Origin of the sequence: Vibrio tapetis subsp. tapetis (assembly GCF_900233005.1) — a bacterium.
Lineage (GTDB): Bacteria > Pseudomonadota > Gammaproteobacteria > Enterobacterales > Vibrionaceae > Vibrio > Vibrio tapetis.
Genome location: NZ_LT960611.1, coordinates 2,479,396 through 2,537,066 on the forward strand (window position 1 = coordinate 2,479,396; position 57,671 = coordinate 2,537,066).

Annotated in this window: 48 protein-coding genes and 4 pseudogenes (2 of these 52 only partly in view); 16 read left to right on the plus strand and 36 right to left on the minus strand. The window is 44.2% G+C overall.

Annotated features, from left to right (window positions below; genetic code table 11):
* The 6 genes from queF to VTAP4600_RS11060 all read left to right on the plus strand — a co-directional run.
* Positions 1-461, plus strand: the 3' portion of a protein-coding gene (gene queF / locus VTAP4600_RS11035; protein ID WP_102522848.1) for an NADPH-dependent 7-cyano-7-deazaguanine reductase QueF. The gene continues 385 nt to the left of window position 1, outside the view; only the last 461 of its 846 coding nucleotides appear in the window; the start codon falls outside the window, past its left edge; it ends in the stop codon at positions 459-461.
* 27 nt (positions 462-488) lie between these two features.
* Positions 489-2,759 (plus strand): tetratricopeptide repeat protein, encoded by a 2,271-nt coding sequence (locus VTAP4600_RS11040; protein WP_102522849.1) that lies wholly within the window; start codon positions 489-491, stop codon positions 2,757-2,759.
* A gap of 109 nt (positions 2,760-2,868) precedes the next feature.
* The gene (locus VTAP4600_RS11045; protein ID WP_102523964.1) at positions 2,869-4,431 is read left to right on the plus strand and encodes a GGDEF domain-containing protein; all 1,563 of its coding nucleotides are present in this window, start codon (positions 2,869-2,871) and stop codon (positions 4,429-4,431) included.
* A gap of 158 nt (positions 4,432-4,589) precedes the next feature.
* Positions 4,590-5,948 (plus strand): nucleotide 5'-monophosphate nucleosidase PpnN, encoded by a 1,359-nt coding sequence (gene ppnN, locus VTAP4600_RS11050; protein ID WP_102522850.1) that lies wholly within the window; start codon positions 4,590-4,592, stop codon positions 5,946-5,948.
* Positions 5,949-6,049: 101 nt separating this feature from the next.
* Entirely contained in the window at positions 6,050-6,820 is a 771-nt protein-coding gene (gene xni / locus VTAP4600_RS11055) for a flap endonuclease Xni (protein ID WP_102522851.1), read from the plus strand.
* Between the two features lie 258 nt (positions 6,821-7,078).
* Positions 7,079-7,828, plus strand: coding sequence for a DNA/RNA non-specific endonuclease (locus VTAP4600_RS11060; protein WP_102522852.1), 750 nt, complete (start codon positions 7,079-7,081; stop codon positions 7,826-7,828).
* Positions 7,829-7,938: 110 nt separating this feature from the next.
* Here the strand turns inward: VTAP4600_RS11060 and rlmM are convergent, their stop codons facing one another.
* The 9 genes from rlmM to pomA form a co-directional block, all read right to left on the minus strand.
* Positions 7,939-9,030, minus strand: a complete 1,092-nt coding sequence (gene rlmM / locus VTAP4600_RS11065; protein WP_102522853.1) for a 23S rRNA (cytidine(2498)-2'-O)-methyltransferase RlmM — start codon at positions 9,028-9,030, stop codon at positions 7,939-7,941.
* Positions 9,027-9,425, minus strand: coding sequence for a DUF423 domain-containing protein (locus tag VTAP4600_RS11070; RefSeq protein WP_102523965.1), 399 nt, complete (start codon positions 9,423-9,425; stop codon positions 9,027-9,029). The genes rlmM and VTAP4600_RS11070 overlap by 4 nt, the downstream gene beginning before the upstream one ends.
* Positions 9,415-10,098, minus strand: coding sequence for an alpha/beta family hydrolase (locus tag VTAP4600_RS11075; RefSeq protein WP_102522854.1), 684 nt, complete (start codon positions 10,096-10,098; stop codon positions 9,415-9,417). Before VTAP4600_RS11075 ends, VTAP4600_RS11070 begins: the two co-directional genes overlap by 11 nt.
* On the minus strand, positions 10,098-11,000 hold the full coding sequence (locus VTAP4600_RS11080) for a transcriptional regulator GcvA (RefSeq protein ID WP_102522855.1): 903 nt from the start codon (positions 10,998-11,000) through the stop codon (positions 10,098-10,100). The genes VTAP4600_RS11075 and VTAP4600_RS11080 overlap by 1 nt, the downstream gene beginning before the upstream one ends.
* Before the next feature lie 403 nt (positions 11,001-11,403).
* Positions 11,404-11,862: a DUF805 domain-containing protein gene (locus VTAP4600_RS11085; RefSeq protein ID WP_102523966.1), complete on the minus strand. Its 459-nt coding sequence runs from the start codon at positions 11,860-11,862 to the stop codon at positions 11,404-11,406.
* A 236-nt stretch (positions 11,863-12,098) separates the two neighbouring features.
* Positions 12,099-13,382, minus strand: a complete 1,284-nt coding sequence (gene ltrA, locus VTAP4600_RS11090; protein WP_102521018.1) for a group II intron reverse transcriptase/maturase — start codon at positions 13,380-13,382, stop codon at positions 12,099-12,101.
* Positions 13,383-14,200: 818 nt separating this feature from the next.
* Positions 14,201-15,649, minus strand: a complete 1,449-nt coding sequence (gene thiI / locus VTAP4600_RS11095) for a tRNA uracil 4-sulfurtransferase ThiI (RefSeq protein ID WP_102522856.1) — start codon at positions 15,647-15,649, stop codon at positions 14,201-14,203.
* Between the two features lie 137 nt (positions 15,650-15,786).
* Positions 15,787-16,743, minus strand: coding sequence for a flagellar motor protein MotB (locus tag VTAP4600_RS11100; RefSeq protein WP_102522857.1), 957 nt, complete (start codon positions 16,741-16,743; stop codon positions 15,787-15,789).
* A gap of 10 nt (positions 16,744-16,753) precedes the next feature.
* Positions 16,754-17,518, minus strand: coding sequence for a flagellar motor protein PomA (pomA, locus tag VTAP4600_RS11105; protein ID WP_102522858.1), 765 nt, complete (start codon positions 17,516-17,518; stop codon positions 16,754-16,756).
* Between the two features lie 344 nt (positions 17,519-17,862).
* Between pomA and xseB the strand changes: the two genes are divergently transcribed.
* The 3 genes from xseB to dxs are packed head-to-tail and all read left to right on the plus strand — an operon-like array spanning position 17,863 to position 20,921.
* Positions 17,863-18,126, plus strand: a complete 264-nt coding sequence (gene xseB / locus VTAP4600_RS11110) for an exodeoxyribonuclease VII small subunit (protein ID WP_102522859.1) — start codon at positions 17,863-17,865, stop codon at positions 18,124-18,126.
* Between the two features lie 3 nt (positions 18,127-18,129).
* The gene (gene ispA / locus VTAP4600_RS11115; protein ID WP_102522860.1) at positions 18,130-19,014 is read left to right on the plus strand and encodes a (2E,6E)-farnesyl diphosphate synthase; all 885 of its coding nucleotides are present in this window, start codon (positions 18,130-18,132) and stop codon (positions 19,012-19,014) included.
* Between the two features lie 23 nt (positions 19,015-19,037).
* A complete protein-coding gene (gene dxs, locus VTAP4600_RS11120) occupies positions 19,038-20,921 on the plus strand; it encodes a 1-deoxy-D-xylulose-5-phosphate synthase (RefSeq protein ID WP_102522861.1) in 1,884 nt (627 codons plus the stop codon).
* A 113-nt stretch (positions 20,922-21,034) separates the two neighbouring features.
* Here the strand turns inward: dxs and pgpA are convergent, their stop codons facing one another.
* From pgpA to VTAP4600_RS11190, 14 genes and pseudogenes are all read right to left on the minus strand, one after another.
* Complete coding sequence (pgpA, locus tag VTAP4600_RS11125) at positions 21,035-21,538, minus strand: phosphatidylglycerophosphatase A (RefSeq protein ID WP_102522862.1); 504 nt, start codon at positions 21,536-21,538, stop codon at positions 21,035-21,037.
* A 3-nt stretch (positions 21,539-21,541) separates the two neighbouring features.
* Positions 21,542-22,513, minus strand: coding sequence for a thiamine-phosphate kinase (gene thiL / locus VTAP4600_RS11130; protein WP_102522863.1), 972 nt, complete (start codon positions 22,511-22,513; stop codon positions 21,542-21,544).
* 84 nt (positions 22,514-22,597) lie between these two features.
* On the minus strand, positions 22,598-23,068 hold the full coding sequence (nusB, locus tag VTAP4600_RS11135) for a transcription antitermination factor NusB (RefSeq protein WP_102522864.1): 471 nt from the start codon (positions 23,066-23,068) through the stop codon (positions 22,598-22,600).
* On the minus strand, positions 23,068-23,538 hold the full coding sequence (gene ribH, locus VTAP4600_RS11140; RefSeq protein WP_102522865.1) for a 6,7-dimethyl-8-ribityllumazine synthase: 471 nt from the start codon (positions 23,536-23,538) through the stop codon (positions 23,068-23,070). Before ribH ends, nusB begins: the two co-directional genes overlap by 1 nt.
* Before the next feature lie 241 nt (positions 23,539-23,779).
* A complete protein-coding gene (gene ribBA, locus VTAP4600_RS11145) occupies positions 23,780-24,892 on the minus strand; it encodes a bifunctional 3,4-dihydroxy-2-butanone-4-phosphate synthase/GTP cyclohydrolase II (RefSeq protein WP_102522866.1) in 1,113 nt (370 codons plus the stop codon).
* 89 nt (positions 24,893-24,981) lie between these two features.
* The gene (locus tag VTAP4600_RS11150; RefSeq protein ID WP_102522867.1) at positions 24,982-25,632 is read right to left on the minus strand and encodes a riboflavin synthase; all 651 of its coding nucleotides are present in this window, start codon (positions 25,630-25,632) and stop codon (positions 24,982-24,984) included.
* Positions 25,633-25,638: 6 nt separating this feature from the next.
* A complete protein-coding gene (gene ribD, locus VTAP4600_RS11155; RefSeq protein WP_102522868.1) occupies positions 25,639-26,751 on the minus strand; it encodes a bifunctional diaminohydroxyphosphoribosylaminopyrimidine deaminase/5-amino-6-(5-phosphoribosylamino)uracil reductase RibD in 1,113 nt (370 codons plus the stop codon).
* A complete protein-coding gene (gene nrdR / locus VTAP4600_RS11160) occupies positions 26,751-27,200 on the minus strand; it encodes a transcriptional regulator NrdR (RefSeq protein ID WP_102522869.1) in 450 nt (149 codons plus the stop codon). Before nrdR ends, ribD begins: the two co-directional genes overlap by 1 nt.
* A 144-nt stretch (positions 27,201-27,344) precedes the next feature.
* Positions 27,345-28,595 (minus strand): glutamate-5-semialdehyde dehydrogenase, encoded by a 1,251-nt coding sequence (locus VTAP4600_RS11165; protein ID WP_102522870.1) that lies wholly within the window; start codon positions 28,593-28,595, stop codon positions 27,345-27,347.
* Positions 28,596-28,639: 44 nt separating this feature from the next.
* On the minus strand, positions 28,640-29,779 hold the full coding sequence (proB, locus tag VTAP4600_RS11170) for a glutamate 5-kinase (RefSeq protein WP_415239659.1): 1,140 nt from the start codon (positions 29,777-29,779) through the stop codon (positions 28,640-28,642).
* Between the two features lie 112 nt (positions 29,780-29,891).
* Positions 29,892-30,284, minus strand: coding sequence for a sigma factor-binding protein Crl (gene crl / locus VTAP4600_RS11175; protein WP_102522872.1), 393 nt, complete (start codon positions 30,282-30,284; stop codon positions 29,892-29,894).
* A gap of 109 nt (positions 30,285-30,393) precedes the next feature.
* Positions 30,394-31,641: an esterase FrsA gene (gene frsA / locus VTAP4600_RS11180; RefSeq protein ID WP_102522873.1), complete on the minus strand. Its 1,248-nt coding sequence runs from the start codon at positions 31,639-31,641 to the stop codon at positions 30,394-30,396.
* A 93-nt stretch (positions 31,642-31,734) separates the two neighbouring features.
* Positions 31,735-32,193 (minus strand): annotated as a pseudogene (gene gpt, locus VTAP4600_RS11185) (xanthine phosphoribosyltransferase).
* Positions 32,194-32,219: 26 nt separating this feature from the next.
* A pseudogene (locus tag VTAP4600_RS11190) lies at positions 32,220-32,675 on the minus strand (solute carrier family 23 protein); the annotation flags it as partial.
* 121 nt (positions 32,676-32,796) lie between these two features.
* Between VTAP4600_RS11190 and VTAP4600_RS25780 the strand changes: the two are divergent.
* A pseudogene (locus VTAP4600_RS25780) lies at positions 32,797-34,327 on the plus strand (transposase).
* Positions 34,328-34,502: 175 nt separating this feature from the next.
* On the opposite strand, the pseudogene VTAP4600_RS11205 reads toward VTAP4600_RS25780, so the two are convergent.
* A pseudogene (locus VTAP4600_RS11205) lies at positions 34,503-35,348 on the minus strand (NCS2 family permease); the annotation flags it as partial.
* Positions 35,349-36,429: 1,081 nt separating this feature from the next.
* Between VTAP4600_RS11205 and VTAP4600_RS11210 the strand changes: the two are divergent.
* Positions 36,430-37,902, plus strand: a complete 1,473-nt coding sequence (locus VTAP4600_RS11210; protein ID WP_102522874.1) for an aminoacyl-histidine dipeptidase — start codon at positions 36,430-36,432, stop codon at positions 37,900-37,902.
* Between the two features lie 164 nt (positions 37,903-38,066).
* Here the strand turns inward: VTAP4600_RS11210 and VTAP4600_RS11215 are convergent, their stop codons facing one another.
* On the minus strand, positions 38,067-38,372 hold the full coding sequence (locus tag VTAP4600_RS11215) for a DUF3622 domain-containing protein (RefSeq protein WP_102522875.1): 306 nt from the start codon (positions 38,370-38,372) through the stop codon (positions 38,067-38,069).
* 223 nt (positions 38,373-38,595) lie between these two features.
* On the minus strand, positions 38,596-42,507 hold the full coding sequence (purL, locus tag VTAP4600_RS11220) for a phosphoribosylformylglycinamidine synthase (protein WP_102522876.1): 3,912 nt from the start codon (positions 42,505-42,507) through the stop codon (positions 38,596-38,598).
* Positions 42,508-42,799: 292 nt separating this feature from the next.
* Between purL and mltF the strand changes: the two genes are divergently transcribed.
* Both mltF and VTAP4600_RS25945 read left to right on the plus strand, forming a co-directional pair.
* Positions 42,800-44,299, plus strand: a complete 1,500-nt coding sequence (gene mltF, locus VTAP4600_RS11225) for a membrane-bound lytic murein transglycosylase MltF (protein ID WP_172443158.1) — start codon at positions 42,800-42,802, stop codon at positions 44,297-44,299.
* A gap of 465 nt (positions 44,300-44,764) precedes the next feature.
* The gene (locus VTAP4600_RS25945) at positions 44,765-44,902 is read left to right on the plus strand and encodes a hypothetical protein (RefSeq protein WP_172443117.1); all 138 of its coding nucleotides are present in this window, start codon (positions 44,765-44,767) and stop codon (positions 44,900-44,902) included.
* Between the two features lie 119 nt (positions 44,903-45,021).
* On the opposite strand, the gene tadA is transcribed toward VTAP4600_RS25945, so the two are convergent.
* Both tadA and VTAP4600_RS11235 read right to left on the minus strand, forming a co-directional pair.
* Positions 45,022-45,513, minus strand: coding sequence for a tRNA adenosine(34) deaminase TadA (gene tadA, locus VTAP4600_RS11230; protein WP_231897913.1), 492 nt, complete (start codon positions 45,511-45,513; stop codon positions 45,022-45,024).
* Positions 45,514-45,646: 133 nt separating this feature from the next.
* The gene (locus VTAP4600_RS11235; RefSeq protein WP_102522878.1) at positions 45,647-46,513 is read right to left on the minus strand and encodes a LysR substrate-binding domain-containing protein; all 867 of its coding nucleotides are present in this window, start codon (positions 46,511-46,513) and stop codon (positions 45,647-45,649) included.
* A gap of 226 nt (positions 46,514-46,739) precedes the next feature.
* On the opposite strand from VTAP4600_RS11235, the gene VTAP4600_RS11240 reads away from it, so the two are divergent.
* Both VTAP4600_RS11240 and fghA read left to right on the plus strand, forming a co-directional pair.
* Positions 46,740-47,870 (plus strand): S-(hydroxymethyl)glutathione dehydrogenase/class III alcohol dehydrogenase, encoded by a 1,131-nt coding sequence (locus VTAP4600_RS11240; RefSeq protein ID WP_102522879.1) that lies wholly within the window; start codon positions 46,740-46,742, stop codon positions 47,868-47,870.
* Between the two features lie 96 nt (positions 47,871-47,966).
* Complete coding sequence (fghA, locus tag VTAP4600_RS11245; RefSeq protein WP_102522880.1) at positions 47,967-48,812, plus strand: S-formylglutathione hydrolase; 846 nt, start codon at positions 47,967-47,969, stop codon at positions 48,810-48,812.
* A 111-nt stretch (positions 48,813-48,923) separates the two neighbouring features.
* On the opposite strand, the gene VTAP4600_RS11250 is transcribed toward fghA, so the two are convergent.
* The 6 genes from VTAP4600_RS11250 to VTAP4600_RS11275 form a co-directional block, all read right to left on the minus strand.
* Positions 48,924-50,480, minus strand: a complete 1,557-nt coding sequence (locus VTAP4600_RS11250; protein ID WP_102522881.1) for an AbgT family transporter — start codon at positions 50,478-50,480, stop codon at positions 48,924-48,926.
* Between the two features lie 322 nt (positions 50,481-50,802).
* Complete coding sequence (locus VTAP4600_RS11255; protein WP_102522882.1) at positions 50,803-52,362, minus strand: AbgT family transporter; 1,560 nt, start codon at positions 52,360-52,362, stop codon at positions 50,803-50,805.
* A gap of 308 nt (positions 52,363-52,670) precedes the next feature.
* On the minus strand, positions 52,671-53,099 hold the full coding sequence (locus tag VTAP4600_RS11260; RefSeq protein WP_231897794.1) for a type IV pilus modification PilV family protein: 429 nt from the start codon (positions 53,097-53,099) through the stop codon (positions 52,671-52,673).
* Entirely contained in the window at positions 53,089-54,306 is a 1,218-nt protein-coding gene (locus VTAP4600_RS11265; protein WP_102522883.1) for a hypothetical protein, read from the minus strand. Before VTAP4600_RS11265 ends, VTAP4600_RS11260 begins: the two co-directional genes overlap by 11 nt.
* A complete protein-coding gene (locus tag VTAP4600_RS11270; RefSeq protein WP_145958578.1) occupies positions 54,303-54,893 on the minus strand; it encodes a PilW family protein in 591 nt (196 codons plus the stop codon). The genes VTAP4600_RS11265 and VTAP4600_RS11270 overlap by 4 nt, the downstream gene beginning before the upstream one ends.
* Positions 54,874-55,374 carry a GspH/FimT family pseudopilin gene (locus VTAP4600_RS11275; RefSeq protein ID WP_102522885.1) on the minus strand — a complete coding sequence of 167 codons (501 nt, stop codon included), beginning with the start codon at positions 55,372-55,374 and terminating at the stop codon, positions 54,874-54,876. The genes VTAP4600_RS11270 and VTAP4600_RS11275 overlap by 20 nt, the downstream gene beginning before the upstream one ends.
* Before the next feature lie 102 nt (positions 55,375-55,476).
* Here VTAP4600_RS11275 and VTAP4600_RS11280 point away from each other — a divergent pair, with 102 nt between their 5' ends.
* Entirely contained in the window at positions 55,477-55,887 is a 411-nt protein-coding gene (locus VTAP4600_RS11280; protein WP_102523970.1) for a type IV pilin protein, read from the plus strand.
* 103 nt (positions 55,888-55,990) lie between these two features.
* Here the strand turns inward: VTAP4600_RS11280 and dnaJ are convergent, their stop codons facing one another.
* Both dnaJ and dnaK read right to left on the minus strand, forming a co-directional pair.
* Positions 55,991-57,136 carry a molecular chaperone DnaJ gene (dnaJ, locus tag VTAP4600_RS11285; RefSeq protein ID WP_102522886.1) on the minus strand — a complete coding sequence of 382 codons (1,146 nt, stop codon included), beginning with the start codon at positions 57,134-57,136 and terminating at the stop codon, positions 55,991-55,993.
* 279 nt (positions 57,137-57,415) lie between these two features.
* Positions 57,416-57,671, minus strand: the 3' end of a protein-coding gene (gene dnaK, locus VTAP4600_RS11290; protein WP_102522887.1) for a molecular chaperone DnaK. The gene runs 1,655 nt beyond the window's last position; 256 of the gene's 1,911 nt are visible here — the last part of the coding sequence; its start codon lies beyond the right edge, outside the window — the gene reads right to left on this strand; the stop codon is at positions 57,416-57,418.

Sequence of the window (57,671 nt, forward strand, 5' to 3'; positions counted from 1 at the left end):
GTATTCAAGCAGTGCAGCACTATGACCAACAACACATCGTACCGATGAACGGGATCTGCATCGACGATCAAGACATTGAGATTACTGATTACGAATTCGATGCTTCAATATTACAAGACTCAACCTCAGATGACGTCATCACCGAATCTTTAGTTAGTAATTTATTAAAATCAAACTGTCTAATCACCAATCAACCGGATTGGGGTAGCGTAATGATTGAATACACTGGGCCAAAAATTAATCAAGAAACCCTACTTCGCTACCTAGTCTCGTTTCGTGAGCACAACGAATTTCACGAACAATGTGTCGAACGTATTTTTATGGACATCATGCAGTATTGCCATCCAAGCTCGCTTACCGTGTACGCTCGCTATACACGACGAGGCGGTCTCGATATTAACCCATACCGCTCAACGAGTACGGCAATGCCCACTCAAAATTTGCGTTTAGCTAGACAATAACACCTCATTGTTCGGAGTATGTAATCAATGAAATGGTTTGCTTGGTCACCTTTTGCCCTTTTGCTTTTTCTATGGACATCATCAGTACAAGCGAAGATTTATACTTCCCCTGTACTCAATGAGGCGGCCAAGTTAGTTGAAATCGATCCTAAGAAGTCGAAATTGATTGCAGAAAAATTTCTTACACAAAGAAAACTTACGGACAAGAGTCTTAAGGGGCCAACGTCACTGCCCCGTGAAGATACCGACACAACACTAAGAACCCCAAACAGCACCATTGATGCTTTTCATGTGCTTGCTCAGGCTGAGTTTTTATTGGGTAAACCCAAACTGGCTCTTTCTCATCTAGAGAATGCAGAAGATCTCGCAACTCAATATCGTCTACCTTTTATTCAGCTCGCGACTAAGTTATTGCGCGCTGATTTACTATGGCAACAAACTCAAGATCCAGACCGAGTAATACCGATCCTCGACGACGTACAAAGCACGCTAAACAAATTGCCCACCGCCACCCAACTCGGACGCGGCCTGTTTTATGAGCTGAGTATGCAAAGGGCAGAGATTTACTCGGTACAAGGCAATCAAGACCAAGCAGAGGAAGCCTTTACCAAGGCACATCAGTATCTAACAGACATTGGTAACTTAGAGATAACCATTGAATATCACTTACTGGTTGGTAAGCACTTTTTACGCTACAAGCGTTACGATAACGCACTGACCGAGTTGCTCACCAGCTACTGGAAGTCCATAGAATCGGATGCCAGTTTGCAACTCGCTAAAGCAAACTATCAATTAGCCCAATTATTCATGCAACGCCAAGTGCTCGATAAAGCTTTGGAGCACTTATCCGGGGCAGCAGATTTCTATGGCAAATTTGAACATTCATTGGTGCTTGCCGATGTCTTAAAACAAATGGCAGATATTTATTTTCTTCAAGGGAAATATAACCTCGCTTTAGTCCACTATTTTAATGTTTTGGACCACGAGTATTTTGCGAGAGATGTTTACGACGTAATTGATTTACGATTAAGTATTGCTGACACTTATTTACAATTATTTAACTTTACTCTGGCTGAGCAATATTTAGACAAAGCCAGAAACCTTGTCACCTATACGGAAATAAAACCGCTTAAGGCTCGCACTTTATTATTAACTGCCACCCTAGCACTGCAACAAAATGAAATCCAAGAAGCCATCGACACCGCGAAAGAAGCGCAGTTTTTAGGCCAAGAAATAAATAACTTTGCGATAATGAAAAAATCATTTCTCGTATTGACGAGTGCCTACGAAGAAAAAGGCATGTATGAAGAATCATTACTGGCTCTAAAAAACTACTCAGCCATTGCCGCAAATCAACAAGAGCGTCTTAGTCAAATAAACGAAAATGTCCTCAGACAACAAAAAGACATCATCGAGCAGTCTCTGCATTACAAGGGACTAGAGGTCGATTTATCTGTCGCAAAAAATGAATACCAACGATTCCAAAAAACCGCATTTGGCCTATTCATTCTGTCACTTATTTTCATTATTCTGTCCATACGCCGTGGTTACATTATCAGTAACTTAACAGAGCAAGTGACGTCGCTTTCCAAAGACTTATTTACTCACACTCGCTCTGGGTTACAAAACCTTAAAAAGCTCAATAATAAATTACCCGGCTCCTTAAAACGAAGCAGTGCTAACTTTGAACAGTGGCAAATGGGCGAGCTGATCAATGAACCTTTTAGTGATCGACTCAGATTCGCAATGTTCGATTTTCCCTTTTTGCGTCACACGTATTTAGCACAAGGATATCAAGCTGGATTAAACTTAGAACGTGCATTTGGCGACTTCATCAGCTCAAAAATATCGGAACCAGCACGTTTGTATCACTTTTCAGACGGCATGTTTTTGTACGTAGAACCTAACACTGACCCTAATACGAATCCGCAAGACATGTTTGATAGAATTGGCAGCTGGATCTCAGATTTTGAGCCCAATAGAAAAATATCACGCAAAGTACGCGTAGGTATGGCAGATTATCCATTCTTACCTCGAGCTTATACGGCAATCAATGATCAGGAGCTAATCGATATCCTGTTGATGTCGACTCACTTAGCGCGAAGTATAGAGAAGAATCGGAATATTGACGGTAGCCAATGGGTGTACTTACGAGCCATAGAAAACGCTCCAGCCGCCAGTTTTGCTACCGATGACATTCGTTCGGCATGTAAGCAAGCACTCAATCAGGGCTTAATAAAAGTACAATCTTCCTACCAAAATGAGGAAGACATCAAAAATTTGACACTGGCCGAGTAATTATTGAGCACTTAGTCATTTAATAAAGTGACGTTGTTAAGTTTTTTGTTATTATCAAGAAACTGTATCCGCCGTCGAAGTGTATTTGGCAACGTATTTTATGAGTGATTTGAATTCTCTTGAGGAAGAGTTACGACTGGAGCTGCATGATCTAAAGTGTAAATTAGATCAGTCGCGACTGTCACAACGTGATTCTTTATTTAAGTTTAAAAGAGAACAAAATGTGCTAAAGCGCATCGTTGCTAATCTTAGCGACGCATGCAAAGGCCAAAACAATGATCTGGATAAAAGTCTCACTTCTATAAAACAAGATTTGGAACAGCAAAAAGATGTCTCAAAGCTAATCCCAAAACTTGTTATCTTAGAAAGGAAGCTAAAACAAAATACGGTGACTATGGAAAGGCAAACGGTTCATTTAAATGAACGAATCAAACACAGTGGTGAAACGCTTCAGCGTATCCCCGGCCTTCCTGCACAACTAAAACGCGAATTACGCAACTTATTGCACTTCCCTAGCAACAAGTTGACCAAAGAAATCGATCAAGCTATCCGCCTGTTAACGCTCTATGAGCGTGCTACCAAAATCATGGCCTCCAATTCTCGTAATAATCTGAACGTTGAGCAGAATGTCGATAATGATCAGCTCAATCGTCTAGCCGATGAATTACAAAACCTGATAACAGAGTTGGACTTTGATGGTGAATCTGGCGATTTGCTCACTGATATTCGAGCAAAACTATTAGTCGGCACTTCACCGACGGATTTGTTCGAATTAATTTTGCAAATACTAAAGCTGGTGATTCAAGGCACTCACTTTGAGCGTAAATCTTCAGAGCAGTTTCTTGATCAGGTGAATGGCTCTTTGGCTGGTGTGCTTAAACACGCGAATAAAAGCTTAGAGCAAAGCCAGTCTTATACCGATCACCGCAAAGGTATGCACAAAGAAATTGGCGACCTAGTTTCTCAAAGTAAGCTAACGGTTGAAACCGAAACCGACTTAGACAGCTTGAAAACAACCATCAACCCATTACTGGATAAAATCAGTTCATTAACGGAACGCTTAGAACACGTTGAAAAACGCGAACAACAGCTCATTGAACGAATCAATTACGAAACCAACCAACTAGAATCCGTATTCGAGCTAACGCAGGATTATCGTAGACGCCTGCAAGACCAAGCCCAGCGTATGTTGCTCGATCCGCTAACTAAGGTGTATAACCGAGCCGCACTAACAGACAAGTTGGAAATTGAATATCGTCGTTGGATTCGCTCCCAACACTCTTTGCGTGTCGTATTAATTGATATCGATAACTTCAAGGCACTGAACGACAGTTTTGGTTACACAGCGGGTGATAAAGCACTAAAAATTATTGCGCGCACCATCAAAAACATAATCAAAGATACCGACACTGTTGCCCGCTTTTCTGGCGAAGAATTTGTTGTATTACTACCCGATCAAGTAGACAACGAAAGCCGAACTCTATTTGCTCGCCTGCAAGCGCAAATAGGAAAGCTGCCATTCAAATTCCGTGATCAACAAATCCAGATCACAACATCAATCGCAAGCAGCACATTCCGAGACTCTGATACCCCAGAAGAAGTCTTAGAACGGTTAAACCTGAGCCTTTCTCGCGCCAAACAAAATGGCACCGATCAGCTCATCTGGCAGTAATCACCGTCTCTTATCCCCCTACTTATATCGTTCTCCATTGACTCCCTATTTCATCTCTCTTTTCTCTGTTACTAAGTGGCGAAATTCATCATTCCTGTGTAAGGTAAATAAAAGGGTAGCCAATATAAAACAATAACTTCCTGCCCATGGAGAACATTATGATTACTCATATCAGCCCTGCAGGTAGTATGGATTTACTATCTCAGATCGAAGTTGAACGCCTTAAAAAAACCGCTTCTAGCGACTTATATCAACTGTATCGCAATTGCACACTCGCGGTTCTCAACTCAGGCAGTCACACCGATAACTCAGAAGAATTACTCGAAAAATACCAGTCCTTTGATGTCAGCGTGATGCGCCGAGAGCGCGGCATTAAGCTCGAACTCAATAATGCCCCTGAACATGCATTTGTTGACGGCACTATTATTCGCGGCATTCAGGAACACCTCTTTTCAGTGTTACGCGACATCGTGTACGTCAACATGCACCTCGCTGACAACCAACGACTCAATCTCACCAATGCCACTCACATTACTAACTTAGTATTCGGTATTTTACGTAACGCTGGGGTTTTACACCCTGGCATCGACCCTAATTTGGTCGTCTGTTGGGGCGGGCATTCCATTAACCCCATTGAGTATCAATACACTCGAGAAGTTGGTCATGAACTGGGATTGCGTGATTTAAATATTTGTACCGGCTGTGGGCCAGGAGCGATGGAAGGCCCAATGAAGGGGGCCGCTATAGGGCACGCTAAGCAACGTTACGACAATCAACGCTATATTGGCCTAACCGAGCCATCCATCATCGCAGCTGAGCCACCAAACCCGATTGTAAACGAGCTCATCATCATGCCTGATATCGAAAAACGTTTAGAAGCGTTTGTTCGCATGGCACACGGCATCGTCATATTCCCAGGAGGTCCGGGAACAGCAGAAGAACTACTGTATATATTGGGTATTATGTTGCATCCCGATAATGCAGAACAACCTATGCCGATTGTCTTAACAGGGCCAAAAGAAAGTGAAGCTTATTTCCGTTCAATAGATACCTTCATTGGAGAAACTTTAGGTGAAAAAGCGCAAAGCCGATACCAAATTGTGATTGATGACCCGGCCAAAGCGGCTCGGATCATCAAATCAGCAATGGATGATGTTCGCGATCACCGTAAAGCAACAGGCGACGCCTACAGCTACAATTGGTCACTTAAAATTGAACCCGAGTTCCAACTGCCGTTTGAGCCTACCCATGAAAACATGGCCGATCTCGACTTACACCTAAACCAACAACCTGAAGTACTCGCCGCAAAACTGCGCCAAGCGTTTTCAGGGATCGTTGCAGGTAATGTTAAAGCAGAAGGCATAAAAGAGATAAAACGAAAAGGGCCTTTCATTATTGATGGCGACCCAGTGTTGATGAAGAAAATGGATGCATTGTTAAGTGATTTCGTTGAACAGCAACGCATGAAACTGCCCGGCTCAGCGTACGTTCCTTGTTACAAAATCGCGGATCAATAAGCCTCAAGTGAACAAGTCGCGATTCTAAATAAGAATGCGACTTCGAATCCAGAGCACAATCCATTATACTTAGGGGCTTAGCCCCTTTTTTATTGTTTGTTATGTCTATTCATCTCGTAATCATCGACGCGCTCAACCTTATTCGCCGTGTACATGCCGTACAGCCTGATCCGACGGATATCGCTCGCACCATAGACACGACCAGCAAAACGCTCAATCGAATTATCGGCGAAAGCGAACCGACTCACATCATTGCTGTATTTGATCACCACGAACAAGACCGAGGCTGGCGAGCAGAACTGCTTCCAAGTTATAAACAAAACAGAAAACCGATGCCAGAGCCATTACTGAAAGGATTAGAATCCATTCAAGACGCGTGGTGGCAACTTGGTATTGATTCCCTATTATCTGAAGGTGATGAAGCCGATGATTTAGTTGCAACACTTGCGACTAAAGTGGCCAGTCACGGTGAAAAAGTCACCATCATCTCTACTGACAAAGGCTACTGTCAGTTACTCTCACCGACACTGCAAATCCGAGATTACTTTCAACATCGTTGGCTTGATGCCCCTTTCATTGAAAAAGAATTTGGGGTTAAGCCTGTACAACTTGCTGATTACTGGGGTTTAACGGGGGTTAGCTCAAGCCAAGTTCCAGGTATTCCGGGGATTGGGCCCAAAGCGGCCAAAGAAATCTTAACGCAATTTGAAACGATTGAACTAGCGGCTAGTAGCGATGAACTCGCGCCTAAATACCGCAAAAAATTTGATGAGCATATTGAATCAGCCCGTACTTGCCGACAAATTTCCGCATTAAAAACGGACATAGAGCTAGGGTTTAACTTACAAGATATTCGTTTCGATAACGCCTAGTGATTCCCATAAAATCACTTCCCCTTACCCACAGTCTAACCTGACTCCCTCGAACTCATGCTAATCGCTTAGTTCGTGGGGCAATGATACCACACCTTCATTGTTCATCATTTATGTTGCGTTTACGTTTCCCTTCACAAGTTAAATAACCACCTTATCAATACCTTACTGCGTACTGGTTATTATTTAACCTAACTCACATCTTTATTAACAGATCTGATTACTTTCATTGTTTAACTCCAAAAACGAGAAACAACAATGAAAAAAACAATATTGCTGACCCTTAGTTTGCTTGCCTCTTTTTCGGTTTTTGCTGAGACATGTGGTCAACACTTAGACAAAGGATTACCGTCTAATAACAGTGATCAAGTACTCTGCAGAGATGGATATGCAGTTGGGTATAATTATCAAACAAAGAATGCCGACTGGGTGGCGTACCACCTAACCAAGGACAGTGTTGAAGCTTTCTACAAACGCAGTAACAATTTTAAAGTCGATACTGAACTGCCAACTTATGCTCAATCCACTCTTGCAGATTACAGTAAATCAGGTTACGACCGAGGTCACTTAGCGCCATCAGCCGCGATGGATTTCAGCAAACAATCCATGCAGCAAAGTTTCTTACTTAGCAACATGTCGCCACAATTACCTGGTTTTAACCGCGTCGGTTGGCGATTACTCGAAGAGCATGTTCGCGAGCTAGCCACTACCTACAATGAACTCTATGTTGTCACTGGGCCTATATTTACGGGTAACGAGGAATCAATTGGCAATAATGTGGTGATCCCAAGTGCATACTACAAGGTCATTCTCGATCCGAATTATGATGAAGCGATCGCCTTTATTGTTCCGCACAGAGATGTATCGGGCAGTGAGCTAGCAGGTTTTGTCACAACGATTGATGCTGTAGAACAACAAACAGGCTTGGATTTTTTCAGTTTAACCAGTGATTCGACAGAACAGAGTATGGAGTCACAGCTCTGGGATATGTGGCCTGTGAACGAATAAGATATGGTATCGGGGGCTACATTAAGAACGTGTTAACTCACGATTCTCAAAAAAAAGAGCAAGAACGGATACCCTGTTCTTGCTCTCATTGTACCTAACAAAACCTTTAATTAATGCGGAGAGATATTCGACAGGCTTTGTACGTGAACGGTAATTTCTTCACGGTCATGGTACAAATGCTTAGCTTGAAGCTTAAACTGAACCTTGTGTTCAATTAAGAATTTCTTCAAGTTTTCAATATCGCCAAGCACTTCATCATAGCGACCTTTCATTGGAAGCTTCAGGTTAAATATCGCTTCTTGAGCCCAACCAGAAATGATCCACTCACCCATTAACTGAGCAACACGAGACGGTTTTTCGATCATGTCACATACCAGCCAAGTTACGTTCTTTCTTGGTGGCTCAAATTTGAAGCCGTCTTCCATGTGGTGCTTAACTTGTCCCGTATCCATCAAGCTGTCTGCCATCATGCCATTATCAATCGCGTGAACAAACATAGAACGCTTAACCAATTGGTAAGTCCAGCCACCTGGGCATGCACCCAAATCTACCGCCCACATTCCAGAAGCAAGACGTGTGTCCCACTCTTCACGTGGAATAAACACATGAAATGCTTCTTCAAGTTTAAGAGTTGAACGGCTTGGTGCGTCTGCTGGGAATTTCAAACGAGGAATGCCCATGAAGAACGCCGAGTTATTTTGTGGCAATGAGTAGCCCACATAACAATGACCTGGAGCCACGAAACACACGTGCGCTTGAGGCTTTTTCGCGTTTTCTTTTTTGAACAACAGGCCTTTACCACGCATTGCTTGACGAAGCGGCACAGTAAATTTACGACAAAACTTAAGCAGCTCTTTCGCTTCATTAGTATCCGGTGTTTCCACCACCAAATCACCACACATTGGCATCGCTTCAATTTCAGACAGAGAGACCAAAATAGGAGAAATGCGGTCTTCTGTTGGCAATTCTTTAAACTCTGCGGCAACCACAAACATCTGGCGAGCAAAAATCAGCGCTTTGAAATCCAATTCTTTGACCAACTTCGCGGCTTCACCAGCTTGGTAGCACTCAAACAATACATAACCTGAGTTTTTTACTACACGTGGAAAGCCAAATACTTCCAGTTGGCTTGCTTTGTCTTGGATTTCTCCAGCACACTCTTTTTCAAAGCCTTGCCGGCAATAAAGCATTAAGTGTTTCACTGACTTACCTCATTCATTTTAAACGCAGAAACAGCGAGTAGAACCCAACCAATAATGAAAAACACACCACCTAACGGAGTGATGGGTCCAAACCACTTAATCCCCGTAAGGGCAAGGGCGTATAGGCTACCGCTAAAACAAAGGATGCCGATAATAAAGCAAATGGCTGCAGATGACAGTCCTTTTTGCGCTTTTTTACCAATATCGAACCGAATAAGTATTGCACAAGCAATCACCATAACGGTGTGAATAAATTGATAGTGAACACCAGTTTCAAATACGCCCACTAAATAAGGAGATAGCACCGTTTTTAGGCCATGAGCCGCAAATGCTCCTAAGCTTACAGCGATCGCTCCAGAAACCCCTGCAAAAGCAAGAAGGTGATTACTCTTCATCATCATTGGCCTCTTTGAGTATTGCTTCGCTGCTGACTGCCTTAATAAAGTTTGCGATGGCCTCGACCGCCAGCTCAATGTTGCCACTTTCGGTATAACCAGAACGCTTACGAGGTTTAAAACCATGATCACCATCGGGGATAAACGAAGTTTGGATGCTAGGGGATAAAGCAAACGCATCAAACTCTTCTTTCTTCCCAAAGGTATCGCGCTCACCTTGTAGAATAAGACAAGGCTTATTAACGGTAGCTAAATGCTCACCTTTATATTTCTCTGGCTTACCAGGGGGATGAAAAGGAAACCCTAAACACGCCACACCAAGTACACGAGGGTGATCCGCTAAGTGGCTTGCCATGCGGCCGCCCATCGACTTACCGCCTATCACTAACGGCCCCGCGATCAGATCGATTTGGTGCTCAAAGGCTTCAAGTAACTTAGGTGCTCGATCTGGTGGGCGTTTTGTGCCCTCACTCATACGCCTTTCCATATACGGAAAGTTAAAGCGGATCACGCGTATACCCTGCTTACTCAGCCCTTTTGCAACTGAAACCATAAATTCATGGTCCATACCAGCACCCGCTCCGTGAGCAAACAGAAAGGTCACGCTACCTGCACCATCAATACGCTGATTATTCTGACCGGATGTATCAAGCGATTCATTAGTAATACTCATTAAATCAGCTCCTGTTGCTCTTTGGCGGCTTTTGCTAACATCCAGTCGCGGAAGGTCGCTATTCGGCCTGTATCTGCTTGCTGTTCATGACAAACTACGTAAAACGCATTCTTAGTCACCAACACTTCATCAAACGGGCAAACCAAACGCCCAGCGTCCATTTCAGGCTTAGCAAGCACATTATTCCCGAGAGCAACCCCTTGCCCATGAACAGCGGCTTGTAACACCATCGTCGTATGACTGAATATTGGTCCATGATTGACGTTGACGTCGTCAATTGCATGCTCTTTAACAAACTGTTTCCACTCTTTACGAGAAGTATCATGTAGCAAAGTATGTTGTTTTAGATCCCCTAATGATTCTAATGGTTTTTGGCCCAACAACAGTTGTGGAGAACACACAGGAATCAAGTATTCTTGATACAATTTATCGGCTCGTAGCCCTGGCCAATTACCTCGGCCATAGTAGATGGCAACATCAACGTCATCTGTTAACGAGCCTTCGTCCATGTCGACCGCTTTAATTCGAACATCAATGTCAGGTTCTTGCTGATTGAAATCGGCCAAGCGAGGCACCAGCCATTGAATCGCGAAACTTGGCGGTAAACTGATGGTTAACGCCCCTTTTTCACTGCGCTCCAATACCTTATCAGTCGCTTCAGACAAAGAGGTGAACACATCTTTTATATCAAGGAAGTAGCTTTGCCCTTCTTCGGTCAATAATAATGAGCGGTTTCGACGGCGAAATAACTTCAACCCTAAAAAGTCTTCTAAGGTTTTTATTTGGTGGCTGACCGCGGCTTGAGTCACAAACAGCTCTTCTGCGGCACGCGTAAAACTCAAGTGACGCGCGGCAGCTTCAAACACTTTGAGAGAGTTCAAAGGGGGAAGACGTCTAGACATGTTTCACCTTTTTAATAAGCATTAGTTTTTATAATCTGAAACATTATAAATTGTCGATTGTCTCTCGGCCAGAGAAATTCTATATTTCACCCCGCAGCAGTTAACCTGAACGGCTTGATTATCCCTGATGATCAATTGGTTAATTTGTTGCGATGTTGTGTTTGCATTAACTCGAAATTCGAGTTGGTAGATTCGTCTGCCACCATGCCTTAGGTTTAACCTACCTGTGGCATACTTCCTGTATTTTTTTTGACCTGTCAGTCAAATTTTAACACCGCCTTCATGGCGGTGTTTTTTTATGGGTGAAAGAAAGGCGGAAGCGAATTATTGATGTAAATAACAGGCGCAGAGTTTGATAAGACCGCTAGGGATTGACGCCTAAACAAGAATTAGCCGTTTAGAGTTAGTATCTGGCAAGATCTATGGGATTACGTTCGCTAGTTTTGCTGCGTTGCGCGCGAGCTTGACGGCGTTTTACGCGAGCACGATCCCTCGCTTTAGGGTCAGCTCCATACCGGTTGGTACCTTTCTCACTGTCTAAAAAAGTAAATACAAAAAGTACAAAGGCTGAAATAGCCGTGAAGAGCAGCCCGATAATCACAGCATCGGTAGCAAGCATACCACCAGAAACCACCAATAGTCCCACCCAACCACCAGAATAGCCAACATCGTGTAAACGACGAACGATAAGAGCAAGCAAAGGAATGACGGTCAGACAACCGTAAATAAATAACACAGGCGGTACGACCGCCATCACACACATCACTATTATGTTTACGAGTGTAAACACCCAATAGTCTCGTCGTCGACATCGGCCTGAAAAGTTAAAACCGTTTTTCCAAAAATCTATATATTCATTCATTACAAACCCATCACTTACTGTTTTGAATAGTTCGCCACAATGACGAACAAACATAGGGTATGGCGTTTGATAAATAATACTATGACAACAGCGCCCCATACGAAACACATCACATAAAACCAGACTTTAGTATGAGATTCCGAATGTTATTGCTTCCATCGGGATACATCGAGTAGGGTGAGGCGTCTCCGCCTCATCCCTCTCACAGAACCGTACGTACGGACCTCGTATACGGCTCATGCACATTTCCATTCAGCATAATGGCTGAACACATATCCTGTCCTAACGTGTTCAAGATTCACTAATCCAAGGTCGTTAAACCATTGATTTGGCATCGAGTAACTGGCTAATGGACTCGCAGCATTTCTCCAACTATCCATACAGATATACCTGAATGACCCTTCGTAACCTAGCTGTCTTAGCCTGCGGTGGAGTCGGGTCGGTTTTTTCCATAATCGTAATTGGACGCTGCGAAGTCTTCGCCTTAACCACGCGGCCAGTTTCTTAAACTCCCTGTTGGCATTCGCTATTCGAAAGTACTGGCTGAACCCTCTCAGAAGTGGATTCAGTTGTTTAATGACTTCTAACAATGGCTTACCGCCATTGCGTCTTGTCACTCGCTTCAACTTTCCTTTGAACGTCGACATTTTCTTTGGCTGAATACGGCTATAATGGCTACCGATTTCTATTCCAAGGAATTTCACACCTTCGCCGCTGTGCGCTATGTGTGATTTGGTTTCGTTCACCGTTAACTTGAGCTGTTTTTCCAGGACCTTCGTTGCCTGTACTTGCGCATTTTCTGCACCTTTACGGCTGCGACAGAAGATCAGTATGTCGTCGGCATAACGGACTATTCGATGTCCTCGCTTTCGCATCTCTTGATCAAACGCATCCAGATAGATGTTCGCTATCAGTGGGCTTATTACTCCACCTTGCGGACTACCTATCTCGGTATGCTGCCACTCTCCATCAACCATTACGCCACTTTTCAGGAACTGTTTGATGAGCTCCAGTACGCTACTGTCTGTGACTCGTTTCTTAATGCTTTTTAGAATAAGCTCATGATCGAGCTTATCGAAGCACTTCGATAAGTCCATATCTACGACGTGTTGCATTCCGTATCGACGGATGAACATCGTCGCTTTGTTTATAGCATCGTGACAACTTCGATTCGGTCTATACCCAAAGCTGGATGGGTGAAACTGCTCTTCGAAGATTGGGGTTAATAGATCATTTAGAGCTTGTTGGACAACTCTATCCCGTACTGTTGGGATCCCAAGTAATCGCACCCCACCATCATCTTTCGGTATTTCTACCCGTCTGACGGGTTGAGGGGTGTATCGCTTGGTTTTGAGTTCCAGAAGAAGTTGATCTAGGTTATCACTCAGATTTTGGGCGTAGTCGCTTAGGCTCTGCCTATCTATTCCGGCCGCGCCTTTCGCTTTCCACACTTTTTTAAATCCTTTATAGAGTCGCTCTTTGTGGAGCAAGTGACCATATAAACTGTAGTAAACTCTCAACTTTTTCCTTTAGATTGTGTGCCGTGTGGGGACAAATGCTCTCTCACAGTGTTGGTGTATTTCACTCCACTCTCTAGCCTTCTAGCTCAATGGCAATTTACTAGAGTGAGTCAGAGTTACTCCCTTGTACGGTTTCTCGCTTCAGTGCTTTGCTTTCACAAAGACCGAGACGGAATACCTCGATAGCTAATCAACTTGTATACCACTGAAAAAAAAACATCTGCTCATCACAGACTTAAAATGTACTTCATCCCTTCGCAACACCAGATTGCTTTTGGCAAAATGTTGTCCCATCAGACGTGTTACTGATGGTCAGCTCAGTTTTATCCTCCACACCATTACTGGGCTTCACCGGCCGAGCTTTACTCACTACTAAGGATTCATCTGCCACCTCGCACCAACATAGATCTTGGCTCTCGCCGTGAGTTTATGCTTCCGACGTTTGCTCGGATGTGGTGTCAGGCTTCCCCAGTTACTGCACTGGCTCCCTGTTAACAATGCCACCCTCAAGCACAATCTAGGTCTGATTGAGTATCGGGCTTCACGCTATTTTGCACGCTTACCCACCTAAATTGCCGAATCAGGTTCACTTTCGTTGTGTACTGTTAACTTCCTATCGCTTCCTTCAAACCCTGCCGTTGGCCAGCAACGCCCTTGCGATTCGGATTATCTTCCCCTCAATCAGGGTGATTTAGGCTTCTTTCAGCCTAATGGGTTTGCCAGCTTCGCTGGGCAAACAAAAAAACCGCCCGTCTTTACGACGAGCGGCTTTCATTCTAGAGCCTTTAGCGCAGAGGCCTATCGCCTGTAACCTGCTCTTAAGGTCTGTAAACCTTCACGTTGCTGTAACCTTGCTCTTGCAAGTACAACGCCTGTAAACGGCTCATAACACCACGGTCACAGTAAAGTAAGTAGCTCTTAGATTGATCCAAGTCGCCAAACTTTGTCGCAAGCTTAAAGAAAGGAATGTGAGCAATTTCTACTCCATCAATTTCAAGCGGATTCGCTTCTTCTTCTTCCGAACTACGAATGTCCAGAACAACCGCATGTTGCTCTACAGCATCAACTTGTTCAACTTCAGGCGCTTGCTCTTTGCTTTCTTTTTCGATGTCACGAATGTCCATCACGCGGGCATTTTCAACCACTTGATCGAGTATCGCAAAATCAAAGTTTTCTTCTTCTGCTTCAAGTTTCGCTTTTACTGCTTTAACCGTTGGCTTACGTGAAATCACACCACAGTATTCAGGCATGATTTTCGCGAAGTCTTCAGTCCCAATTTCACGAGATAAGTCGATGATGTCTTCTTTATCCCAGTTAATCAGTGGACGAAGGATTAAGGTATCCGTTACTCGGTCGATATGACGTAGATTGGTCAGCGTTTGGCTCGATACTTGACCCAATGCCTCACCAGTCACTAGCGCTTGAATGCCAAACTTTTCAGCAATCATGCCACCAGCACGCATAAACATACGCTTAAGAATCACGCCCATTTGGCCGTCTTCTACTTTTTCTAAGATCTCTGCTACAACTGGCTCAAAGTCCACCGAGATGAATTTCACTTTTGCAGAAGAACCGTATTTGTTCCATAGGTAGTGAGAAACTTGCTTCACGCCAATTTCGTGCGCAGGACCACCTAAGTTAAAGAAACAGTAATGCGTTTTTGAACCACGCTTGATGTGTAAGTAGCTAGACACACCAGAATCAAAGCCACCAGAGATCAAGCTAAGTACGTCTTCTTGAGTACCAAGAGGGAAGCCGCCCAAACCTTTGTGGCGAGCAATCACTTGATTCAGTTTATCGTTCGCGATTTCAATATTAACCGTTACTTCAGGGCGGTTTAATTTAACACGAGCAGTTTCTACTGCTTGGTTTAAGCCACCACCAACATAACGCTCTAATTCAATAGAAGAAAAATCGTGCTTACCACGACGCTTTGCACGAACGACAAAAGTTTTGTCAACGATGCGATCACGGCTTAATTCAAGCACTTGCTCGTAGATATCATGCATATCTTTAAAGTCAGACTGCTTCACTTCCAACGAGTGATGGATACCTGAAGTTTGCTTTAAAATTGCCAATACCTGATCAAAATACTCGTCACTTTCAGAAGTCACTTCAATGTGATCACGACGGTTAAATACCGCTACATTTTCAGTATGCTTTTGAATAATAATACGAATATTACATTCTAGAATTCGAGTGAAGCGTTTACGAACAGATTCACTTTTAACGAAAATCTCTGGATGGGGTTTAACAATAAACTTCATAGTTCTTCTTCACTATATCGAAAATGGTATTGCCATCTGGCAATTCTAAGGCGCAGAATTATACACGAGCTATTAAGAATAAAAAAGGCGAGCTATTACGCTCGCCTCTATTCATTACTGCTGATCGCTAAAAAGCGTTACTGCTGAGCCGACACTTCATCACTATAGTGCGGCTTGCCTTGCATAATATTGATTTCTACGCGTCGGTTTTCCAGGCGACCTTCTAGAGTATCGTTACTCATCAACGGTTCCGTATCAGCCATACCTCTTACTCGTAATCGGCTATGGTCAAACCCTTTCACGCGTTCCATTTCATGCGCAACAGAAACCGCTCGTTGTGCTGATAAGTCCCAGTTAGAACGATACAACTCTGATTCCAGCGGGTAGCTATCAGTATGGCCAGAAACTCGAATAATGCCCGGTACGTCTTTCACCAATTCAGCCACTTGTCTAACTAATGGCCTAAACTTAGGTTGTAAGAAAGCAGAACCATCAGGGAATGCGCCACGCTCACGAATACGAATGACGATCTGCTGGCCAAGGCTTTCAACTTCAACCGCACCTTCATCCATTTCTCGCTCTAGCGCTTTTTTAATGCTCTCAACAATGGTTTCGATTTCTTCAGACTGAGATTCTGATTGCGATTCAGACTGTTGCTCCGACTGAACAGACTCGGTATTTTGATTCATTTGCGTTGAGGTCTCAGGGGATTGCCCACCGGTTTGTTTACCAGCATCGCGCTTAGTTCCGCCCGCTCTGTCTGAATCCCCTTCATGAAATTCCAGCGTCTGCTGAGTCATGTCGATAGTTTGCTGCATGATCACATCAATCGGTGTGGGCTCAGGTCTGCCCGGACGAAATTCTTGAGCAATCACACTGGTGCCTTTTGGAATGTCTTTCACTTCCAATTGATTTTGCACACCAAATGCGAACTTCATCGAACCTGCGATTTGCTTAAATTTAAGCACATCCATTTCTGAAAACGATAGCAGTAATACGAAGAAACACATCAACAGTGACATCAAGTCCGCAAACGTACCCATCCAAGCCGGGAGGCCAGGTGGTGGGCATTCACACTTGTCTTCATCATCCATTTCTTAACCCCTATTCGCCGTCAACATCAATAGCACGCTTGCTTTCGCTTAGGTAGTTTTTCAAATAGCTGTCGATTACACGCGGGTTTTGACCATCTTGAATCGCTAACACCCCATCCATGATAAGGCGACGGTTTAAGGTTTCTTGCTCTTTACGTAAATTCAGTTTGTCGGCAATGGGGAAAAACACCATGTTAGACAAAATAGCACCATACAAAGTAGTCAAAAGCGCAACGGCCATAGCTGGGCCAATGGATTTAGGGTCATCCATGTTAGAAAGCATGGCTACTAGCCCGACCAAAGTACCAATCATGCCCATTGCTGGTGCCACATCACCGTAAGCTTTATAGGTAGCGCTACCAAACTCGTGACGCTCATTAGTAAGTGCGATGTCTTTTTGTAAGGTCGCTTTTACTACGTCAGCATCATGACCATCAACGAGTAAATCAATGCCTTTTTGCATGAAGGAATTGGTTATTTCCATTTCTTCTAGTGCAAGGAAACCGCCTTTACGGGCTGCATCAGCCATTTCCACAATTTTAGATATTAGGTCTTCGGGTTCATCCGTTTTAAACATGAATGCTTTTACGGCTATTTTGGTCGCAGCAAAAAATTGCCCCATGGTAAATTTCATCAATACGACGAATGTAGAACCACCCACCACGATCAATATAGACTGAATATCGATAAAGATACCGATACCACCACCTAAAACCATCGCCATAATTACGAAAGCAAATGCGCCAATTAAGCCTATTAACGTTGCTAAATCCACAAAGCACTCCTCATGCTATTTCGTTCTACTATGCACTCAATTCAGATTATCGGCAGAACAAGCTGAATATTTAGCGATTTTTCGCTTTCGACACAAATTCCACGTTCAATTAAACAGGATAGCAATCTATCCGTCGATTAGACATTCGTTTCATCGAAAAATCTGGTCTTTACATTCACTTATTGGCCTAAATGTCTCGTTCTTGTGGCTCGGCAAACATACACATTCTACCAATGACTATAAAAGCTGATATACTGCGCCCTTGTTAAAATTTGTACCCAGACATTTGACCCTATATTTAGCTTAGGGTAACGTGCGGGCATTGTCCTAGAAGCAGAAATTATATGGCCAGTAAGAAACCTGAAAACATGTCTTTCGAAGGCGCTTTAGAAGAACTTGATGGAATCGTCGAGCAATTAGAAAGTGGTGACTTAGCCCTAGAAGATGCGCTGAAGAAATTCGAGCGTGGAATCATTCTAGCTCGCTCAGGACAAGAGAAATTATCTCAAGCAGAACAACGTGTTGCTATTTTAATGCAAGATGACGACCAAGCAGAGCTTACCCCTTTCGAAGTAAATTCTAAAAAAGAAACTGAGTCTGAAGAATAATCCATGACAATGATTTTATCTGCGTATCAAGAGCGTAGTAGTGAGCAGCTCAACCTTTGGTTAGATACATTTCCACACCAGCAGCAAGCCTTAATTCAAGCAATGCGTTATGGCCTATTGTTAGGTGGAAAGCGAGCAAGACCTTATCTTGTGTACATCACGGGCCAAATGCTGGGTTGTGAGCTATCTGAACTCGACACGCCCGCCTCCGCGATTGAATGCGTTCACGCCTATTCCCTTATCCATGATGACTTACCCGCCATGGACGACGACGAATTGCGCCGTGGACAAGCCACTTGTCACATCGAGTTTGACGAAGCGACCGCCATTTTAACTGGCGATGCGCTGCAAACTTTGGCCTTCACTATCTTATCGGAAGGCCGTCTTAACCCGTCAGCTGAAGTCACCCGAATAAAAATGGTGCAAGCGCTAGCAAAAGCTTCTGGTGCTCAGGGGGTGTGCATGGGCCAATCTTTAGATTTAGAAGCTGAGAATCGCGCTATCTCTCTTGAAGAGCTCGAAACGATCCATCTAAACAAAACCGCAGCATTAATCAAATGCTCGGTTCAGTTAGGCGCTTTGGCTGCGGGTGAAAAAGGCTTAGCTATTCTTCCGCAATTAAACAAATACGCTGACTTGATCGGTCTCGCTTTCCAAGTTCAAGATGACATTTTAGACATCATTGGTGACACCGAAACGTTGGGTAAGCCACAAGGCTCAGACCAAGAACTCAACAAAAGCACTTATCCTTCATTGCTCGGATTAGACGGTGCGCAAACAAAAGCACAAGAATTGTTAACTGAGGCACTTTGTGCATTAGAGGCAATCCCTTACAATACTCAGTTACTTGAAGAATTCGCCCGATACGTGGTCGAGCGCAACAACTAACACGATTATAAGCGCTGATAATTATGACTCTTGATATCTCAAAATATCCAACATTAGCACTGGCCAATACGCCCGATGAGCTACGTTTACTCCCTAAAGAGAGCTTATCCACTCTTTGTGAAGAACTGCGTACCTATCTACTAAATTCAGTAAGTCAGTCAAGTGGCCACCTAGCATCAGGCCTAGGTACGGTTGAATTGACGGTCGCACTGCACTACGTGTACAACACGCCTTTTGATCAGTTGATTTGGGATGTGGGTCACCAAGCCTACCCGCACAAAATATTAACGGGTCGCCGAGAGAAAATGTCGACTATTCGTCAAAAAGACGGGTTGCACCCTTTTCCATGGCGAAAAGAAAGTGAATACGATGTATTGTCGGTCGGCCATTCTTCAACTTCTATAAGTGCGGCGTTAGGTTTAGCGATTTCAGCGCAAAAAGAAGACCGTGATCGTAAAGTTGTTAGCGTAATTGGTGACGGCGCGATTACTGCCGGTATGGCGTTTGAAGCCATGAACCACGCAGGTGCTGTCCACACCGATATGCTCGTTATCTTGAACGACAATGAGATGTCTATTTCAGAAAACGTTGGCGCCCTAAGTAATCATTTGGCACAAGTGCTTTCCGGTAACCTTTACACATCAATTCGTGAAGGTGGTAAGAAAGTACTGTCAGGGTTACCGCCAATTAAAGAGCTGGTAAGAAGAACCGAAGAGCATTTAAAAGGTATGGTGGTTCCAGGCACTTTGTTTGAAGAGCTTGGTTTTAACTATATTGGCCCTGTTGATGGTCACGACGTAAACGAATTGATCAAAACGCTGAAAAATATGCGTGGACTAAAAGGCCCTCAATTCCTTCATATCATGACCAAAAAAGGCAAAGGTTACGAGCCAGCCGAAAAAGATCCAATTGGTTACCATGGTGTACCAAAATTCGACCCAACTCATACAAGCTTGCCAAAAAGCAGTGGAAGCAAACCCACTTTCTCGAAAATTTTCGGTGACTTCCTATGCGATATGGCCGCTCAAGATCCAAAACTCATGGCGATTACACCTGCCATGCGTGAAGGATCTGGCATGGTACGCTTTTCAAAAGAATATCCAGAGCAGTATTTTGATGTTGCTATCGCTGAACAACACGCCGTCACTCTTGCTACAGGCATGGCGATTGCTGGCGATAAACCGATTGTAGCGATTTATTCAACATTCCTACAGCGTGGCTACGATCAATTGATCCACGATGTTGCCATCATGGATTTACCCGTGATGTTTGCTATAGACCGCGCCGGTTTGGTTGGTGCAGACGGTCAAACACACCAAGGGGCATTTGATCTTAGTTTCATGCGCTGCATTCCAAACATGGTTATCATGGCGCCGAGTGACGAAAATGAATGTCGCCAAATGCTCTATACTGGGCATCAACATACCGGCCCGAGCGCCGTTCGTTATCCTCGTGGTAACGGTATGGGCACCACCATCGAGTCTGAGTTTACCGCTCTAGAGATCGGCAAAGGTCGTATGATGCGTGAAAGTAGTGCCAAGCAAGATGGTAATAAAGTCGCTATCTTGAACTTTGGTACTTTCCTGCCAAGTGCACTGGAAGCCGCCGAACAACTTGATGCTACGGTTGCGGATATGCGCTTTGTGAAGCCACTGGATGAAGAACTTATTCGAGAGCTAGTTGCTGAGCATGATGTATTGGTAACGCTTGAAGAAAATGCGATTGCTGGAGGCGCTGGCGCTGGGGTTCTTGAGTTTTTGATGCAAGAGAAACGACTGAAGCCAGTACTCAACCTTGGTTTACCTGACAAGTTTGTCGCCCAAGGTACCCAAGAAGAAATGCACGCGGAACTTGGTTTAGACTCTGTTGGTATTGAAAAATCGATTCATACTTATCTAGCAAAATAACGATACCCCAAATACAAAAAAGCACCGAAAGGTGCTTTTTTATTAAGTGCAAGAAGCGAAGTGCTAGGCTCTTAAACCGCACTACTTAGCTTTTAGTACTTCGCCTTTAGCGCTTAAATCCAACCAGCATAGCGCCCGATGAGCCATAAGCTTACGCCCGCCATCACACCTGCAACAATATCATCCACCATGATACCGAAACCGCCGTGTACCCTTTTATCTAGCCAACCAATAGGCCAAGGCTTTACCATGTCAAAGAATCGAAATAATACGAACCCGGTCAACAGCCATTTCCAGTCAGTAGGCGAAAGGTTCAGTATAGGCACGACACTCATGGTAATCCAAAAGCCTGCAAATTCATCCCACACAATCGAGCCATGATCGTGCACGCCCATATCATCCGAAGTTACTTGGCAGATCTTGATACCGATAACACATGAAACAAGGACCGCCAACAAGTATGCAGGAAGAGGCAATTGGACCAAGAGTAAATAAAATGGAATCGACGCCAACGTGCCCATGGTGCCTGGAATTAGAGGAGATAAGCCACTGCCAAACCCGGTCGCCAATAAATGCCAAGGGTTTTTAAGTGAAATAAGTGCTAATGGGTTTGCCATGTTCTATATACCTTTAAAATGGTCGTATCCGGAAAGCTGCCAATCCAGTGCTTTACCATTTCTCTCAAGTTGTAATTGGTCACCAGAACGAATCTGACCGACACACGTTGCTTTAGTGCCTGTCGGAGCCAACAATGTATCCATTTGCCCTTTATGCTCTTCTGGCACAGTGAAGCAAAGTTCGTACTCCTCCCCACTAGACAGAGCCATTCGCAACGCACTGTCACGACTGCCACAATACTCTAGCAATTCATCGGAAATAGGCATCGCATCCACATCTATAATAGCGCCAACCGTAGATGCCTTCATGATATGGCCTAAATCAGAGACTAAACCATCACTGATATCCAAGCATGAAGACGCCACATTACGCAGTGCCTGCCCGGCAAGTAAACGCGGGCTTGCATGGTAATGTCGATATTCTAGCGTTTCCGCATGAGGTTTGTTTCGATTGCTATCATCAAGCACAACTTCAAGCCCAGCGGCTGCGTCACCTAATGATCCAGTAACATACAACCAATCGCCTACTTTTGCTCCATCACGGCGTAATGCTTGGCCTTCAGGTACAAAGCCTTGCACAGTCAGGCTCATACTTAACGGGCCTTTGGTTGTATCACCACCAATTAACTGAATATTGAAATAGTTCGCGAGCTCAAAAAAGGATTCGGTAAACGGGGCTAACCAAAGCTCATCGGGTTCAGGAAGGGTTAAAGCCAAAGAAACCCAAGCAGGTGATGCGCCCATCGCCGCTAAGTCGCTTAAATTAGAAGCCAACGCTTTATGGGCTACCCATGCAGGGTTAGCATCTTCCAAAAAGTGAGTGCCCGCAACCAAGGTATCGGTACTGATGGCGATTTGGACATTAGCAGGAGAAGTAACTAGGGCGCTGTCGTCCCCAAGTGATAACTGAACATCCTTGCGCTGGGTCTGACGATTAACGAAGTACTGGGTTATTAAATTGAATTCACCGGCCATGGTTCACTCTTTATCGTTATTATTTTTAACATTATACAAAAAAGGCCAGCTTAATGGCTGACCTTCTTAACTATATTGTGACGCTTACTTTTTTTTACGTACGTGCGGCGCGGCTTTATCAAGCACACCGTTTACGAATTTGTGACTGTCTTCCGCAGCAAAAACTTTTGCAAGTTCGATCGCTTCGTTAATCACAACTTTGTAAGGTACATCTTCACGACGCGTCATTTCGTACATAGCTAGACGAAGAAGTGCTAGCTCCATCTTATCCAAATCTTGCATTGGACGAGATAGGAATGGACGTAATTTACTGTCTAATTCAGTGTGGCTTAGCACGACACCCGTCAGTAGATCACGGAAGTACGCGACGTCTGTTTCTGGTGCTGCTAGTGCTGGTTCATTAGCTTGATGATCTTCTTCATCATATTTACCACCAGATAAAAATTGCTCTTCGATAGTAGCAACATTTTCTTTTGTAACTTGCCATGAGTAAATTGCTTGTAAGGCAAATTGACGTGCGTTTCTACGTGCGGCTGGTTTCACACTGGCCCCCATTAGGAATCAATTTCTGAAAGAACGTTAATCATCTCAAGCGCGCTTAGTGCAGCCTCTGCACCTTTGTTACCAGCCTTGGTTCCTGCGCGCTCGATAGCTTGATCAATAGTATCTACGGTCAACACACCGAATGCTACTGGAAGACTGTATTCCAGAGAAACTTGTGCCAAACCTTTGTTACATTCACTGCAAACATAGTCAAAGTGTGGAGTACCGCCACGAATAACTGAACCCAGAGAAATGATAGCGTCAAACTTACCCGTTTTTGCTACACGCTGAGCCGTTAGTGGTAGCTCCACCGCACCAGGACAACGAACAACAGTAATATTGTCTTCGTTAACTTGGCCGTGACGCTTTAAAGTATCGATTGCACCAGATAACAAGCTTTCGTTAATAAAACTGTTGAAACGAGAAATAACGATAGCAATTTTTGCATTTGGCGCTGGGAAGCCACCCTCGATCACTTTCATAAGCCTTCCTTTAACTATTTTCATCAAGTGAGAATCGGCGGATTCTAACACAAAAGTGTGAGCAATATCTAATGGAAATTGCCAAAGAACAGAAAAGAAAATAGACCAAATATTCTGCAACCGCCACCAAGCCTTTAAAATAAACAAAAGAGCAAAAACACGGCGGCTTTTGCTCTTTGAATATCCATCGGTTTGGCACTAACTCATTGGTTGTGATTCCCTAGGGACTGACGTTGGCACTTTACTTACAAACGTACTCAACAACGTTCAAGCCAAACCCGCCTAGTGCATGGTAGCGCTTGGAGCTTGAAGATAATAAACGCATATCATGAACGCCAAGATCCGCAAGGATTTGAGAACCCACACCGACTCGGCGTGAGGTACCCTGCTTCTTCGCCATAGTTGGCGCTTCGCCTTTATCTTGCTGTTCAAACGTTTTTACTTTATGAACCAAAGATTCCGTGGTTTCTTCATTACCAAGAATCACCAATACTCCACCTTCTTCACTAATACGCTTCATTGCCGTTTGCAACGTCCAACTGCGCTCGGCGCTGCGGTCTGAATGCAATAGGTCGGTGAATGTATCTTGTAGATGCACACGAACTAATGGTGCTTTCGCTGCATCAACCTGCTCTTTTTTCATCGCGTAGTGAATTTGGTTATCGATAGTGTCACGGTATGTGACCAACTGAAACTCACCAAATTCTGTAGGCAATTGACACTTAGCAACGCGTTCAATTGTGGTCTCGGTATTATTGCGATATTCGATTAGGTCAGCGATTGTGCCTAATTTAATGTCATGTTTTTCAGCAAACACTTCTAAATCTGGGCGCCTTGCCATTGTGCCGTCATCATTCAGGATTTCCACAATAACAGAAGCTGGCTCAAGACCAGCCAAACGCGCTAAATCACAACCCGCTTCTGTATGACCTGCACGCGTTAATACGCCGCCTTCTTGCGCCGCTAATGGGAAAATATGTCCCGGTTGAACGAGGTCTGCCGCTTTGGCATCTTTAGCTACTGCAGCTTGAACGGTAATCGCTCGGTCTGCCGCCGAAATACCCGTAGTCACACCCTCAGCCGCTTCAATAGACACCGTAAAATTGGTGGTATATTGCGCGTTATTGTCTTGTACCATTGGTGGTAGCCCAAGCTTCTCACAACGGTCTTTTGTCATCGTCAAACAAATTAGGCCGCGACCATACATAGCCATAAAATTGATCGCTTCTGGCGTTACACATTCGGCCGCCATGATCAAATCGCCTTCGTTTTCGCGATCTTCATCGTCCATCAGAACGACCATTTTACCTAATCGAATATCTTCTATTATTTCTTGTGGGGTACTGATTGACATTGAATGCTCCTGGTATTAAAGGCAAAGCTCTAACTCCGACGTTCGGAGTTAAAACACTTAGAGTTTAGTACTTAGTACTTAGTACCTATCTACGCAAACCCGTTTTGTTGTAAAAATTCCATTGTCATGCTCGGTTTATCATCTTCGCGAGCACCTTGTAGCAACCGCTCCATGTAACGAGCAAGTACATCAACCTCTAGATTTACTTTTCGCCCTACTTGGAAGTTATCTATGGTGGTTTCTTCGGTGGTATGCGGAACAATCGTCAGCTTGAATGCATTTTTTCTCAGTGCGTTAACCGTTAAGCTAATACCATCTACGGTAATAGAGCCTTTTTCAGCCACGTACTTGCTGATTTCAGCCGGCATTTCTACCCAGAACTCAATAGAACGACCAACATGGTTTCGCTCAACTATTTGACCAACACCGTCAACGTGACCTGATACGATATGACCACCAAATCGCGTGGTCGGCAACATGGCTTTTTCTAGATTCACCTTATCGCCAGCCTGATAATCGACAAAGCCTGTTTTATTCAGGGTCTCAACCGATAAATCGGCGGTATAACGCGTCTCACTAAAATCTACGACCGTTAAACATACACCATTGGTTGCGATGCTATCGCCAAGCTTCACATCGGCCATATCTAGTTTGCCGACTTCTACCGTCACGCTAATGTCTTCGCCTTTTGGCGTAATAGCAGCAAGAGACCCTACCGCCTCTACGATTCCTGTAAACATGTTTTTCTACTCTGTTTCTGGCAAGTTTTGTTTCACCTGCGCGGTAATTCGAATGTCTTGGCCGACCATACGCAAATCACTAATATTAAGACCGATTGCTTCGTTCATTTCATCAATACCAAGTAAATGGATTAAACCTCGTCCATCACTGCCCATTAATTTAGGGGCTAGGTAAACGATCAGTTCATCCACTAGGTTCGCTTTGATCATACTGGCCGCTAAGGTTGCCCCTGCTTCTACCCAAATATGATTCACATTGTGTTGTTCACTAAGCTGCTCGATAGCGCTACGAATACACAACTGGCCGTCTGAATTCAAGGCGATAGGTATATCGCCATTTTCACCGATCGTGACGACTTCCCCTTCTGTATCAAATAACTTGAGTTCAGGAGAGAGTTGATTCTGCCGATCTAATATGGCGCGTAGCGGTTGTCTAACATCACTTTGGGAGTAATCAGCTTGAACATGTTGCGGAAGATCGTCCCAACGAACGTTCAGGGAAGCATTATCATCAATCACGGTTTTGCTGGTTGATAGAATAGCACCTGCTTGAGCCCGGTATTTTTGAACATCTTGACGTGCTTGTGTGGAGGTTATCCATTGACTCACTCCATTATGCAGAGCGGTCTGACCATCTAGACTGGCCGCTAACTTGAGTTGTACGAAAGGAGCCCCAGTCGACATGCGTTTAATAAAGCCTAGATTTAACGCGATAGCGTCTTGTTCAAGTAAGCCGACTTGTACCTCAACTCCCGCGTCTTGCAACATTTGGATGCCGCGCCCAGCCACTTGAGGGTTTGGGTCTTGCATGGCACAAATCACTTTAGTTACACCAGCTTCTATCAAACCTTTTGCACAAGGAGATGTTCGACCATAATGGGAACAAGGTTCAAGCGTAACGTAAGCGGTTGCACCTTTAGCTTGGTCTTGAGCTTGGCGCAATGCATGCACTTCAGCGTGAGGCTCACCTGCACGGAAGTGAAAGCCTTCGCCTACTATTGTTTCATCGCGCGTGATAACACAGCCAACATTAGGGTTTGGGGCCGTCGTATAGATGCCACGCTTTGCCAGTAGCAAGGCACGAGACATCATTTTGAAATCAAAGGGAGTAAACGTCATCAGTCTTCCAATTTAGCGATTTCTTCGCCAAACTCGCGAATGTCTTCAAAGCTGCGATAAACAGAAGCAAACCGAATATAAGCGACTTTATCAAGCTCTTTCAGCTGATCCATCACCAAGTTGCCAACCATTTCACTCGGTACTTCGCGCTCACCGGTCGCTCGAAGCTGAGACTTGATGGTACTGATTGCCAGTTCGATAGCATCGGCACTTACAGGACGTTTTTCTAACGCTCGTTGGAAGCCACCCACCATTTTATCTTCGTTAAATGGTTCGCGATTACCATTAGTTTTAATCACTTTTGGCATCACTAACTCAGCACTTTCAAAGGTCGTAAAACGCTCACTGCATGCTAAGCATTGACGGCGACGACGGACTTGATGACCATCAGCGACCAGCCGAGAATCAATTACTTTCGTGTCATTTTCAGAACAGAATGGACAATGCATATCACCTCCCAAATTATTACTTTAAGTGTAACGGAAACGAGAATCGGAAGGAAAACAAAAAAGGGCTCAAATGAGCCCTTTCATAAACTTGGTGATCGTTTTGTTAACCAAATAGCGCTTCACAGCCGTTCATTCCGACCAAAATCAGCTTCGAACTAAGTAATTGGCTTTACCCACCCATTTATAACTCGTTAGCTCTTCTAACCCCATAGGGCCTCTAGCATGTAGCTTTTGAGTTGATACTGCCACTTCTGCCCCTAAACCAAACTGAGCGCCGTCGGTAAAGCGAGTTGAGGCATTGACGTACACCGCTGCGGAATCGACTGAATTAATGAAACGCTCGGCACTTTCCAGGCTATTCGTCATAATCGCATCAGAGTGGCTCGCGTTATGCACACGCATATGGGTAATGGCTTCAGTAATATCCATCACGACTTTAACGCCCAGAGTGTAGCTCAACCATTCGGTATCAAAATCACCTTCGACTGCTTCGCGAACCGAATCATCACTTGCAAGTATTGCTTTAGCTTTCGGCTCCGCAACAAGTTCGACTTCACCTTTCAACTTGTTGGCAAGCATTGGCAAAAACTGCTTCGCAACGGCTTGATGAACCAAAAGAGTGTCGAGCGCGTTACAGGCTGATGGTCGTTGTGCCTTTGCGTTAATCACTACGTCGAGTGATTTTTCAAGATCGGCACTTTCATCGACGAAAATGTGGCTAATGCCAAAGCCGCCAATAATCACAGGAATGGTACTATTTTCTTTACACATACGATGTAAACCAGCACCACCACGAGGAATAATCATATCAACGTATTGATCAAGCTTAAGTAATTTTGATACCAGCTCGCGATCCGGCTTTTCAATGTACTGGACTGCAGCAGCGGGCAACTGTGCTTTTTCAAGCGCCAATTGAATCACTTTTACCAATTCCATATTCGAGTGGAACGTCTCTTTTCCGCCACGTAAAATGCTTGCATTACCTGTTTTTAAGCACAATGCGGCAATATCTATGGTCACATTAGGGCGCGCTTCATAAATAACACCAACCACACCAAGAGGAACTCGACGGCGAGACAAAGACATGCCATTTTCAAGTACTTTGCTGTCAATTTCACTGCCAACTGGGTCGTTCAAGTTAATAACGTTACGCACATCGCTTGCAATTCCTGCCAATCGCTCTTCATTGAGTAACAATCGGTCAAGTAATGCCTCAGTTAGCCCGGCTTCACGACCAAGTTGAATGTCTTTTTCATTCGCCGATAAAATAGCGGCGCTGTTCGCTTCCAGTTCGTCAGCTATGATAGCCAACGCCTGATTTTTTTGTGCTGTCGATGCTGTCGCAAGGTGGAAAGCCGCGTCTTTAGCCGCGATTCCCATATTTGTTAAATCCACAATAATTCTCCTTAAAGTTTATATGCTTGGTTAGAGCCCAGTTTCTATTCTTGGATAACGACTAAATCATCACGATGGATGACTTCAGAGCCGTATTCATAACCAAGTACCGCACTGATATCCTTACTGTGCTTACCTATAATTTTGTCTAAATCTGTGCTGGAGTAACTCGTAATGCCTCGCGCAACTAACTCGCCGTGAATGTTGCAGACTCGGGCGACTTCTCCGCGAGCAAAACTTCCTTGAACTTTAACTATGCCTTTCGCCAATAAGCTACTGCCACGTCCAATCACGGCATTTGCAGCGCCGTCATCGATGACGATGTCGCCAGAAGCTGCTGGGCCTGCAAGAATCCAACGTTTACGGTTTTCTAACGCTTCAGCTAACGGTAGAAAACGAGTGCCAGGAGGTGTATCGCTCAATGTATCAAAGATCACGTTGTCGCTGCTGCCTGCTGCAATAATCACTTCAATGCCCGCTCTACGAGCGATATCTGCGGCTTGCAGTTTTGTTGCCATACCACCAGTGCCAAGCGTTGTACCGCTGTCGCCAGCTATTTTTCTCAACGTTTCATCAATGGTTCGCACTTCACGAATCAGCTCCGCGTTAGGGTCTTTTCGAGGGTCGGCAGTAAATAAACCCGGCTGGTCAGTCAGTAGGAGCAGCTTATCTGCGCCACACAAAATCCCCACCAATGCCGATAGATTATCGTTATCGCCCACTTTAATTTCAGAGGTCGCCACCGCATCGTTTTCGTTCACGATAGGAATAATACCGTTATCTACTAATGCGTTGATGGTATCTCGAGCATTTAAAAATCGCTCACGATCATCTAAATCTGCGCGAGTTAGCAACATTTGACCAATTTTAATGCCGAATAAATCAAACAGTGATTCCCACGTCTGAATCAAACGGCTTTGGCCTACGGCAGCAAGTAATTGTTTACTTGCCATTGAATTGGGGAGTGTGGGGTACCCAAGGTGCTCACGCCCTGCCGCAATTGCGCCAGAAGAAACCAGAATGACCGAGTGGCCTTGCTGTTTCAATGCAGCACACTGACGTACCAATTCAACCATATGTGGTCGATTGATCTCGAGTGTCCCGCCGGTCAATACACTTGTGCCTAACTTCACCACGATGGTTTGTGATTTAGCCAATTTCCCTTGGGTTTGATTCATTGTCATGTTCGATAGTTTAAAAACAAATAGACCAATGTTGTAACAATGAAGACGTCATTTCACAAGCAGAAAAGGCGCATAAATGCGCCTTTTAATTGAATTAGCCCGAGAAAACTGGTTATTCGGTAACTTTAACTGAATCTGGATGAAGTTCGTGGGTTAATTCAAACTTCTTTTGTAATTCTAATCGCAGCTTCTCATCAAAGCTATCCAGTGTCCGTTGTACTTCAGGTAACGCTTTGGCTGGGACTTTTTTATCAACCCAATTGCCTTCTTCGTTGTATAAACCTAAGTGATAGGTCGCAACAAAATTGGAATCTTGTTTATCAAGTTCCATCCACCATCCCCAAAACTCACGCTCTTCAGGGGATTTCTTATCACTCACGCAAACAGACAGACAATCGAATAGATAATGACCGTCTTCAGACAACGGTTCTCTCAAGTAAGGACCAATAGCCTTTAAGGTCGATAGCAAACGGTAATGGGTTGGACTCGCGGTCACATCTGACATATTGAATCTCCATTTCAATTATTAGAATTCACACCAAGGCATCGAGCCTTAAGTATCATAGGGATCAAATTCCATACAACATTGATGCTTAACTAATTTTTAACAAATGTCACCTAAATAATTCTTCTTCCAGCCATTTTATCGCTAAATCGAGGGATTGCTCATATCCTTGAGTGATACTTTTTGATTGAATTTTCTTCGCCTTGCCATATTCACTGAAGATCGCCACCATTTGGTTATCACTATAAGGACAGATTGGATCATTTTCTAAACCCATGGCTAAAATGGGCACTTTGGTTCGGCGGCTGCTCAAAATTCCTTGTGCTTTCAGCGACCATGCTCCCATTTGTCCCGCTAGGCTATTAATATCAACCGTTGTTTTCCCCAGGCGAGACGCCAAAACATCTAAATACATTTTTGGCATTTCTTTTAACTTGGCGGGTGACGCTAGTATGTCGTGAATTGGCGCGCCTAAGGTGACACACCCTTTTATTTTATCTTGTTCTAAAAATGATAAACGCACCATCGCATTACCTCCAAACCTAAGCCCTAATAGACCGACTTTAAAGTGGTCAACCCAAGGTAATGAAGGCAAGTGCTCCAACACGGCTTGATGCAAACACGATGAGTCTTCACTGAGACTCCAATGGGCACTATGGCCAACAGACGGCATATCAACAGTAAGCATCGCGATATTTTTTGGTGCTAAGTAGTCTCGAAACAGCTTCCACATATCCGTCTGTAAACTGTCGAGTCCGGCACTAACAATGACGACAGGTTGAGGTTTATCCGTTTGTGAAAGGTGTAGGTTAGCAATGATTTTCTTGTTTCTATAAGGGACTTCAATTTGCTTAACAACGTATTTGGTTCTTTTGGCCCCTTCGGCATACGCTCCGTTGGCGAGAGTTTGCGCTTGTAATGCCAAGTTATCATTTTTTAAATGAGGGTAGCCCGCAATGCTAAAACACAGAGCAGCGTTAAACAGTTGGTCTGCACCGTCTTCGCCTTCCATTTCATTACCGCGTTTCTGATGCTGCATCCCTAGCTTCGTCCATTCGTAAGCCCAGTTACCTGAATGGTACCCCATGACGGTATCAAGCCATTCATCATCACTTCGAGAATGAACAGAACCGGCAATACGAGCCAACACCCCTTCCTGCTCTATTGGATCTACACCTTGCCAAATCCACTGTAAACGTCTGAGGTTACGGTACCAAGAGTAACCTCCATTACGTTTCTTTTCCTCTAACATGTCTAGGCTGCTTGGGATGTATTGAGTTAACCCAGAAGTTTCTTTGGCTTGTTTGTGTTTAACAAATAGGTTTTCAGATAGGTTTTTGCTGATTTCTTCGCTCATGAGACACTCAATCGTACTGAAATTACTTATATAGTAATAAAAAAAATGACCCATGGTAGGGTCATTTTCAAAAAATTGGATTTCGGTAGCGTGTTACTTTTTGTTGATAGGGTCAACAAATGTTACAGCCATATCCCAAGGTTGCTCGATCCACGTATCTTGTGGGATGTCGACAATGTACTCATCAACAAGATCAACACCAGCAGGCTTAGCACATACGGTAATTAATTTTGCTTTTGGGTACATCTGACGAACTTTACGAGCGGTATCACCGCTGTCTGCCAAATCATCTACGATCAAGAAACCTTCACCGTCACCTTCTGGTGCTTTAAGTACTGTCATATCACGTTGATGATCGTGGTCGTAGCTTGAGATACAAATCGTATCAACGTAACGAATACCTAGCTCACGAGCCTAAATTGCAGCAGGAACCAAACCACCACGGCTAACACCGATAATGCCTTTCCACTGTTCTGCTGGCATTTGTTTTTCTGCAAGCTGACGACAATATGTCTGCATATTGTCCCAAGTGATGATAAATTTATTGCTCATAATGATTGAAACCTGTTTCGGTCAAATTAACCTGCGGTTAAGACAAATTTTAAGGTGAAAATTGCAGCCATCACCCAAACACTCGATGATACTTCACGTCCCTTGCCACTAAATAGCTTGATTACAGCGTATGCAATAAAGCCTAACGAAATGCCATCAGCGATGGAGAACGTTAAAGGCATAAGAAGACAGGTTACAACAACCGGTGCTGCTTCTGTTAGGTCTCGCCAATCAATACTCACCAAGCCGGAAAGCATCAATATAGCGACATAAAATAGTGCACCTGTCGTCGCGTATGCTGGGATCATACCAGCTAATGGCGAGAAGAATAATGCAAGTAGGAATAAAATGCCAACTACGACCGCAGTTAAGCCTGTTCGACCACCAGCAGCCACACCTGAAACACTTTCAACATAAGAAGTCGTATTTGATGTACCCAATAGCGCACCAATCGATGTTGCTGTTGAATCCGCTAGCAACGAGGCTGTAGAATTTCTCCTCGCCCGTCTCAATTCTGATCCTGCCGCCATTTCATCACGATATGAACTTGAACGCACTAACTCCTTGTGATCTAATCTAAATTATTCGCCACAAGACACGGTTATGCCCAACTTCAAAACCGATTACTCGAACCAAAACATGTTCGTCCCTATCATCATCGATGAACAACTCATCCCCGGAACTATTGAGTATGCGATTTCCCACATTGTCGATAACCACCTCGACCTCTCGCCCTTTGATGCGCACTACCACAACGACAAAAACGGGGCGGCGGCTTATCCACCCTCCATCATGCTTAAGGTTATTTTTTACGCCTATTCCCTCGGCATGTTAACTAGCCGACGCATAGAAAGAGCCTGCATCAACAATGTCACTTTCATGTGCTTATCGGGCGACGAGCGACCACACTTCACCACTATCGCGGCTTTCATCGCACAAATGAAGGACACCATCGAACCACTGTTCACTCAGGTTCTCATGATATGCGATGAACAAGGCCTAATAGGCCGTAACATGTTTGCTATTGATGGCTGTAAAATTTCATCCAATGCCAGTAAGGAATGGAGTGGCACACACGAAGAGCTTCGCCGTAAAAAAGAAAAACTACAGCGGGGCGAGCCAGCGAATTATCGAGCGTCATCAAAGCCAAGATTCGCTCCCAAATGAAGTTATCGAACAAGACCTAAGACAAAAACAAAAGCTTGATAGCAGCGCCGATAAAATAGGTTCATTTCTGGCGAGCACTAAAGACAAATTGGGCAGCAGTAAAAAACCCGTAAAAAGCAACATCACGGACAATGACAGCGCTAAAATGACCACCTCAAAAGGTACGATTCAAGGTTATAACGGCATCGCCATCACGGATGACAAGCACCAAATTATTTTACACAGCCAAGTGTGGGGAAGCGTTGGTGAACAGCAAACATTAAAGCCTGCAGTGCTCGCTTTGAAAGAACAATTAGAGAAGCTACCCAACAGCTCAAAGCGCACCACCAAGTTCACCGCAGACAGCGGATTTCATAGTAAAACCAACCTCAAGTTCCTGTCTGAGACTCCTTATGATTGTTACATAGCAGACACTGGATTTCGCAGCCGTAATCCGCTGTTTCAAAACAGTGAAACCTATCAGACCGAGCAAGCGAAAAAACGAAAGAAACGCTCGAAAACAGGTAAAACCTGTTACTCCATTTCTATGTTCGAGTTCAACCAAGACGACATGACTTGCCGATGCCCTGCAGGAAATATGATGCGGCTGAGCAGCAAGAACGCCGTCATCCGTGGAGAGCGTGGTGCTCAGTTTTGTGGATACCTAAACGACTGCAGACAATGCGTTCATCAACCGCTGTGCATGAGAAAACCGCCTGGCAAGCAAGTCGGTCGACAAGTCTTCTTCATCTACAAAAACACCAAAGACTTTGACCACATGCAAGCCATGAAAGACAAGATTGATAGCCCAGAAGGAAGGCGGCAATACAGTAAACGGCTTGGGTGTGTTGAACCTGTTTTTGGCAACATCACCGTCAACAAACAGATGAATCGATTTACGCTAAGAGGACAAGAGAAAGTGAACGCCCAATGGGCGATGTTCAGCATGCTTCACAACATGGAAAAGCTACGGAATTGCATCATCTAGAGGGTAAAACCTCTAAAATCAGCGAAAAACCCAAATTAACTCTCATCCTGTCGCTCTATCTTTCCTTACCATGATAAAGGCCGCTACCATCGAGCAGTATTTACGCCGTTGCCAGTAGGATTAATGACGATAAAAACATGGGAAATCGGTGAAAAATCGAGAAATTCTACAGCTTCAACGCACGATTAAGACGAGGAATCTTGCCATCTTTACCAATGAAGTCCGCTTTTTGAGCCACACCAACTAACGTGCCTGCGGTATCAAATAGGTCAACGAATAAGAAAGCAAAGATAACCGAAATCATGCCTACTTCAAAAATTGCAGAGAAGTCTAGTTGCATGAACGTCGGTGCTAAACTTGGTGGTGTAGACATGATGCCATGATACTGAACATCACCAAATAGAATGCCTAAAGCCGTCACCGCAAGAATTGCGATCATTACCGCACCTTTCATTCCGCGATGAACAAGTGCAATTGTTAAGAAGAAACCCACCGCAGCTAAAACGGCTGGCAGCGATGTAATTGAACCTAATGAAACCAACGTCGCAGGGTTACCAACAACAATGCCTGCATTTTTTAAAGCGATAAGCGCAAGGAAAAGACCAATACCAGCAGAAATACCTGTTCTTAATGACATTGGTATTGAATTGATCAGCCACTCACGAATTTTGAAGATACTCAAAAGAACGAAAAGAAGACCTGAAACAAATACAGCCGCAAGTGCTACCTGCCACGTATGTCCCATTCCCAGCACAACAGAATAGGTAAAGAATGCGTTCAATCCCATTCCTGGCGCTTGAGCAATCGGGTAGTTAGCGACAATACCCATAACAAAACAACCAATCGCCGCAGCCAAACAAGTAGCGACAAACACCGCATCACGATCCATACCCGTATCAGACAAAATCGCAGGGTTTACAAAAATGATGTAAGCCATGGTCAAAAAGGTTGTAATACCCGCGATAATTTCAGTACGGATAGTCGTTCCGTTTTCATTTAGTTTAAAAAGCTTCTCAAGCATGATCCATTTCCTAAAAGTTAAAAACCAATCTAGGTAAGTAGTGGTAATTACTTATCTAGATTGGCAAAAAGACAATCGATTGCGTAAACGATTGGCGCGAATTATAAAGTTATCAAATAGCAATTTCTAGTGACAATTGAGCTTTTACTCGTATTTTAAGGCGTAAACTGAATACGTTAGCAGCATGATTTTTAGTATGAACAAAAAAATCATATTAATCAACAAGTAAAATCAAAGACAGAGTTAGGCTGTGAATGCGTTGTTTTTAGTATTTATTCAACACTCATGACATTTTTTCGGCGTTAATTGAGCAAGAGCCCATGCAAAGTACCTCTTGATAGGCAATGAGAGGCAGATGGATGATATTCACGTCATTTATAGAAGGGGTAGACTAAGTAGCAGGCAAAAAAAACGCCACTCAAAGTCTGAGTGGCGGTAGAATATTGTCAGCCAAATGGCCGTAAAAAAATTCCAATTATTGGGGTGAACATAAAGTTCAATTCACAAATTCAGATTACAGCTTAGTAACCAAAACCCGCAAAATTTTTGAAGTTAACGGCGTTTGTCACACATACGTATGAAGAAGACCAGAAACTTGCAGAAGACATACCATTCATAATAATCACCTTTTTCAATCAATAAAATTTAGTTTGATTCTCGGTTCCGTGGAGGCGGTATAACGGACTCATCCTTTGAGCATTTTTTCTTCGCTTTCGAAGTTGATTATTAATATACCATCAAGAAAATTAATTACAACAATTAATATGCTTTAGCTCACACTTTTTGCTGAATATTGACTTTAATCAACTACAAACTGTAATTAAATTACAGTTTAGTTATTTGCGAGATAAGTCTGTGTACATCGCTCTCGTTGCTTTATAAATGTGGACTTAAAAGCTGACAGGATGTCTATTATTTGTTACGACTTTATTGCGATTAAGAAAGAGTATCACTACTGCTCGCATGCAGTCAGTGGTATGCTGTTCGGCTCTGAAAGGAACCAATTACGCAGTATATCTGACTAACATTTATTAGTTTACACCCTGCATATTCGGCAAAATAACCAGTTAAGGAGTCATCCGTGTCTGAATTCCACTCTGAAATCAGCCAATTGTCGCCAGCACCGCTATGGCAATTCTTTGATAAAATCTGTTCTATCCCCCACCCTTCAAAACATGAAGAGGCACTTGCTCAATACATTATCTCATGGGCAAAAGAACAAGGTTTAGACGTACGCCGTGATCCTACCGGTAACGTCTTCATCAAGAAGCCAGCAACCGCTGGTATGGAAAACAAAAAAGGCGTTGTTCTTCAAGCTCATATCGATATGGTGCCACAAAAGAACGAAGACACTGACCATGACTTTGCTAAAGATCCAATTCAGCCTTTCATTGATGGTGAATGGGTAACAGCTAAAGGTACTACTCTGGGTGCAGATAACGGCATGGGCATGGCATCATGTTTAGCCGTTCTTGCATCTAACGACATTAAGCACGGCCCACTTGAGGTTCTTCTAACTATTGATGAAGAAGCAGGCATGACAGGCGCGTTTGGCCTAGAAGCCGGTTGGCTTGAAGGCGATATCTTGCTGAACACCGATTCAGAGCAAGAAGGCGAAGTTTACATGGGTTGCGCTGGCGGCATCGACGGCGAAATGACGTTTGATATTACTCGTGAAGCCATTCCTGCAGAGTTTGTTGTTCGTCAACTGACACTAAAAGGCCTTAAAGGCGGTCACTCAGGTTGTGATATTCACACTGGTCGTGGCAATGCAAACAAATTGGTTGCACGCTTTTTAGCGGGTCACGCTGCTGAGCTTGATTTACGTTTGGTTGAATTCCGTGGTGGTAGCCTACGTAATGCCATCCCTCGTGAAGCTTTTGCAACGGTTGCCGTTCCTGCAGAGAACGAAACGAAGCTGGCTGAATTGTTCCAATTCTATACTTCTTTGCTAAGTACTGAACTTGGTAAAATTGAAACGGATATTGTTTCTTTCAACGAAGCGGCAGACACAACTGAAGCCGCTTTCAATGCCGACTCTCAATCTCGTTTTATTGCAGCATTAAACGCTTGCCCTAATGGCGTAATCCGCATGAGTGACGACGTTGAAGGTGTGGTAGAAACGTCTCTGAACGTTGGTGTTATTACGACCGATTCAGATAAAGTAACCGTACTATGCTTAATTCGTTCTTTGATTGATTCTGGCCGCAGCCAAGTAGAAGGCATGCTAACGTCTGTCGCTCAACTAGCGGGTGCAAACATTGAATTTGGCGGCGCTTACCCAGGCTGGAAACCCGATGCTGATTCAGAGATCATGGTAATTTTCCGTGATATGTATGAAGGCATCTACGGCCATAAACCAAATATCATGGTTATCCATGCAGGTCTAGAATGTGGGCTATTCAAAGAACCATACCCAGAAATGGACATGGTTTCTTTCGGCCCAACCATCAAGTTCCCTCACTCGCCAGACGAGAAAGTGAAAATTGATACGGTTGCCCTTTTCTGGGAACAAATGGTCGCGTTGCTAGAAGCGATTCCAGAGAAGAAATAAATAATAGGTTACGGGTTACGGTATTTTTGACTCTAGCCCTGAACTCATCAATGACTTCCCTGTAACCTGTAGGATGAAATCCGTCCTACTTCCTGTTACCTATTAATAAAAAAACCGCTGAAGTCAGACTTCAGCGGTTTTTTATTATTCATAGCAAGCAGCGATTACTCTTCGTCGTCAGACTCAAGGTTGCGCTCTGCCGCTCTTTGCTCGGCTGCTGCAATTTTTGCTTCTACTGCTGCTTCTCTTTCTTTGCGTTGCTCGCCTTTGCGAACATTACGTTCAGCTTGGTGTTGAACAAATTGAGCTAGCTCTTTTTCAGCCCACTCAATTGCTAGTGCTTCTGTTTCAAAACCAGTTTCACGTTTAGATACGGTTGTGCGTCGAGCAGAAACCTGACGAATGATCTCTGCAGACCAGCCGTTACGTTTTTCTACTACTTGGAAATCAAATTTTTTGCTGTTAGCCATTTTCACATTCCTAAGAATTAATAAGGGATCGCATGGCATAACCGTTCGGTGTTGGCCTTGCGCAATTTATACCAGTCCCTTGCAAGCCGCGCATTAGAACACAAATATGTCTAAATTGCTCGTACATTTCTAAGCCTATTTTTCTTTTACATAAAAAAAGAGCACTCAGTAAAAAGCCGCTGAAACATCAGCGGCTTTTGTCATTTTCTTAGCAGAACTTTAATTAACCAATGTTCTTACGCGCATTTTGGAACATACGCATCCAAGCACCATTTTCACCCCAAGTTTCTGGAGCCCAAGAGTTTGCAACCGTACGGAATACACGCTCTGGGTGAGGCATCATGATTGTAGTACGGCCATCCGTCGTTGTAAGACCTGTGATAGCGTTTGGCGAACCGTTCGGGTTATTCGGGTATTGCTGCGTAGCGTTACCTTGGTTATCAACATAACGAAGTGCAACTGTACCTGAATTTTCAATCGCTGTTAGGTGCTCGTTATCACGCACTTCTACGCGGCCTTCACCGTGAGAAACTGCGATTGGCATACGCGAACCTTCCATGCCATTGAAGAATACAGAATCAGACTTCTGAACTTCTACCAAGCTGAAACGAGCTTCAAAGCGCTCTGATTCGTTGCGTACGAATCGAGGCCAGTACTCAGCGCCAGGGATAAGCTCACGCAAGTTAGATAGCATCTGACAACCGTTACATACACCCAGAGAGAAGGTATCTTCACGCTTAAAGAAGCCTTCAAATTGGTTGCGAGCTTGTTCGTTAAATAGAACTGACTTCGCCCAACCTTCACCAGCACCCAATACGTCACCGTAAGAGAAACCGCCACAAGCAACAAGGCCGTTGTACTCTTCAAGTACCGCAGAACCCGTTAGGATGTCGCTCATGTGGATGTCTGTTGCTTCAAAACCAGCACGGTCAAAGGCGGCTGCCATTTCAACGTGTGAGTTAACGCCTTGCTCACGCAAGATAGCCATCTTAGGTTTTGCGCCCTTAGCAATGTAAGGTGCTGCAATGTCTTCGTTCACATCAAAGCTTAATTTAACGTTCAGACCTGGGTCTGAATTGTCTTTCTTCGCTTCGTGCTCTTGGTCTGCACATGCTGGGTTGTCACGCATTGACTGCATCTTATGCGTCGTTTCTGCCCAGATAGTACGTAGCTCAGTACGGTTACGCTTAACAACCACTTGGTCGCCAGACGTAATCACTAACTCATCTGAATCAACAACGTTACCAACAACGTGAGAGCAAGACTCTAGGCCATTTGCCGCCAGCGTTGAAAGTACTTCATCAAGGTCGCTATTACGAACTTGAATCACGGCACCTAACTCTTCGTTAAATAGCGCCGCCAGTGAGTCGCCACCGTTTGCTGATGGAGAAAGCTCAGTAATATTCGCGTTAACGCCACAGTGGCCGGCAAATGCCATTTCAGCCAATGTAACGAATAGACCGCCATCGCCTTTATCGTGGTAAGCAATCACTTTGTCGTTAGCCACTAGCGCTTGAACACCTTCGTAGAAGCCTTTCAACTGCTCTGCGTTGTCTACGTCTGCTGGCTTATCACCAAGCTGCTTGTAAACTTGAGCAAGTGCGGTTGCACCTAGGCGGTTTTTGCCGTTACCAAGGTCGATAAGAACTAAGCTTGAATCTCCTTTGTCTGTACGAAGTTGAGGCGTGATCGTCTTACGAACATCTTCAACACGCGCAAACGCGGTAATAACAAGAGAAAGCGGAGAAGTGACTTCTTTTTGCTCGCCATCTTGTTCCCACTTGGTCTTCATAGACATTGAGTCTTTACCTACCGGAATAGTAAGACCTAGAGCAGGACAAAGCTCTTCGCCGACCGCTTTCACCGCTTCGTAAAGACCGGCGTCTTCACCAGGGTGACCCGCTGGAGACATCCAGTTAGCCGACAATTTAATGTGTTTGATATCACCGATGTTTGTTGCGGCGATGTTGGTGATCGCTTCACCGACAGCTAGACGAGCCGATGCGCCAAAGTCTAGAAGTGCAACTGGCGTACGCTCACCCAGTGACATTGCTTCACCGTGGTAAGTGTCGTAGCTTGCTGCCGTTACCGCACAGTTAGCAACCGGAACCTGCCAAGGGCCAACCATTTGGTCACGAGCAACAAGGCCAGTAACAGAACGGTCACCAATAGTGATTAGGAACGTTTTCTCAGCAACAGTCGGCAAACGAAGAACGCGGTCAATCGCATCGTTCATTTCGATGCCAGTGCGGTCGATCGCTGGGTTATTCGCTTTCAACGTTTTCGCATCACGGTGCATCTTCGGCGTTTTGCCTAAAAGAATATCCATTGGCATGTCGATAGGCGTATTGTCGAAGTGTGAATCTTCTAACTTAAGATTACGCTCTTCTGTTGCCTTACCTACGACTGCGTATGGTGCACGTTCACGCTTACAAATCGCGTCGAATGCTGGCATATCTTTGTCTGCAATCGCCATTACGTAACGTTCTTGAGATTCGTTACACCAAATTTCAAGTGGGCTCATGCCCGGCTCATCGTTTGGTACGTCACGTAGGTTGAAGATACCGCCACGCTCGCCGTCGTCTACTAGCTCTGGCAATGCGTTCGAGATACCACCCGCGCCCACATCGTGGATAAATGCGATTGGGTTATCGTCACCTAACTGCCAACAACGGTCGATCACTTCCTGACAACGACGCTCCATTTCTGGGTTTTCACGCTGTACAGAAGCAAAATCTAGATCTTCAGACGAAGAACCAGAATCCATTGAAGAAGCCGCACCGCCACCAAGGCCGATGTTCATTGCTGGACCACCAAGAACCACTAAGCTTGCGCCTACTGGGATCTCTTTCTTCTGAACATGATCATCACGGATATTACCCAGACCACCAGCCAGCATGATTGGCTTATGGTAACCACGTACTTCTTCACCGTTGTGCGAGTTCACTTTTTCTTCGTAAGTACGGAAGTAACCTAATAGGTTAGGACGGCCAAACTCGTTATTAAATGCTGCGCCACCTAGCGGGCCTTCTAGCATAATATCAAGGGCTGTCACGATACGGCTTGGCTTACCAAAATCCGTTTCCCATGGCTGTACGAAGTTAGGAATTTTAAGGTTAGATACCGAGAAACCCACCAAACCTGCTTTTGGTTTGCCGCCAATACCGGTTGCGCCTTCATCACGAATTTCACCGCCTGAACCTGTAGAAGCGCCCGGCCAAGGAGAAATTGCCGTAGGGTGGTTGTGCGTTTCTACTTTCATCAAGATGTGTGTTTTCTCTTGGTGATAGTTGTATTCACGCGTTTCTGGATCTGGGAAGAAACGGCCAACAGTTGAACCTGTCATTACCGCTGCATTATCTTTGTATGCTGATAACACGTGTTCTGGCGTCGTTTCGAACGTGTTTTTGATCATTTTAAACAGAGACTTCTCTTGTTTAACACCATCAATCGTCCAATCGGCGTTGAAAATCTTGTGACGACAATGCTCTGAGTTAGCTTGAGCAAACATCATCAGTTCGATGTCCGTTGGGTTGCGACCCAACTTGTTTACAAAGCTATCAACTAAGTAATCAATTTCATCTTCAGCAAGTGCCAAACCTAAGGTTACATTTGCTTTCTCTAGCGCCTTACGGCCGCCAGTAAGCAGGTCGACGTCTGCAACCGGTGCCGGCTCAGCAACGGCGAACAACGCATTTGCTTGGTTCTCATCGCTAAAAACAACTTCCATCATGCGATCGTGTAGCACCGCTTTCAGTTCAACGATTTGAAGTTCAGTTAGCGCTTGCTCAGTTTCAACGTAGAATGCCGTACCACGTTCTAGACGTTTAACTTTATCTAGACCACAATTATTAGCAATGTCAGTTGATTTTGAAGACCAAGGAGAAATCGTGCCAGGACGAGGCGTCACAAGAAGTAAAAGACCTTCAGGCTCATGCTCTTGGATGGTTGGTCCGTAAGTCAGTAGCTTTTCAAGCTTCTCAACTTCAGACGCATCTAAGTCAGCCGACACGTCAGCAAAATGCATAAACTCAGCATAAATACCAGATACAGGTAGGCTTAATTCACGACAAAGCTCGATAAGCTTGTTAACTCGAAACTCAGATAGAGCTGGGGAGCCACGCATAATTTTCATGTGCTTAGGTCTCTTTTGCAATTGATTAAGGTGATATTGGAATAAATTCAATCAGTTAGGATTAACACCCAAACTTATGCCAATTTCTCCTCTACGTTTGCGGGCGTATTATAGATTAATTTTTTTGTGACGTAACCATCAAAAGCAACCGTTTGCGCCTTTTTTTTGCTTTCTATCGGAAATGCGCCTTTTTTAAGCGGCTTTTCACTGTTTTATTTAATGGTGCTATGCCACTGATTACGGCTTTGGTATAAAGAAGCCTATGATTTAGTATGAGTATTAAGAATTGAAGATAAAAGCCCCGATTTCTTGGCTATTCTCCCTCACATTTTGGTTGGCAGTTGCCACTGGACTGTCTGGTTGTCAGATCGAATCTGACCCAAAAAGTGAACTAGACCAAATCCGCGAACGCGGCACGCTGCGCGTTGGCACTCTTAACAATCAACTTTCCTATTACATCGGCCCAGATGGCCCTACTGGTTTAGATTACGAGCTCGCGACGCGCTTTGCTAAAAGCCTAGATGTAAAACTTGAAATGAAACCTGCCTATCGCTTGGCGGAGTTATTCCCGGCACTAGAACGTGGCGAGATCGACATGATAGCAGCAGGGTTAAGCCATACTCCTCAACGCCTAAAACAATTTCGAGCGGGCCCAACGTACTACTACGTAAGCCAACAGGTTGTCTACAAAAAGGGACAATGGCGGCCTCGTAACTTAAACCAATTGGTCGAGAGACAAATTCCTTTAGTGGTCGTCAAAGGCTCACATTTTGAAGATAGCCTCGCCAAGATGCAAAAAGATGAACCGGCGATCATTTTTCGGACAGACGATAATTCCGACGTCAATGATCTGATGCTTAAAGTATCGACAGGGGAATTACCTTTAACCATGGCTGACTCTGTCGAGCTTTCATTGGCGCAGCGTATTTACCCCTCTTTAGCTGTCGCCTTTGAAGTTACCGAAGACCAACCTATTTCTTGGTTTATGCGCCGTTCTGATGATGAAAGCCTTTATGCCTTGCTGATTGAGTTTTTTGGTAATTTAAAGCAGTCAGGAAAGTTAGCTAAGCTGGAAGAGAAATACTTTGGCCACGTCGAAAGCTTTGACTACGTCGATACACGAGCTTTCATTCGTGCGCTTGATAAAACACTGCCCAAATGGGAGCCCTTATTTAAGAAGTACGCTAAAGATTTTGATTGGCGTCTCATTGCGGCACTCGCTTATCAAGAGTCTCATTGGAATCCTGTTGCCAAGTCGCCCACAGGTGTGCGAGGCATGATGATGCTTACATTGCCAACCGCTAAAATCGTTGGTGTGACGAATCGGCTCGATCCAGAGCAATCGGTTCGTGGTGGCGCGGAGTATCTACGCCGAATCGTTGCCCGAGTGCCCGACTCTATCTCTGAGCATGAGAAAATTTGGTTTGCGCTCGCATCATACAATGTCGGTTACGGTCATATGATGGATGCAAGACGCCTAACTAAATCTCAGGGTGCAGATCCAGATTCATGGGCTGACGTGAAAGACAGATTGCCTCTGTTGAAAAAGAAAAAGTACTACAGCAGGACTCGTTATGGCTATGCTCGCGGTGATGAAGCTCGTAATTATGTAGAAAACATCCGCCGTTACTACCAATCTATCATTGGGCATATTGATAAGAAGCGCATTATTGAGCAGCAAATTTCAATGGATGATCTGCAAGTGATCGATATTCCTATTTCAGGCGCCAGTGCAACGCTATCACCTGATGCAGATACATCGGCTTCTGCCTCAACATTACCAAGTAAATAACCGCCATTTTTGGTTCGTTAAACGCTTAAATAAGACATGCCACCTTTAAATAGGTGGCATGCTTCACATTTCCGTAATATGTGCCACACATCACCTCTTGCAAAGTAATCATTAAAGCCATACATTAAATTTGTGACTGAAAACATTATGTCACATGATGCCCATTTGATTCATTCAAATTGAATTAACAAGGCATCGTCACTTCTAAGATGAATTCATAGAACGGTAACAAATACCGCCTATAACTAAGGTTCACTTTCAAGTGAAAGAAGGCTTGGCATTAAGCTCATACTTGTACAACATCAAGTAACATTAGAACGTTAGTTGCACTCTACAATGGGAGCAGGAGAAGCTCAGAGGTAATTGATTGTTCAAAGTTTAAAGCCAGTTAGTTAACAGACAACACCGTACTGTAGGCCCACTCCGAGGTTTAACTTTTATGGTGATAATGATAAGGGGAATTTTATGTTCTCTAAAAAAAGGTCGGCAAACCGACTCAAGCAACAATCTGTATCTTCTAACCGTCGTAAGCGCATGCTATCGAATAACAAAAAGAAAGTTATTTGGCGTTGTCGTGGCTTTGCAATGACTCTAGAAGAGTAACAACCCAATTGGCAAACGCCGCCCGGTGTTTGCCTTTATAACCTTTCATCTTCAAAAACCGCTAAACTTCAAGCCCCTAACTCTCTATCGAACAGTACATACTCCCATTACATCGACGCTCAAACAGTACGGTTATTGTTCTCAAGTTCCAACTTATTGGCTTGTTTCAGTGCTTTTTTTTCTTTGCGACGTCTTTTAAAAAATGCCTGTAGCTGCTCTCGGCATGCTTGCTCACACAACCCAGATTCAACTTCAGCATAATGATAGGACGCTTGGCTTTCAAACAGGTTAAGTACACTGCCTGCCGCACCGGCTTTTGGATCGCCAGCACCATAAACCACTCTTTTAACGCGGCTATGCAATAAAGCGCCCGCACACATAGGGCAAGGTTCTAGTGTCACGTACAACGTGGTATCCAATAGACGATAGTTTTGCAGTACCTGCCCTGCTTTTCTCAATACCTGCATTTCAGCATGCGCACTAGCATCGTGAGTGGATATAGATTGGTTCCACCCTTCTGCAATAATTTGGTTGTCTTTCACCAATAATGCACCAATGGGAACTTCACCTTCAGACTCAGCTTGTTCGGCTAGCTCCATCGCTCGACGCATGTAAGCTTCATCTTCGGCACTAAAACTTGGTAAAGGTTGCTCACTCACGGCTTTGTCTCATCGAAGTTGGTTTAAATCGGATTATAGCAATCTCGTTATTCTCTTGCATCGAGTTCTACACCCATAGCGCCTATCACAATACGTCGGACAGATAATCCACTAAGCTTCTTACCTTCGCTGTCAAAAATCGATTGTGAGGATACAAGGCCCAAATTCCCTCTTTCTCATCTTTGTATTGAGTAAGTAACTCTACCAGCTCACCATTCGCTAAGTGTTCTTCAAGATAGTAATCTGGCAACTGCGCAATCCCGAGCCCTTGCAATGCCGATTCCACTAACGCTTTGCCACTATTGCATTGCATTCGGCCTTGGACTTTTAACTGCCGCTTCTCACCATTCTCCATAAAGCGCCAGTAGGCATTACTACCCTGTAAACACTGATGATGATTGAGTTCCAACAAAGAGTGGGGTTCCCCGTAACCTTGTAAATACTCAGGGCTCGCGCACACATGCATTTGCCTAGAGGATAAACGTTTCGCAATGGCACTGGAGTCATCTAAATTGCCTAGCCGAATCGCCAGATCAAAGCCGTGCTCCAATAGATCCAATTTTCGGTTCGACAGCACCACTTCCAAACTCACATCCGGGTGTTGCAGTAAAAACTGATTCAAATGCCGCGTCAGCTTTTGTTCACCATAGGTAACCGGAGCCGTAATCTTAATTTTACCACTCAGGCTCGTACGAAGATCAGTGACCGCTCTTTCTGCTGCATCCAAGCCATCAACTAAATGTCGGCAGTGCTGATAGTAGGTTTGTCCGACTTCCGTCAAGGTCACTTTTCGGGTCGTCCGGTTGAGCAGTTTGCTCGATAAACGCTGCTCTAAACGTCCAACTTTTCGGCTCACCTGAGCAACCGACGTTGAAAGACGATTTGCCGCTTCAGTAAAACTTGCGACTTCGGCTACAGCCACAAATTCAATAACGCCTTCCCACTTGTCCATTATTACCCTCAACACTATATCTAAAACTCACACTGCCTATTATTACATATATGTAATAGTGATTTGCTATTTAGTTGGATTATCAAATCTCGAAAAAGTACTAAACTTCATTCTATATTGAGTCCCCCAGTTAATCGTAAACAACTGACGACTCACTTGGCACCCCAGTGAACTCACTGAGTGAGTGACCAATCATTCTATTCACATTAGGAATTAAGGTATCAATATGACTGACCAATTTATCAAATCACGTGCGGCTATTGCTTGGGGTCCAAACCAACCTTTATCAGTTGAAGAAGTGGATGTCATGCTGCCAAGAGCAGGTGAAGTGTTAGTTAAAATCGTTGCGACAGGTGTTTGCCACACCGATGCATTCACACTGTCAGGCGATGATCCAGAAGGTATTTTCCCTTCAATCTTAGGTCATGAAGGTGGCGGTATCGTTGAAATGATCGGAGAAGGCGTAACGAGCGTTTCTGTTGGCGACCACGTTATCCCACTTTATACCGCAGAATGTGGCGAATGTAAGTTCTGTAAATCAGGCAAAACTAACCTATGCCAAGCCGTTCGTGAAACGCAAGGTAAAGGCTTAATGCCAGACGGCACCACTCGCTTTTACAAAGATGGTCAGCCTATCTATCACTACATGGGTTGCTCTACGTTCTCTGAATATACGGTTCTACCTGAAATTTCTTTGGCGAAAGTAAATAAAGAAGCACCACTGGAAGAAATTTGCCTATTAGGCTGTGGCGTAACAACCGGTATGGGCGCAGTACTTAATACCGCAAAAGTACAAAAAGGCGATACTGTCGCTATCTTCGGCTTAGGCGGCATTGGTCTTTCTGCCATTATTGGCGCTCAAATGGCTGGGGCAAGCCGTATCATTGGTGTTGATATCAATGAAAGCAAATACGAGCTAGCAATGAAGCTAGGGGCAACAGATTGCATCAATCCTAAAAACTTTGATAAACCAATCCAAGACGTGATTGTAGAAATGACCGATGGCGGTGTTGATTTTTCATTCGAGTGTATCGGTAACGTTGACGTTATGCGTAGTGCACTAGAATGTTGCCATAAAGGCTGGGGTGAGTCGGTCATTATTGGTGTTGCTGGCGCTGGCCAAGAGATTTCAACTCGACCATTCCAACTAGTAACAGGCCGAGTATGGCGAGGTAGCGCGTTTGGTGGTGTTAAAGGCCGCTCTGAATTACCAGAAATCGTAAACCGTTACATGGCGGGAGAATTTGGTCTACAAGAATTCATCACCCACACCATGCCACTGGAAAACATTAATGAATCTTTCGACCTAATGCACAAAGGTGAAAGTATTCGTACTGTTATTCATTTCGACAAATAACAGCGGTTAACAATAACAACATACCTGAACTGTCCCGTTTAATGCGATATAAGCGTTAAACGGGAATTCATCGTAATTTTAAAGCGGCAGGTTCCAATGACCATTACTAATATTAGCCAAACCAAAGCCTTTGATGGTTGGCACAAACAATACAGCCACACTTCCCAATCTCTCAATTGTGATATGCGATTTGCGATTTACCTTCCGCCGAATGCCAGTAGCGACAACCCGGTACCTGTGCTTTATTGGCTGTCAGGGTTAACTTGTACCGATGAGAACTTCATGCAAAAAGCGGGCGCTTTTAAAGCGGCAGCTGAACTAGGCATTGCCATTGTTGCACCGGATACCAGCCCAAGAGGTGAAGGTGTTGCCGACGACCCAGACGGCAGCTACGACTTAGGCCTTGGAGCAGGGTTTTATGTCAATGCGACGCAAAAGCCTTGGAGTGATCATTATCAGATGTATAGCTATGTGGTAGATGAGCTACCGAAGCTAATCGAAGCGCATTTCCCGGTGAGTGATGTACGATCTATTTCGGGACACAGCATGGGTGGCCATGGCGCACTGACCATTGGCTTAAAAAACGCGGAGCAATACCGCTCTATCTCTGCATTTAGCCCAATTGTTCACCCTATGCACGTGCCTTGGGGACAAAAAGCGTTTCAAAACTATCTTGGTTCAAACCAAGAAACGTGGAAGCAATATGATAGCTGTGAGCTTATCAAGTCATCTCGTGCCAGTTTACCGATCCTAATCGATCAAGGCGACAGAGATAACTTTTTACTCGACCAACTTAAACCACAATTCATCGTTGATGCAGCAAAGCAATCTGACAGTCATCTCGTATTAAGAATACAACCTGGCTACGATCACAGTTACTTCTTCATCAGCAGCTTCATTGAAGAGCACCTGCGTTTTCATCATCAATATCTAAACGCTTAGTACCAACACTACCGTCTCTGATTGTTGTTATTCGAGCGTATAAAAACGCCCAGCTCATCATTGATGAACTGGGCGCTTTAAATCATGACTGTTATATTGCGAACGGCTGTTCTAAAAGCCCAGTGGAATACCAAAGGTAAAGAAACCAATTAGAACCGCTGACCACAAGGTTAAAAATGCCATTGAGTAAGGCACCATGATGGCGATGACATCGCCAAACGTTAACTCTGGTTTGTACTTACGCATAAATGCCAATACCACCCCAGCATAACTCATCATAGGTGTGATGATATTGGTTGATGAATCCGCAACACGATAAGCCGCAGTCACTAAGTCTGGTGTTATATTTGGGTTTACCTGATACAACATTGGCACAAAAATCGGCCCAAGTAACATCCACTTAGAGGTTAATCCCCCCACAAACAAGTTAATAACCGCGGTCGTTAAAATAAAACCTAACAGCATAAGTGCAGGGAACTGTTGCAAGCCTAAAGACTGCAAGAACGTTGCCCCTAAATACGTCACATAGGTACCTAAGCCAGAGAAGCTTAATAATGCTAGGAAGTTATAACAAAAAAACGTCAGAACCAGAATGTAGCCCATGGTATTCATTTGCTTAACCATCGCAGAAACCACATCTTGCAGCTTCTTAAACTTACCCGTTGCGACACCAAAGAAAATACCAACAACGGCAAACACGAGTGAGATAAGCAAAATAATGTTATCTAGGTAAGGCGTAACCTCACGACCAGCCTCATTGGTATACGTTGCCAGTGGCCCCATTGCCAAGCCATAAATTGCCGCAAGAACCAGTAATAGACCAACACCCGCCCAACGTAAGCCTTTTTTCTCGTTTGCATTCAGCTCGAATTCATCAAAATTAATGTCTTCTGGAAGTACATATGACATTTTTTCTAACCGAGGAGCAACAAAACGCGTGGTTACCCAAGCACCGACTATCGCCAGCAAAAATGTTGAAATCAAGACAAAGAAGTAGTGCATGGTTGCAGGATTAAGCTCTTGGCCGTTTTGACCAACGAAAGGCACGTTTTGTGCCTCAGCAAAGATCTTAGCGTTCATACCTAACACCACATCAACTGGTGTCGCGGGTAATAGGTTTGCGCTAAAGCCTGCAGATACGCCAGCAAATGCAGCCGCCATACCGATCAAGGGGTTTTTACCAAGCCCAGCATACAACAGGCCAGCAAGAGGGATCAGTACTAAGTAGCCCGCATCAGCCGCGATGGAGCTCATAATACCTAAAAAGACCACCAAAAGAGGCAGTAATCGATCGCTAATTTTAAGGCCGACCTTTTTAATCACAGCCGTTAGCAGACCTGAATTTTCAGCAATGCCTACCCCTAACATGACTATCAAGATCACGCCCAATACGCCATGACCAAATGCTAGCCAGTTTTGTAGAAGTGCATTTTCAAACATCCAGCGAAAGTTTTCAGAAGAAAGCATGTTCTTAATCGCGAACTCAACCGACTCCCCACCTTTACCCATAGTTTCAAATGTCACACCATCCATAAGCCCTGTTAACACCAAACAAAAAGTGAACAGAAACATAAAAATGATGACAGGGTCTGGAATTTTTTTCCCTGCCCGTTCGATAAAACCGATCACTCCTGACGATTTTTTTTCCGGCGTGATTGCTTCACTCATAACTTCTTACCCTAAAATTTTAACTACTTCATAAAATGTGCGGCCCGCACAGTATCAAAGAGAAGCAATGGAGTAAAACTTCAACATAGAACACAAAACAGAGCTAAACACTGCAATAAAACAACATAGCAACCAATAACCCCAACCTTAAGAATTGAAACATTGCAGATATAAACGACATACGGTAATTATTAGAATTTTAATTTATATCGTAATTTATAAGGTCCGAAATTTTTCAATGAGTTAGCATTTGTACAGCCATTAATTTGACATAAAAAAACCTCGCATCACTGCGAGGTTTTCAAGTAATCAAACGCTAAATTTACATGGTGTACGTGTAAGGCGCTTGGATACCTAACGGAATACCTAGAGCCCAGTAACCTAGTAAGAAGATAGTCCAACCAATTAGCATAGCAATAGAGAATGGCATCATTAGCGAGGCAAGCGTACCAATACCTGTCGACTTAACGTAACGCTGACAGTAAACAACAACCAGTGGGAAGAACACCATTAGCGGTGAAATGATATTAGATACAGAGTCACCTACACGGTAAGCCGCTTGAGATAACTCAGGAGAAATACCTACCGCCATTAACATAGGCACCAGGATTGGGCCAATCAGTGCCCATTTAGCCGATGCAGAGCCAACCAGCAGGTTCACAGCAGCCGTCAGTAGAATCATACCAACAACCGTTGCTTGACCCGGAAGATCCATCGCTTTCAAACCTTCAGCGCCGTACAACGCAAGCATAGTACCAATGTTAGATTGAGCGAATGCGGATAGGAACTGAGCACAGAAGAACGACATGACAATGTATGCGCCCATCGTTGCCATTGTTTCAGACATCGCTTTGATAACATCATTGCTGTTTTTAAACGTACCCGCGACACGACCGTACACGATGCCAGGAATAATAAACAAGATGAAAATAAGCGGAACAATCGACTTCATTACCGGAGCGCTGAATGAGGTTAGTTCACCTTCTGGAGAACGTAGCGCTGAGGTTTCAGGCATCAAGGCAGCAATCAGTAAACCAATACCTGCAACCATAGCCCAACCCGCGTAACGGAATGCTTTTGATTCAATCGCAGTAAACGTACCTAAATCAGGAGCTGTTTCTGCGTCTTCATCAACCGGTGTTTTCACTAGACGCGGTTCAATAATTTTCTCGGTAACGTACCAACCAATGCAAACAATTAGAATTGAAGATAAACCGGTAAAGAAAATATTTGCTAACGGGTTAACGACATAAGCCGGATCAAGGACTTGAGCAGCGGTTTGAGTAAAACCAGCAAGAAGAGGATCGATACCTGAAGGGATGAAGTTTGCAGAGAAGCCACCAGAAACACCCGCAAATGCAGCGGCAATACCCGCTAATGGGTGACGGCCTGCCGCATGGAATATGATACCACCTAGTGGAATAACCAACACGTAACCAGCATCTGCTGCGGTATGCGATACGATCGCAACCAAAATCAGCATAGGCGTTAGCAGTTTTGCCGGAGTGAAGTTTAGCATCTTCTTGAGGCCAGTCGTGATAAAGCCTGAAGAATCAGCAACACCAACACCTAACATCGCAACCAGAACAATACCTAAAGGAGCAAAACTGGTAAACGTTGTCACCATATTTGCAAGGAAACTCGCAAGAGCTTCACCCGTTAGTAGGTTCTGAACAATAAGAGCTTCGCCAGTACGAGGGTTAATCAGATCAAAAGAAACATTAGAAAGTAATGCTGATGCAACCCAAACTATGACAAGCGCCCAAAAAAACAAGATTGCTGGATCTGGAATTTTATTACCAGCTCGTTCTATACCATTTAAAAACCTGTCCATCATAGACGGTTTTTCATTTTCTACTTGCCTTGCAGCTTCGTTACTCATTAGTAACCTCATTTCGATGTTGTAATGTAAGAGCAGGTTTATATTTTTCTTATTGCCCAATTCGTCAATAACATATTCTAATTAATACCGAGTTAAAAAGCACAAAAATCCATCCAAACATCCAATATCAGTCAAAAGTTTTTATAATTTCATAATTTTGCAACATCATAAAAACAACAATTTAACTAGCACGTATAAAGCACCACACAGAAAAGTTAACTAAGACAAATAATCGCTATTAGTTAGGAGATATACATACAAAATAGCCATGACACATCAAGAATCATATATTTACACTTAGTTACACTTTATTGAAATTCACTGTACTGAGACAACAGACTTTCAAGCTCAACCTGCTGCGTTTTACCAAACCTGTCTTGCCATGATGAAACAACCTGAATTCGCTTAATTGAATGCTGCGTATTGCCAGTACCAGCTTCTATTTTCCAATATAAATGATAACCATCAAGGGTAGTCACGCTGAGATCTGTGATCGAACTGAACGCGATCGTGTTATCTCCTCCGCTAATAGAGCGAGTTCGGAACCACTGCATCTTACTTTGTGCCAAATCTAATGCGATTAAGCTGCGTGTTGCATATTCCGATTGCACAGCCAAGGTACTTTGCATTTTTAATAAACCCAAAACCCCCACACCGAGCAAGAGAAACGAAATCAACACTTCGATAAGGCTAAAACCACCCTGCTTTTTATTCTTTCTGTATGAATTAGAAATCACGCCAACTGCCCTTTTGCCATCGAGGTTGCACTAACTGCGACCGGGCATACTCCATCACATCTCGGTTATAACGCATATTGAGAGAGGTATAGAACAACGCGTAGTGATCGGGTGAATCGAATATTTGCACGCCACTAAAAGTAAACGCACCATGTTGATAAAATGAGGCATTATCTCGAAATTGTTTATCAAAATTATTCGATGCATGATTTAGGTGAGCATAAGCTTGAAACCGCGACCAATCAGACAATTTAGGAGAGTAGCTGGTATTAAAATGCACCATACTGCCTTTAAAAATACCACCTGATGAATCAGATCCCATTAAGGATACGGGACCATCATGAAAGACCAATAGAACCCCATGAGTATTTTGAGAGGCCCCAGTAAGCGCCGAATATTCTGAAGCTTTGATTTCGCACCCTCCTTCAACCCAAATGAACTCATGGCCCGCTTCTATCTGATCCGAAATTACTTTCCCACAGTTGAGTAGTATTTTCGGTGTGCCCACGCCGATGAGTTGCTTAAATTTCCCGCCATCTCTTATTTGTGAATAATTGGCGACGGGCACATTAAAATAGCTTTCGAATGGCTTTATGTTCTGATCTTTTACGATATCGGAGCGTAGGGTAACTCCATTTGTTAGATGTGTCGGTGCGCAGTCTGCACCTTGTGGTTTAAACCCCTGCCATGGGGCATCCCCATGAACAACGCCTTGGTTCACAAGCCCTGCAGCAGTATCAAACTCTTTACGATACGTAACGGCGATGCATTCCCAGCCTTCCGCAGTTAACTTACCGGGATCAGGCGTAGAAATGGTCAGCGACGAATGCATGGCAATATTGGCGCTCGATTGAATCGCCCCTTTAACCCCCCCTCCAACCGATACGCTTTTATGGACAGTCTCGCGCTTGAAGGTAGCGATTAGCTGATAGATCCCGTCCCCTACATCGGCTTTGGTCACAGATACATTCGAGTCACCACCGCATTGATGCCAATTGCTCTGATCCCATTCTCCACTTTTCATTTGAGCAAATGCGCATTCTAGCCCTCCTTCGGCCTGCCAACGTTGTTGCGCAGATTGAACTTGGTTTTTGGCTAATTTTATTTGCAAGAACACTTGCCGATAACTGGCGAGTGACAACATTAAAACAGCAACAAGTAACAAGCTCACCACCATAAGGCTAGATATGCCTTGCTGGCGCTTCATTGCCAGTTCCTTTGTTTAATTGACGTTGTCATTGTGTGCGGGAAACTCCCATCATGCATCGAGGCAGAAAGAGAAATTGATAGAAATGCAGAACTGACTTGACTGCCTAGTCCCGTTTGGGAAATAGAAAAATTCGTCACCTTTATTGTGTTTTGATCCATGAAATTATAGAAACGATGACAGCTATTCAAGCTCGCTACTGCCATCGAATTGGTTGTGCATACTTTTATCGATTGATCGGCAAATTTAAAAAAAACGCTCTCAATTGTATTACCATCAAAATAGCCGTAAGCAAGCGATGATGGCGTTGTATGCCAAACCTTACTCGCACCAGATATAATGGTTACGCTATTTGCAGGCAGTGGACTAAAGCCTGCACGTTGTGCATCTGCAGTAATGTAACTCAGCGTGTTTCGCATGCTATGCAATACAACCAGCTCTTGACTGCGCTGATTCGCGTATCTCGCTCCTGTTAGATACACGCTTCCGATTGTAGAGATAGCAATCAAACTCAGCGACGATGCAATTAGGAACTCCACTAATGAACTGCCAACTTGCCGTGAATGGCTAGCACTTATCATAGCCAAACCCTTTCTCATTCACCCCGCATAACCTAATACGGCCGGTGATTGAATGAGCGATTAATTTGATGTCTTTTGAACCATCATTAGACAAACCAAATGCTATATTGCCATTTTGCTGAATTTTGCCTTTCACACCATCGACTTTGAACTTGTCATTAGGAAAACCGCTAGTCACAAACAAGCGATTGTATGACTGGCCAGATAACTGACTGATAACGTCGCTGGTTACTGTATCTTCTAAATGTAAGCTCAATGTCCATTCGTCATTTTTACTTCCTGAACGCTTAAAATATCCATAGAGATCCCGATTCCGAAATACCGCGTCAGATCGGGCCTGAGCAAAAAATGCATAGAGATCATTTGCTAGTCCTTTCATCTGATGTTTTTCTATAATTTGTCTATATTGTGGGACGAACCCCATCATCAAAACTCCCATGATCACGAACGCTACCAGCACTTCAATTAGGGTAAAACCGCGAGTCATTTCCCAGAACCTTATGAAACTATGAGTATAAATAAAATTGCACTTGCGCGAATGCTAGCACCCCTTAAAAATGAAACGCTAAGTTTGATGGAAGTGTTGGAAATGATTCGAAAAAATGTATGTATGCAAACGGTGATACATCAGAAAGGAATGACATTGATCGAAACCCTGATTGCCGTTGCCATCGTGGGGATCATCTCGATGGTTGCCTACCCTTCTTATAGTCAATACGCTTACAAGGGGCATCGCCACCAAGCGATGGCTGATCTGGTTAAAATCCAACTTGAGCTGGAAAATCATTACGATGGCCGTTATCAGTGGAGCCACATTATATCCGGCAGTCAATGCTCACTTTGTGAAACCCGTAGCGACCGATATCGCTTCACCATTACAAGTGCTGGGGGCTACACCATTGTCGCGACACCACAATCAACTAAGGGTCAAAATTACGACCCGTGTGGTAGCTTAACGTTGAAAGCGAATGGGGAAAGTTTGCCTGAAGGGTGTTGGTAAGACTAGCAAGAGAAGAGTGCGAGACGGGCTGGCCCTGAGAATACGGAATACAAAAAAACCGAGCTAAAATTAGCTCGGTTTTTTAATAACATCAAAATTCTGATTAGCTAGTTAGGTCATCAAAGAACTTTTTCACGCCTTTAAAGAAACCGTCCGATTTCGGGTTATGCTTATTACCCGCTTCACCACCACACGTTTCTTCAAACTCTTTCAGAAGTTCTTTCTGGCGAGCGCTTAGTTTCACTGGTGTTTCTAGAACCAATTTAACGATTAAATCGCCCATTGCGCCGCCACGTACACCTTTAACACCTTTACCACGCATACGGAACATACGGCCTGTTTGCGTTTCAGAAGGCACTTTTAAGTTTACACGGCCATCAAGTGTTGGTACTTCAACTTCACCGCCAAGGGCTGCTTGAGCGAAGCTTACTGGAACTTCACAGTATAGGTTGCTGCCGTCACGCTCGAAGATATGGTGCTCGCGAACGTGAACTTGAACATACAAGTCACCCGCTGGTGCGCCCATTTCTCCGGCTTCGCCTTCGCCAGAAAGACGAATACGATCGCCTGTATCTACGCCTGCAGGGATCTTAACATTAAGTGTTTTTGTCTTCTGCTTACGGCCTTGACCGTGGCATGAATTACAAGGATCTTTAATGATTTTGCCTTTACCATGACAGGTAGGACACGTCTGCTGGACAGCGAAGAAACCTTGACGCATTTGAACTTGGCCATGACCATGACACGTACCACATGTCGTCGCAGATGAGCCTTTTTTAGCGCCACTGCCATCACAAGTATCACACTCAACAAGAGTTGGTACTTCAATTTCTTTAGAACAACCGCGTACGGCTTCTTCTAATGATAGTTCCATGTTGTAGCGTAAATCTGCACCACGTTGAGCACGAGATTGACCACCACCACGGCGACCGCCACCGAAGATATCACCGAAAACATCGCCAAAGATATCGCCGAAATCACCTTGACCATGGCCACCGTGACCACCACCAAAACCACCACCTTGTTCAAAAGCAGCGTGACCATATTGATCATAAGCGGCTTTTTTCTGGCCATCAGTTAGAATTTCGTACGCTTCTTTTACTTCTTTAAACTTCTCCGCTGAAGATTCATCACCCTGATTACGGTCTGGGTGAAATTTCATCGCAAGACGTTTGTACGCCTTTTTAATATCGCGCTCTGATGCATCGCGGGCAACGCCTAATACTTCGTAAAAATCACGTTTTGACATGTTCTAAATCACCAATTTTTTTCTACAAGTGAAACACTTCACTCGCGTGTTTGTATCAATCTAGATAAGGAGGCTGGGGGTTGGGGTTACAGGACGAAAGCAAGCTTTCTACAGGTTACAGTAAAGAGACCAGTTCTCTATACCTGTCCTGTCACCTGTCACCTGTCACCTGTCACCCAATATCTTTATCTAGATTGATTCGTTATCTACAAGATTGCGGGCGTTTGAGTTTCCTCGAACGCCCGCAAGACTATTTATTTAGAAGTTAAAGGGCAAGAATTATTTCTTGTCTTCTTTCACTTCTTCAAACTCAGCATCAACAACATCGTCGTCTTGCTTAGGTTGTTCGCCTGCTTCAGCGCCTTCAGCTTGTTGAGCTTGTTGCTGTGCCATTTCCATCAGCTTTTGAGCTGCAGTCATAAGCGCTTGAACTTTTGCGTCGATAGCTTCTTTGTCGTCGCCACTCTTCACTTCTTCAAGTTCTTTGATTGCTGTTTCAATTTTCTCTTTCTCTTCAGCAGGAAGCGCTTCACCA

What these genes read in the sequence shown, in the direction of transcription:
- VTAP4600_RS11040 (WP_102522849.1), top strand. Translation starts at nt 489, where the DNA reads ATGAAATGGTTTGCTTGGTCACCTTTTGCCCTTTTGCTTTTTCTATGG.
- ppnN (WP_102522850.1), top strand. Translation starts at nt 4,590, where the DNA reads ATGATTACTCATATCAGCCCTGCAGGTAGTATGGATTTACTATCTCAG.
- xni (WP_102522851.1), top strand. Translation starts at nt 6,050, where the DNA reads ATGTCTATTCATCTCGTAATCATCGACGCGCTCAACCTTATTCGCCGT.
- VTAP4600_RS11060 (WP_102522852.1), top strand. Translation starts at nt 7,079, where the DNA reads ATGAAAAAAACAATATTGCTGACCCTTAGTTTGCTTGCCTCTTTTTCG.
- VTAP4600_RS11070 (WP_102523965.1), bottom strand. Translation starts at nt 9,425, where the DNA reads ATGAAGAGTAATCACCTTCTTGCTTTTGCAGGGGTTTCTGGAGCGATC.
- VTAP4600_RS11075 (WP_102522854.1), bottom strand. Translation starts at nt 10,098, where the DNA reads ATGAGTATTACTAATGAATCGCTTGATACATCCGGTCAGAATAATCAG.
- VTAP4600_RS11080 (WP_102522855.1), bottom strand. Translation starts at nt 11,000, where the DNA reads ATGTCTAGACGTCTTCCCCCTTTGAACTCTCTCAAAGTGTTTGAAGCT.
- VTAP4600_RS11085 (WP_102523966.1), bottom strand. Translation starts at nt 11,862, where the DNA reads ATGAATGAATATATAGATTTTTGGAAAAACGGTTTTAACTTTTCAGGC.
- thiI (WP_102522856.1), bottom strand. Translation starts at nt 15,649, where the DNA reads ATGAAGTTTATTGTTAAACCCCATCCAGAGATTTTCGTTAAAAGTGAA.
- VTAP4600_RS11100 (WP_102522857.1), bottom strand. Translation starts at nt 16,743, where the DNA reads ATGGATGATGAAGACAAGTGTGAATGCCCACCACCTGGCCTCCCGGCT.
- xseB (WP_102522859.1), top strand. Translation starts at nt 17,863, where the DNA reads ATGGCCAGTAAGAAACCTGAAAACATGTCTTTCGAAGGCGCTTTAGAA.
- ispA (WP_102522860.1), top strand. Translation starts at nt 18,130, where the DNA reads ATGACAATGATTTTATCTGCGTATCAAGAGCGTAGTAGTGAGCAGCTC.
- dxs (WP_102522861.1), top strand. Translation starts at nt 19,038, where the DNA reads ATGACTCTTGATATCTCAAAATATCCAACATTAGCACTGGCCAATACG.
- pgpA (WP_102522862.1), bottom strand. Translation starts at nt 21,538, where the DNA reads ATGGCAAACCCATTAGCACTTATTTCACTTAAAAACCCTTGGCATTTA.
- thiL (WP_102522863.1), bottom strand. Translation starts at nt 22,513, where the DNA reads ATGGCCGGTGAATTCAATTTAATAACCCAGTACTTCGTTAATCGTCAG.
- nusB (WP_102522864.1), bottom strand. Translation starts at nt 23,068, where the DNA reads ATGGGGGCCAGTGTGAAACCAGCCGCACGTAGAAACGCACGTCAATTT.
- ribH (WP_102522865.1), bottom strand. Translation starts at nt 23,538, where the DNA reads ATGAAAGTGATCGAGGGTGGCTTCCCAGCGCCAAATGCAAAAATTGCT.
- ribBA (WP_102522866.1), bottom strand. Translation starts at nt 24,892, where the DNA reads ATGTCAATCAGTACCCCACAAGAAATAATAGAAGATATTCGATTAGGT.
- VTAP4600_RS11150 (WP_102522867.1), bottom strand. Translation starts at nt 25,632, where the DNA reads ATGTTTACAGGAATCGTAGAGGCGGTAGGGTCTCTTGCTGCTATTACG.
- ribD (WP_102522868.1), bottom strand. Translation starts at nt 26,751, where the DNA reads ATGACGTTTACTCCCTTTGATTTCAAAATGATGTCTCGTGCCTTGCTA.
- nrdR (WP_102522869.1), bottom strand. Translation starts at nt 27,200, where the DNA reads ATGCATTGTCCATTCTGTTCTGAAAATGACACGAAAGTAATTGATTCT.
- proB (WP_415239659.1), bottom strand. Translation starts at nt 29,779, where the DNA reads ATGACAATGAATCAAACCCAAGGGAAATTGGCTAAATCACAAACCATC.
- crl (WP_102522872.1), bottom strand. Translation starts at nt 30,284, where the DNA reads ATGTCAGATGTGACCGCGAGTCCAACCCATTACCGTTTGCTATCGACC.
- frsA (WP_102522873.1), bottom strand. Translation starts at nt 31,641, where the DNA reads ATGAGCGAAGAAATCAGCAAAAACCTATCTGAAAACCTATTTGTTAAA.
- VTAP4600_RS11215 (WP_102522875.1), bottom strand. Translation starts at nt 38,372, where the DNA reads ATGGCTAACAGCAAAAAATTTGATTTCCAAGTAGTAGAAAAACGTAAC.
- purL (WP_102522876.1), bottom strand. Translation starts at nt 42,507, where the DNA reads ATGAAAATTATGCGTGGCTCCCCAGCTCTATCTGAGTTTCGAGTTAAC.
- VTAP4600_RS25945 (WP_172443117.1), top strand. Translation starts at nt 44,765, where the DNA reads ATGTTCTCTAAAAAAAGGTCGGCAAACCGACTCAAGCAACAATCTGTA.
- tadA (WP_231897913.1), bottom strand. Translation starts at nt 45,513, where the DNA reads ATGCGTCGAGCGATGGAGCTAGCCGAACAAGCTGAGTCTGAAGGTGAA.
- VTAP4600_RS11235 (WP_102522878.1), bottom strand. Translation starts at nt 46,513, where the DNA reads ATGGACAAGTGGGAAGGCGTTATTGAATTTGTGGCTGTAGCCGAAGTC.
- VTAP4600_RS11240 (WP_102522879.1), top strand. Translation starts at nt 46,740, where the DNA reads ATGACTGACCAATTTATCAAATCACGTGCGGCTATTGCTTGGGGTCCA.
- fghA (WP_102522880.1), top strand. Translation starts at nt 47,967, where the DNA reads ATGACCATTACTAATATTAGCCAAACCAAAGCCTTTGATGGTTGGCAC.
- VTAP4600_RS11250 (WP_102522881.1), bottom strand. Translation starts at nt 50,480, where the DNA reads ATGAGTGAAGCAATCACGCCGGAAAAAAAATCGTCAGGAGTGATCGGT.
- VTAP4600_RS11255 (WP_102522882.1), bottom strand. Translation starts at nt 52,362, where the DNA reads ATGAGTAACGAAGCTGCAAGGCAAGTAGAAAATGAAAAACCGTCTATG.
- VTAP4600_RS11265 (WP_102522883.1), bottom strand. Translation starts at nt 54,306, where the DNA reads ATGAAGCGCCAGCAAGGCATATCTAGCCTTATGGTGGTGAGCTTGTTA.
- VTAP4600_RS11275 (WP_102522885.1), bottom strand. Translation starts at nt 55,374, where the DNA reads ATGACTCGCGGTTTTACCCTAATTGAAGTGCTGGTAGCGTTCGTGATC.
- VTAP4600_RS11280 (WP_102523970.1), top strand. Translation starts at nt 55,477, where the DNA reads ATGATTCGAAAAAATGTATGTATGCAAACGGTGATACATCAGAAAGGA.
- dnaJ (WP_102522886.1), bottom strand. Translation starts at nt 57,136, where the DNA reads ATGTCAAAACGTGATTTTTACGAAGTATTAGGCGTTGCCCGCGATGCA.